Here is a 45,385-nt window from a genome sequence, read left to right on the forward strand (position 1 = left end):
AATTTATACTCGTTGAAGTACTGTGAAACTTTTATTTTATATTCAGGTGTAATAGTTATAAAACCTCTATCAAAAGCTTTATCATGAATTGAATTTATACAAACTCCGTTATGAGGGTTTAATCTAATTTTGTCATCTTTTGCCCAGGGAATTATATGACTTGCCACAAGAAAATCTGGGATTGATAAACCAGTAATACAACATTTTGAGTTATATGATGAAAGAATTGTCGAACGAAAAAAACTCTGATTTACTCTTGCTTTAATAATTGCATCTCTTTCTTTGCCCAAAGGTAAGTTATCGAGATTGATTTTTGATGTTTTTTCAATAGGTTCATTTGCAAAATTAGAAATGAGTAATTCGCTTTCGTAACCGAGATTTTCCCAATTATTACTGAATTCATTCCAAATGATTTTATCAAGTTTGCTTGCGTTTGCTAACCCAACTATTCCTTTTGCTTTAAGTTCTAAATCGAAACTTCCAAAGTTTCCGATTTTCATTTTTACAGAATTAGGACTTCTTCCAATTATTTTTGAAATTCTAATAATATCTGGATGATTGGAGCTAACCTTGTTAAATGGTATTTTGCAATAAAGATTTAGTACAACAATTGTTTGTTCTCTTGTCCAATTTTCTCCTGCCATAAAAAGTTTTTTTGAAATTTACACAAATGATGTTAATAAATAAGATTTATTCGTTTAATAAAAATGATAAAATTAATCTCTATTTCTCTTGATTTAAGTTACGTTGTTTCTAAAACATAAAACTATCTTCATCAATCGGAACAGGTTCATCTTTCATAAACAATTCAAAAGATCCAATGGGAGCAAAATCTATATTAATTATGTTATAATCATCCTTTTTACGCCATAAACGAACAGAATCAGTTCCTTTCTTTTCCAGCCACTTACGAGTTACGGGTTCTCGTTCTTTTAGACCTAAAACATCTACAAGTAACCATTGGCCTAATGCAGATTGTCCGTACCTTTTACCATTCTCATCTTTTAAAGTATTGCTTCCTGATTGTAAACCCTTCATATTGTCTTGGGTAACTAAAGCGGGAATTGTTTTTCCATTTGGGAGTTTTAATGAAAAACGAACTTCAGGTTTTTCATTTGAAGGACCTTGATAATCTTCCTTAATTTTTTCAAATTCAAAGATATTGGGGATAAAAAAATCAGGATGCTTTTTGTGAAACTCTCTAGGAATTGGGACATAAATTTCATTTAAAGGTCTTGGAGTATTACTTCCTTTGCTTTTAGGCGCCGCATTCCAAGCATTTAATCCAGATTTTTCTTCTACTTCTTTAGATTGATAAGAATATAATGGTAAGTAAGCTTCAATTATATTTGGTTCCGAAACTTTTGTTGTTTCAATAAGATCGAAGTATGCTTTCAGTAAAAATGAAAAAGGATCTTCGATAATTTTTACATCAAATTTATTTAGTGTTAGAGTATTGTATTTGCCAGAGTCAAATTTTTGCCATATTTGAGAATCGGCAAATGTATATCTGTAATCTTTGTTTCCATCAGACCAAGTTAGAGCGGAGGTTGTTGCGCTAAAATCTTTAAGTTTGTTTATATCAATTAATGGATATGCACATTCGTTTATTGTGAAAATGCCTTGGTCACGAGTTATATAATGATAAATGTTTTTGTCTTCTGATAATCCTAAGCGTTCATAATCACTTTGCATTCTTTGATTTTTAATCTCAGAAATTTTATAAGCTAATGAATGCAAATCATTACGATACGCATTAATATCATTTTGATAACGCTTGAGTTGCATGACCTTCTGAAAAGAAGGTTTGCTTCCCATCCAAGTTTTTAGTCCGATTCCTATTCGGTCATTACCAAAAACAGAAAGTACATCATGTGGTGTATTGCCAATATCAACATTTTGGCTGTTGAAAATTTTTGTAAAAACAGTTTCTTGAAATTTAGAATCAAGATATGGTATTAAATCTCCTTGTTTTTGACGAAATAAATTGGATAATGCTCCATAAACTTGTAAAAATTTTATGTACTCCTTTCTTTGTTCGACAGAAAATCGTTCCCATACGCTCATGGTGACAAGACATTTAAAATTTCTTGACTTATTCTTTCAATTAATGGAGTTGTAACAGAATTTCCCGCCTGCATGTACAATTTACTGTTTGCAATATTGGGCAAAATATATTTGTCCATTGGATATCCTTGAAAAGCAAAACACTCTTTAGGAGTTAATTTTCTAATTCCATAATCGTCTAAAATCAAAGGTACGTTATGGCCTCCTGTTCCCATATTTGCCGTTAGAGTTGGACAAACTTGATTTTTGTTTTCTCTAACATAAACTCTTCTCCATTGATATATTGTATCCTTTGAAGTTATTGTCTTCTCAAGTTCAGGATAATATTGATGCTCTTTTTTATAATATAAGTTATCAGCCTGTTTCCCTTTTTCTAAAATATCATGAATAGTTCTTGTCAAAGGCAGTGGCTCTGGGAATTTGAAATCACCATGATTTGGCACTTGCTTTTTGTCAAATGCTACAATAAAAATTCGTTCTCTATTTTGCGGAACATTTGCGTGAGTCGAAGAATTTAGCACTTTAGTATATGCTTTATAACCAAGTTTTTCTTCTAATATCTCTAAGATTACTTTGAAAGTATTTCCTTTATCATGAGAAACTAAATTTTTTACATTTTCTAGAAAAACTACTTTAGGTCTTTTGGTTTCGATAATATTTTCCAAATCAAAAAACAAAGTTCCTCTAGTGTCATGAAATCCTTTTCGATATCCTGCTATTGAAAAAGCCTGGCAGGGAAATCCTGCGCATAAAACTTGGAAATCGTTGGGGATATAATTTTTAATGCGCTTTTTGGTGATATCTCCAAATGGGAATTCACCAAAATTGGCATTATATGTTTTTTTTGAATCAGGATTCCATTCGCTTGTATATACACATTCGCCTCCGATATTTTGCAATGCAATTCTAAAACCGCCAATTCCAGCAAATAAATCTATAAATTTAAATTTGGGATTTTGAGAAGCTTTAAACGGAACATTCTCGATTTCAGATTTCAATTGTTGTATTTTAGGATCAGAAAGCAGTAGATCGGTACTTTCTTTCGGACTCTTCAATTGAACTATTTCATTTAAATAAGTGATTGCTTCTTTTTCATAATGATTTTTTACATCGTTATGAAGATTATGTAAATAATGAGTTATAACAGCTTTTTTATTATCCTCTTCTTCTAAAGTTCTAATTTTAATGTTTTTATCGTCGAATTTTTCAATATTTTCTTTTTCTGCAACCTTCATTTTTTTGATAAAATTAGAAGGTGCAATTTAGGAATAATAATCCAAAATTAGGAATAATGTTTTCCACAAACGGGATTTGATAAATGGTAATTTTGACTCTATTCTTTATCCTTCTTCCCAAACTTAATCTTAATTTTCCCCTCATTATCATAAGCAATCAAATGCAAAACAATCCCACGTTCACGAACCGCTTTTCGTTCTGCTTTGGTGGCGAGATTGACATCGTTTTTAGAATTTCGAAGCGGAATGGTAAGCGCTAGATTTGTGCCTCGGCCGAAAGAGTAAATTCCGTCTATGTCGAAGTTTAGGACGCTGGAACTAATGGTGAGTTTGTTTACATCGACTTGCTCGCCACGAAGATTCAGCGAACCCGATAAATCGCTGAAGGTAATATTCTCCACATCCCGAAGCGGAAAAGCAAATTTGCCGATTTTCATAATGGGTTCAAAGTTGAGTAAAGCGCCTTGGTTGACTTTAAAATCTAAATTTCCTTTCATAGAATTCACAATCAAATCGCCTTTACTGCTCATCAAACCGGTAACATTGGCGTTGGAAGTCAGTCGGCCTCGAATGTTTTTTGGACTGAAGGATTGAATTCCGAAATTATGGAAAGATCTCAGGAAACTCGCAATATCCACTTGATTGACTTGAGCATTCGAACTGAAAACATATTGATTTCCACTAGGCTGAATCGCTCCGTTAAATGCAATATTGCCACCAGAAGTTTGCAGCGTCCCATTTTTGAGTAGCAATTTAGAATTCAGCATCTGTAATGTAGCCTGAGTATTGGTTGCGGTAAGCGAACCGTAGGTAATTTTATCGGCTTTAAGATTAATAATCGCCGTACATTTTTCTATAACCGATTTTAACTGATTGGTAAAATTGATATTCTGTTTTTTGACTGTTTTTTTGGGAACTGTTTTTTGTGCTGGCGAATTCTTCAAAACGCCTAAAAACTGTTTGACATCAATATTCGGACAGTAAATGTTCCAATTTACGACCATTTTTTCGGGAGCATCATAATACAGATTCAGGAAATTATCGATTTTTCCGTCAATGTGAATGATGTTCTTTTTGTGTTTATAAGCAATTTTTTTGATGTAAAGCGCTTGTTCTGTAAACGATAATTGAACGGCTGTTTTTTCGGCATGAATGCTTTTCGGTAAATAATCGAAAGTAGCATCGGTAATATCAACATCGCCTGTAAAACGAGGTTTATTGATGTATAAATCGACAATGTCAAACTGAAAATTCAAATTGGCTTTGGCGTGACCACTTTCAAAATGAAGAATTTTCTCGTTGGTCATTCCGTTTAATTTCGAAATGTCAAAATCGGCATTTACGATTCCAGTGGCAATAGGTTTTTCGAGATTATTAATGACAGCCTGTGCAATTGTAAGCGGAATGGTTTCGTATTCAGCTTTAAAGTTTTTCAGAATTATAGCCGAATTCGGATCGTTAAATCCGTTTTCGGGTTTAAAGTTATTCGTAAAAATACCTTTAAAACTACAATTGGTAAACAAACCGTCCGGAATGGTCAATTCGTTGTTTCGAATATCGGCCTGAACCACAATTTTGGGATCGCCTTCCACATTCAAATCACCTTTAATATCACAGTTGACTTTTATCGGTTTTTTCAAATCAAACTGATTGAGTTTGGAACTGATATTGGCGGAAAGCAAATTAGAGGCACTTCGCCATAAAATGTCCGTTCCAATATTGATTCTGAACAGCGAATTGTTTTTTCCGATATTAAAAAACGCTGTAATGTCAAATCGGTCATCACCAATTTTTAGCTGTTGTGTTTTAATGTCAATTTTCTGTTTGTCTTCAGCATACGAAATATCAAAATTCCCTTCTAGCCATTTTTCTTTCGCAAAACTTCCGTGAACGGTATTAAAAGCCAGACTATTAATCTTGGTTTTTAAAAACAAATTCGTCTGCCAGTTATCGTCATCATAATCCACTTTCGATTTCAAACTGGCTACATCAAAATCAAATAATTTATGTCCGAGATGATTGTCTATAATTACATGAACATTGTTGAGGTTTACTTCATCAATTGTCGTTTCGGGTTTTTCGCTTTTTGAAGGCCTTTTCTTTTTCTTCGGTTTAAAGATATTCGTATTAGAATATCCGTTTTCTGCTTTGTAGATATTAATTACAGCATCATTAATCAGGATTTTATGAATGTTGATTTCATGACTTAACAAGCTCCAAATATTTAAACGGGCTTCAATTTCTTTGGCTTTCAATAAAGTATGTTTGTGTACATTCCATTGATTGTCTTTTAATTCCACTTCATTTAAAGCCAAGGTAAAATTCGGGAAACCCGTTAGAAACTTATAATGAAAGTCGGTAATATGAAACTGACCGTTGATGTTCTCGTTAATTTTATGATTGACTTTGGCAATAATTTCGGTTTTATTTTGATTGAAATATATCGACAAAGCTCCACAGGCAAGCAGAAGAATGGCAATGAGTCCGAGAATAAAAAAGCCAAAACGTTTGGCATATTTTTTAAAAGGCTCAGATTGAAGAAAGGATTTTATTTGAAGTAAAATTTGTTGCATTTGGAATAAATCTTTGGAGTATTAAAGATACTACAAAAAAGATTAACATTTCATTGGGTTGGTTTTCAGTGTAATAAGTTGTAATTTCATCCTTGTACAGTTGATAATTAATGACAATACATTTATAATGAAAACTAATTTAGTAATGGTGTTTGATTTATTTTTAATTTTTAAATTTGTACTGTAGTTTGAAAGTTAATTATTTCAAACCTAATTTTAATCTAAATATATTATGGCATTAGCAATAACAGATGCTACTTTTGATGAAGTAGTTTTAAAATCAGATAAACCAGTAATGGTAGATTTTTGGGCAGCATGGTGTGGTCCTTGTAGAATGGTTGGTCCAATCATTGACCAATTAAGTGAGGAGTATGCTGGTAAAGTAGTTGTTGGTAAAGTAGATGTAGATGCTAACCAAGAATTTGCTGCAAAATACGGTGTGCGTAACATACCAACCGTTTTGGTGTTTCAAAATGGTGAAGTAGTAGGAAAACAAGTAGGAGTAGCTCCGAAACAAGCCTACGCAGATAGCTTAGACGCTTTATTGTAATCCTTAAGATTACGATTGATATAAAAGAGGTTTGACGAAAGTCAAGCCTTTTTTATTGGTTTGAATTTTTTTTGCCACGAGTTTCACGAATTTCCACTAATTTGATTATTAGAAAAGGAGATAATTTTAACTGGTTAATTTCACAAATTTAATTCGTGAAAATTGGTGAAATTCGTGGCAAACCTTTTTAATTATCCGTTAAAAATAATAGTAAATGTAGCACCTGCATTTGGTTTGGAACAGACTTCTAACTTGCAATTAATAGCCGATGCCAAATCCCGAATTAAATGCAGACCTAAACCGGATTTGATTCCGATTACTTGAGATTCGTCATATAAAGCTTTAAATTTTTCCTGTGTTCCGCCCGGTCCGTTATCGGTTATTGAAAGATAGTTTTTTCCGTTTTCCTGCCAGGCTTTCCAGACGATTTTGGCATTTGGTGTTTTGTCCAAAGCTTTAATGGCATTTCCGGTAAGGTTTCGGATAATGGTTTTTAGATAGTTTTCGTCTGTTTTTAGAATGATGTTTTGAGGGTTTTCGAATAGAATTTCTATATTTTCTATGCTTGAAAAATGTTTTTCGGTTTCTTCAAATAGAGTAGAAATGGCAATTTTTCTAAACTGAGGTTTAAAGTTTTCCATTTGTCCTTTGCTCCAAAGCAGAATATCTTCCATTGAGGACAATAAATTTTCGGCGCCAGTAGTAATTTTGTTCTGCATTCTGAGCGCTGTTTCTTCATCAATCAGTTCCGGATTTTCTTTTTGAAGATGCAGGAAATGGATCAGATTCGAAATAGGACTTCTTAAATCATGATTCAAAATACTAAAAAATCGAGCTTTGATTTTATTGGCTTCGTCCAATTCTTGATTTAAGGCCTGAAGTTTTAAATTCGTTTTTTTTCTATTCTGATTTTGTTTGAATAACAGTAATCCGATAATGCAAACCAAGGCGATTCCAGAAATTAAGAAAATACGCTGTTGTTTGGCTTCTTCTATCTGAATGTTTTTAATAGCATTTTCGGTAGAGAGATTCTTTATTTTTTGTTGTTTGGTTTTGTTTTGAAAACGAGCTTCTGCATTTGCAATATTTTGTTTAGCCGATTGCTCCATCATTTCATCATTATTTTTGCTGTAAATTTCATTATAATAATACGCTTCTTTCCATTGTCCCAAAGCGGCATAACTTTGAGAAAGTTTCTTATTAATCATAACAAAAGATTCCTTGTCGTATTTTAAAGCCTTTGTAGAGGCTTTTTTCAATACTTCAATTGCTTTTTTATGCTCGCCTTTTTCGTTTAAGACCTTTCCGTAATTCGTATTGGCTTCCATTATGATATCTGGATCATTTGACTTTTCTGCATACGAAACCGATTTTCGGGCAAAATCATAAGCTTTATTTATATTGCCTTGGTCTGCAAAATGTTCAGACATGCTTCTGTTGGCAAAACTTAAATTGATGAAAAGGGAGTCTTTGACAGTTGGATAGGTGTAGATAAGGTTGTAATATTTACGAATGCTGTCTTTTTCTTTTAAAACGACATAGCTTTGCAGATAATAATTACATAAATAAGCTTCTACATAAGGAGATTTCTTTACATAAGGTTTCACTTCGTTAAAATACTCAATTGCCTTTTTAAACTGTTTCATTTTGGTATACGCACTTCCAATCTGGAGATACGATATACCTATGTTTTCCTCATTGGCTAAACTTTTCTGGAGTAATTTCTTGTATGAAATCGCTTTTAATTGATAATTAATAAAGGTTTCGTATTCGGCATTATTTTGATAATATTCTGCTAAGCTTCCATTTAATACAGATTTTGTATAAGTATTTTTTGTAGTATCTAGAACCTGTTTAATGTATTTGATGAGAGATTTACCTTTTACGGTATCTTGAACGGAATAATAAACATAATTAAGCCGCATTAAAGCGGTGGTTTCGTTTTTGAGATGTTTGGCTTTTCGGGCATACTTCCAAGCTTGTTCAAAATTTACTAAAGCCTTTTGATATTGGTTGTTGGTGAATTCAAAGCCCATTCCTTTCTGCAGATAAAATCGGCTTAAGTAAGAGTAATTATTTTTAGAAATCGTGATTCCTTTTTCAGCTGCGTTGATAAGTTTAGAATAATCTTCGGCATCTAAAATTTTATTCGTGTATTGCAGCCAGACTTTAAGTTTTTCATCTACACTTGTATAACGGGCCAAATTAGGTTCCTGCTGCGAAAAAGCATTAAAATGGGAGAATACTAAAAGCAGGAACAGTAATTTTTTCATGCTATTAGATTTAAGTTTTCCTTATAACTTCTTCCAATAGGAATAATAGCTTCATTATTCAATACAATTTCGTTTGAGTTTATTTTTTGAACATATTGTTTCTGCACCGCATAACTTCTATGAATACGAACAAACGATCGAAAATGTTCTTCCTTTAAAAGATTTCCAATACTCGAAAGTACACAATGTCTTTTTCGTTCTGTAACTACCAAAGTATAATCTTTTAAGGCTTCCAGATATAAAATCTCGTGCAGTTTTACTTTGGTTTGTTCGTGGCCTTCTTTGATGTAAATAATATCGCCACCAATGCTGGCCTCAAACAAAGAAGCTTTCAGTTTAATTTCCATAAACTCCTCGATACGACTTATAGTTTGGGTAAAACGATCCAGTTTAAGTGGTTTTACAATAAAATCCAGCGTTTCAATTTGAAAACTTTCTACAGCATGTTCTGGATGTGCCGTTATAAATATGCAGACAGGAACTTCAAGAGCTTGTTTTCTAAATTCAATTCCGTTTAAGCCCGGCATATCAATATCTAGAAACAAGATGTCTACTTTTTGTTTTTCTAAAAAAGGATTGGCCTCTTCAGCCGATTCAAAAACACCTAAGATATCGAGAACGGGAAATTTCTTGGCATAAGAAACCGCAGTAAGCCTATCTATTTCATCATCATCAACAATAATACAAGTGTATTTTTTCATCATTCAAACTGAATTTAGGTTGTCTGTCTATTTAAAATGTTGTTCGTCTATTGGCTGTTTTTAGCTTGAATTTATTGCCGCAAATTTGTTTTGAAATTAAATCAGAAGGGCAAAAATACCCTGATTGATTTTTGCAAAAGTAAAGCTATTGAATTAAAAAAGAGTTATTTAATTAAATTTTTAAAACCAATTTGTTATGAAATTTTCAAAAACCATTATTACGATTTTTTTATTAGCCATTTCTACAATTTCATGCAGTAGTGATGACGGAAAAGATGGAGTAGACGGAGTAGATGGTGCACCAGGAGCGACAGGAACAGCTAATGTTATTTATAGTGCATGGATTAATGCTCCAGCAGGAACACCAGAAACAATAGATGGAACTTCTGGATTGTCCACTTCTTTTGCTGTACCACAGTTAACTGCCGATATTATGTCAAAAGGGACTGTATTAGTATATATGTCTTTTGGATCAGGTACTAATGTTTTTGCGCTTCCATATACTTCAACAGCTGGAGGAGCAGTCAATACTATTACTGCCATTTCAAATCTTAACAGCATTAAAATATTCCGATTTAAACATGCCAATGACGGAACAACAGTAGCACTTCCAGCTTCTCTTAATTACCGTTATATTTTGATTCCGGGCGGAGTTCAGGCAACAACTTCTAAAACGACTAAAGTAGATTACGCTAAAATGAGCTACGAAGAAGTTTGTGGACATTTTAATATTCAACCTTAATTATTTAAACTAAACCAATACTAAATATCATGAGAGCTTTTAAAACTATTTTTACAATTATATTAACCGCTGCTTTGGCCATTTCGTGCAGCAGTGATGATAAAGACAATACACCAAAATTTGATACTGAAAATCCGTTAGCAGCTTATTATACAGCAACAGGTTTTAGTACTGTAAGCAATTTTATTAATTCTGGTGATTACGAATTCGGTTTGGCATTTACGCCAACAGTAAAAGGGAAGATTAAAGCCATTACGCTGAAACTTCCCGCGGCAAATCCTAGCGTTCGCATAACAATCTGGGATTATACAGCAAAAACAGTATTGCGTTCTGAGACTTTAAATGTCGCAACAGCAGATGTTGAGGTTAAAAAAGAAATCAGCGAACTGGCTTTAGACAAAGACAAAAAATACCTGATTACTATGAATTCTAATGATTGGTACAAAAAGAGCAAAGCTGATAATTCGAATGTAACGTATCCTATAGTTGCAGGAAACATTACCTTCAACGAATACAGATGGATTTCTGGAACAGCACAAACGTTTCCAACAAATGTTTCGTCAAATTACAACGCAGGAGATTTAAGCTTTGATTTTCAACAAACAGAATAATTCTTTTTTTGGATAGCTTTGAATTAGTAAAGGAAAAGGTTTGACAATCGTCAGGCCTTTTTCGTTTTTAGGAAAGTACAACAGTTCTTTCTTAGCTTCAGAGTTCGCTAAGAGTTTTTCAAAATTAATTATAACGCAAAGCACGCTAAGATTTACGCAAAGGAGGCAAAGTTTTGTTTGCATAAAGCTTTGCGAACTTAATATTTAGATATTGCTTGCGTTCCAAATTAAAATGTCTTAGCGCACTTTGCGTTAAAAAACTACTTGTTGTTCGTTAAGAGTTTTTCAAAAATTAATTATAACGCAAAGCACGCTAAGATTTACGCAAAGCACGCAAAGTTTTGTGGAGTAAATCTTTAGATTAAAAGTTCGCAAAGTTTTGTCTGGATAAAGCTTTGCGGACTTAATATTTAGATATTGCTTGCGCTTCAGATTAAAATGTCTTAGCGCGCTTTGCGTTAAAAAACTGCTCGTTGTTTAACCGCAAAGAAGCCGTCCTTTAGGACAACCTCTTTTTCCAAAAATCAATTAATGGCTGTGGCTTTCGCTGTTTTCATACCCAATAACGGTAATCATATACGGCGTAGCAGAAACCTTTGTTTTTTTAATTTCTGATGAAGAAAGATTCACCTGAATTAACTCTCCAGTTGTTGGCGACGTGATATAAGCAAAACGGTCTGTAACTGCCATTTGAGGTTTTAATGTCGCATCTGTAGCTGTTGCCGTGGTTGCTTTAATTTCTTTTTCTACTTGTTGACTGCTGATGTTGAAAATTTTAAAATCACCCGAATGTAAAAGAACAGCCAATTTTTTAAGATCGTAGCTCACTTTGCATTGCATGATAGTAGTATTGGCAATAATTGGTTTTACTGTGCCGGCAACTACATCAATCAAATAAGCGCCTTTTGCGGCAGTATATCCAATGAATTTTCCAGCAGAAGCCGTTTCTAAAATACTTCCAAACCAAGCTGTTCCAAAATCTGCTGGATGATCGATTAATTTTTGGTTTCCGTTACTTTCCACAACCAAAATACCACTTGAAGAACCAAAAACAGCATAAACACCGTCTGAAGCATTTCCGTGAATTCCTTTGGTTTGAATTTTAGCATCAAAAAGAGTCTTTCCAGTATTGTCGATGATTTTTACTTTTTCAGGAAGTGTTCCTGTTACCGAATTATCTTTTTCAGTAATCGCATAAGTTCCGTTTGTAAAAGTTGCCATGGCACCGTGATGTGCCAATAAACCAGCATTTATAGTTTTGAAAACTGCGCCAGATTTATTGATTTCAGATTCTTTTCCAACAGAAAGTGTTCCGTCTCCGTCGTTGAATGTCAGAACTTCTCCAATTTTACTTTTAAAGTGTGTTGGTTTTTGAGCGATTCCAGTTAAAAAACCAAATTTCGGAACATCATCTACATCGATATGATCGCCATGTAATTCTAAACCGCTGTCAAAAGTTTCGATTAGGTTATTATCTCTGTGAATGATTCCCGCAAAACGTCCAGATTCTGTAGTGTACAAAGAAGATTTTGGAAATTTAGCCGTAAAAGAACTGATTTTATCTTCATGCGGATCAAAAAGCGTTAACTCTGTAGTTTTTTCGTCAGAAAGTAAAATTCTAACATAAGTATGTTCTTCCGAATCATGGTCGTGATCGTGATCGTCGTGATTGTCATCATCATTGTTACACGAAACCGCAAAAAGCGAGAGTGTGAATAAAAAAAGCACTTTGTAAAAATTGTTTTTCATTGTAATAAAGGATTAAAAATTTGTAAATAATTGAGTTTTGAATGGTTTGCTTATCGCGAAAACGAAAACGGAATTTTCATGGAAACAATAATGTTTCTTCCCACTTCCGGAAGTTCGATAAGTCGGTAAAAGCTGGTGTGATTTAAATATCTCGTATTAAATAAATTCTGGATCTGAATATTGATGCTGATATCCTGTTTTCCTGTTTTTACTTTTGAGCCAAAAGCCACATTAAAAACATGACTTTCAGCCGTTTTTTTCTCAGGTGGAACAATATTATTTTGCTGTACCGTAAAGCGATAATCAACAGAAAAATAAGGTTCTTTTAAAAGTCTAATTTGAGGCTCGTAATTGAATCCAAACAAAACCGATGGCGGAGGCGAGAACGGAAGCGTATAGCCTTTTTTACTGCCCGATTTTTGTTCAGAATAAAGATATTCGGCGCCAATTTCGGCACTTAAAGATTTCAGGAAATAATAACGCGTTTGGAATTCTGCGCCGTAACGTAAAACCTCACTTTGCTCGTATTCAAAAACCTGATTTCCTGCACCATAATAAATGTCATGAGCAGAAGTGGGATTCAGATAAATGAAATTTGGAAAATAGTTCACAAATGGAGTCAGCTGAAAAGACCAGTTTTGTTGATTCCATTCTATTCCTAAATCCAATTGATACGAACGTTCTGCATCCAAATTCGGATTTCCTTTTTCGAATCGAAAATAATGATAATTGACGCCATTTGAAGCCAGTTCTTTGGCAATCGGCATTCTAAAACTCGAACCTAAATTCGCTTTAAGCGAAAGATTTTCAAGATTATAATTAGTTCCAACTGACCACGTAAAGCTGTTAAAAGTTTTGGTTAAATCTTGAGAACGCTGTAAATATTCCATCTGCGCCTGATTGTTTTCAGAAACCGGACTTTGAAACCAATCGTAATACGATTTCATTTTAATAGTTCCGTAATCGTAACGAACAGCGCCATTCAGCCACCATTTTTCGTTTAGTTCTATTTTATCGTAAAAAAAGGCACCAGCGTTAAATTGCGAAAAAGCAGGAATTAAAAAACTCCATCCGCCAATGGTATTTTCCTGAGTAATAATATTGGTTCCAACCGTAATTTGATGGCGATTCAATCGGAATTCATCTTTAGCAGAAAACGACCAAACATCTTTATCATATTGACGCTCCAAATCCTGCGGAGCGTACATATCATCCGGATAAATTGGAGGCATATAACCATGATTAACATAATGACTCCATTCTCTTCTAAAGTTTTTCTGAAAACCAATCTGCATCTCAAAAGCATGATTTCCAAACTGAAAAGAAGTCGTATTACTCAACTTTAAATGATTCACCTGCTGATATGGCATTAAAATATCACGACTTGATTTATCGTGTAATTCGGTATCCACATTTCTAGGTTCTAATCCGTGCGCATTCGCGAAAAAGCCGCTTTTGGTGTGCACATTACTGAAATAGAAGACCGACTTTAAATTTTCGCCCGAATAACCCGTACTTAAATGAAAATCGTGTTCTTTTCCAGTCGTATTTCGCAAATGATTCTTATACAACGGAACAGTGTAACTGTACACCTGAACTACATCGGTTGGAACGCGATAATCGCCATAATCCATTGTGGTTACGCGGGTATCGAAGAACCAGTTTTCGTTTCTTCCGAATAAATTAATCGAGCTTCCAAATTGAGCATTATTGCTTTTTCCGGTAAGATCAACGCTTCCGCCAAAAGTATTTTGCAACGGCAGTGGAAGCGGTTTAATATTTACCGCACCGCCAACAGCATCAGATCCATAGATAAATGAAGAAGGGCCTTTTATAATTTCTACCCGATTAACAGCATATTGATCGATTTCCAAACCGTGATCGGCGCCCCATTGCTGGCCTTCGTGTTTCAATCCGTTTTCCACCACAATAACCTGATTAAAACTCAAACCACGAATAAGCGGTTTTGAACCTCCAGAACCAATCGAAATAGTTTTAACGCCCGGCAATCGCTGTAAAGACTGCATCAGGCTTCCGCCAAGATTACGTTGAATGAAACTATTGTTTACCGTTTCGACATTCAGCGATTCTTCTTTTTTGTTTTTTTGTGCAGAATTATTACTGATTAAAACTTCTTCAAGCTCCTTGATTTCCGGTTTTTTTTCAGAAGGCTGATTTTGAGAAAATACTTCCGCTGAAACCAATAAACTGATAAGTAAAAAACAATATTTCCAATACGTGGATAGGGCATTCTTCATTAATCTGATCTTATAAAATTTTAATACTTAAACCTTTCAGCGTCTGCCAGCCTTCTTTATCTGTCAGGCGAATCATAAAATGGTAATCTCCGGGATCAACATCAGCAGGAATAGTGATTTGAGCTGTTGCTTCATAAGTTTTTACACCATTTGGAATCGTGTAATTGTTGATGAAAAGCATTGGTTTTACAGGTTTTTTCACCGCTTCCATTTCACAAGTTGTCACTTCTGTACTATGCGTGTGATGATCGAAGTTGTGATGAATGTCCAGACTGTAAGAACCCAACTCAACGTTATCGCTAAAAGAAGCTTTAAAAGTGATCGTCTGACCGCGTTGAATCGTACTGCACTGAATCGGAAAAGCATTTTGTGTAATATCAATCACAGGATATTCGGTATCGATTTCAGCATTGTCGCTTGAACAAGATGTTATAAAGACAAGGGCAAAAACGCCTAGTAGAGACTTTAAATTTTTCATATTTTTATTTGGAATTAAAGTGCAAAAGGAAGCTCAAGAGATTGCGAAAAATTGATGTTGTAAGTCGTGTTTTTATACAAAACCAGAAAAGTATAATTGCCAGTTGCCCAAGATTTATTAGCAACCAAATCCTGGGGAACAGGTAAATTATTGTCTTTTGATGCGCCAATTGTAATCTTTGGTGTCTCTCTCAAAAACTTTGTCCCGTCCCATGGAATGTTCGAAAACTGACCAGCTTCGGCCATATTTTTATGTTCGAAAACATCATACACAATCACTTTGCTAAAATCAATCTGATCCACACTTTCCGGATTGTGTTTGGTATTTTTATTAATCAAAAGCAGATACATAATTCCGTCTCCTTTTACACCTTCAAGCGTAACCTGCGAACTGAAAATATCGTTGTTTTTGTATTTAGCAGTTTCATCAGAAAACTTGCCTTTTCTGTACATAAAAGCATCATTTATAAAAAGTGTAAATACTGAGGCAACTGGGTTTACAGGAATATTTTCTAATTTGTAAATCGTTAGGTTTTTCTTGATTTCTAGTTTCGTTCCGTTTTGATCGTTTATGATGATGATGAAATCGTATTTACCTTCAACGGCATCTTCGGGAATGTCAAAATGCTTGTGAATTGTGGCATTTTTTGCGCCTGCATATTGTGTCCAGGTAATTTCATGCGACCAAACTTTTGAATACGTTTCGGTACTTTTCTGCACAATTTTTACCTGTACATTTTCAATTTTATCTGAGGCCGTGACTTCAGCATTAAAATGGAAATCTTGTCCGATAGTAGCCGTTTCGTTGTTGCCAAGACCCAGTTCGATTTTGTCAATAGCTGGAATGGCCTGTTCTTTTTCTGAATCGTCGTTACTACAGCTTGTAAAAGCAATTGTCGCGAAAAACGAAGCCAGAATGAGTTTTGTTGTTTTCATTTTTTCTGATTTGATTTTGATCATTTTATAAAGAGTATTTGGGTTACGAAAGCATTGTGATTTCAATATTCAAGTCCCAGAGGGACGAAATATTTATAGAAATAAATTCATCATTTAGAAGAAAGCACCAGCGGGGTGAAACATCTTTTAAATGAATGAAAAACGACAGAACAGAACTAAAAACCTGAATAGCGGTCTAGTTCAAATGCTGTAATCGATAAAGTTGAAAAGAGAATTTCTTGTGCGGAAAAAGCAGAAATCAATGACAATTACAATATCAATCTTGTTTAGTTGCTTAAAATGAATGAAATAGCCGAATTGCCAAAGCAAAACAGAGCACAAAAAATACTAAAATGTAAAAGGCGGGGCTCGAAGTGAGAAAAGCGCCCCTTTAAAAAATGCAAAATGCGGTTTGCTGTAAAAACTAGTGTGTTTTACAACAGGATTATTCATGAAAAACTGAAAGACATGGAACTCAAATGTGCCAACAGCGCTGAACTTAAAATCGCAAATCGAACATTTATGAAACGAATGCAGTTTGGCTTTGAATTGCGGTTTTTCGGAGACAGAAAATTCTAATTTCTCTTTTGCCGAATGAGTATCCAAAATATGCTCATACGAATGGACAGCCGGAAAAAGTATTGCAAACAATACAATTAAAGGCATTAAGAGATTTATAATTTTAAGTTTCTGTTTCATTCGTGAAGATTGACTTCTGGATGAGGTATTTTTGATGCAAATTAATGCAATATTGTTGCAAATATAGAAATCTTATTTTTAAATGCAATATTGTTGCAGTAATTGTTTGTGAAAAATCAATGCTTTTGCTACTTTTAGCAAATCTTATATTCCTTAAAAATGAAAATTTTCTACAGCCTTGTTTGTTTTGTTGTCTTAATTTCCAATGGTTTTTCTCAGTCAAAAGCAAATGAATTATTTGAAAACGGTGTTTCAGAACAGCTGGCACATTTTCGTAAAAAACAAATTTCAGATCTTCAATACACTTTGTTTTTCGAAATTCCGAATCAGAAAGCAGAAAATATAAATTCTAATTTGATAGTAAATTTGAGTTTGTCCGACTTGAGTCAGCCCTTAATTTTTGATTTTAAAGAGAAAACTTCCAACATAAAAACGGTTGAAGCAAACGGAAAAAAACTTGCTGTTATTCATGAAAATGGACATATTTTAATTCCGGTTTCGGCTTTGGTTTCAGGAAAAAATAGCGTTTCCATTTCTTTCATTGCGGGTAATTTATCCTTAAATCGAAATGATGATTTTCTCTATACTTTATTAGTTCCGGATCGTGCCAGTACTTTGTTTCCTTGTTTTGATCAGCCGGATTTAAAAGCAACTTACAAACTCAGACTTTCTGTGCCAAAAGATTGGTCAGTTTTGGCTGGAGCCGATGTGGTAGAGAAACTGGATAAAGGTGATTTTACGGCTTATACTTTCGGAGAATCAGATAAAATGAGTACGTATTTGTTTTCTTTTGTTGCAGGAAAATTCAAGAATACGACACAAAAACCAGGGTTGGAAATGACGATGTTGTATCGTGAAAATAGCCCGGAGAAATTTCGCGTAAGCGCAGATACTATTTTCAATTTACATCAGCAGTCTTTAGATTTTTTAGAAAAATATACCAATTATAAATTTCCGTTTCAGAAACTCGATTTTGCTTCAATTCCTGTTTTTCAGTATGGTGGAATGGAGCATGTCGGCGCGATTCAGTACAGAGAATCGACTTTATTTTTGGACAATAGCGCAACGGACACCGAGAAATTAAACCGCGCCAAATTGATTGCACACGAAACTTCGCACATGTGGTTTGGCGATTTGGTTACGATGAAATGGTTCGACGACGTTTGGATGAAAGAGGTTTTTGCCAATTTTATGGCCGATAAAATCATGAATCCGATTTTCCCGAAAGTCAATCATAATCTGCAGTTTTTTACGGCACATTATCCAAGCGCTTACGCGGAAGATAGATCTTTAGGAACGCATCCAATCAAGCAACATTTGGCAAATTTAAAGAATGCGGGTTCGCTTTATGGTGCTATTATCTACAACAAAGCACCTATTATGATGCGTCAGTTAGAAGCTTCGATGGGAAAGGAAGCTTTTCAAAAAGGAATCCAAAAATACATTCAGAAATACGCCAACGACAATGCCGATTGGAATAATCTCGTAGAACTTCTCGATGCCGAAACTCCGCTTGACATGAAAAAATGGAGCGATGTCTGGGTTAATAAATCCGGAAGAGCCATTTTTACAGATAAAATAGAATATGATGCTAAAAACCGAATTAAAAGTTTTGAAATTCAGCAAAAATCAGAAGATAAATCAGAAAATATCTGGCCTCAGGTTTTTCAGATTGGTTTAGTTTATGCTAAAGAGGTAAAGATTTTATCGGTTAATGTTAATGACAAAAATACCGTCGTAAAAGAAGCCGAAGGACTTGAAAAACCAATTGCTGTGGTTTACAATTATAATGGTTTTGGATACGGTGTTTTTCCGCTTGACGGGAATAATTTAAATTATATTGCTTCGTTGAAAGATGAAATGTCCAGAGCTTCGAGCTATAGTAATCTTTACGAAAATACTTTGATTGGAAATGTAACTCCAAAGCAGGCTTTTGATTGTTTTTTAAAAGCTATTGAAACAGAGCAGAATGAATTGGTTTTGCGAATTGCTTCGAATAGTCTGAATACCATTTATTGGAGATTCTTTACCGAAAAACAGCAAAATAAAGTTCAGAAACAGCTTGAGGGCGTTTTGAACGAACGTTTACAGGCTAATTTATCTGCGAATATTAAAAAGACATTATTCGGATTATTTAGTTCGATTGCGTATTCTAATTCAGCAAAAGGCAGTTTGTATAAAGTTTGGAACAGAGAAATCTCGATTCCGAATTTGAAATTAAATGAAGACGATTATACCAATATGGCTATGAATCTAGCGATTTTCAAACATCCAAAAGCCGATGAGATTTTGGAGAAAACCAGAACATCCTTTACAAACCCTGATAAACAAAAGCGTTTTGAATTCTTGCTTCCTTCTTTATCAAAAGATGAATCGGTTCGAAATGCATTTATGGAATCTTTAAAAGACGATGCAAACAGAGAAAAAGAATCTTGGGTTTCGGTTGGATTGGCCAATATTCATCATCCGCTTCGTCAGGAAAGCGCTCAAAAATATATTAGATTTTCATTAGATTTGGTAGAAGAAATCCAGCGCACAGGAGATATTTTCTTTCCGAAAGATTGGCTCGATAATACAGTTGGAAGATATTCGTCGAAATTTGCTTTTGATGAAGTGCAGCGATTCTTAAAAGAAAACCCTAATTTTAGTCCGATCTTGAAACGTAAATTGTTCATGGCGACAGATTTGCTTTATAAAGCGCAAAATATTAAAAAAGAAACCGAATGAAAATTGAATCGGAAATAGAGAAAGTCTCGAGTTTTCAGCATCTTGAAATGCTGGCAAATCAGGTTGTGGAAGGTTTTATATCCGGAATGCACAAGAGTCCGTTTCATGGATTTTCGGCCGAATTTGCCGAGCATAAAGTCTATAATGCAGGAGAAAGCACCAAACATATCGATTGGAAATTATTCGCCAAAACCGATCGTTTGTATACGAAACGTTTTGAGGAAGAAACCAATTTACGCTGTCATTTGATTGTCGATAATTCGTCGTCAATGCACTATCCAGAATTGAAATCGAATCAGCCTTTTTACGAAAAGAAGATTGGGTTTGCGGTTTTGGCTTCGGCGGTTTTAATGAATATTTTAAAGAAACAGCGCGATGCCGTTGGTTTGAGCGTTTTCTCGGATAAATACGAATATTACGCTCCGGAAAAAGGAAGCGACCGTCACCACAGAATGCTTTTGAATAAACTGGAAGAATTATTGGTTCAGCCAAAAGTCAAAAAAACGACTGATACGATTACGTATTTGCATCAAATTGCGGAGAAAATGCACCGTCGTTCGATGATTATCTTGTTTACCGATATGTTTCAAACGCAGGATGACGAGAAATTATTCAACGCTTTACAACATTTAAAACACAATAAACATAAAGTGGTTTTGTTTCATGTAGTTGATAATGAGACCGAATTGAAATTTGATTTTGACAATTCACCAAGAAAATTTATCGACTTAGAATCAGGCGAAGAGGTTTCAATTTTTGCAGATAATGTAAAAGCAGAATATGAAAAAAGGGTAGAAGCCTATTTTAAAAACCTGGCTTTAACCTGTGCGAAGAACCAAATTAAGTACGTTTCGGTAAATGTGGGCGATAATTTTGAAAAAATATTGACTACTTATTTGGTTGAAAAACAAAACTTTGGATAATGATTTTAAAAAATATTTAATTTTTTTTACAAAAAGGCTTGCAGAAATGAAATTCTGTTATATCTTTGCAACCGCAATAACGCAGAGGTTTGGTAGTTCAGTTGGTTAGAATACATGCCTGTCACGCATGGGGTCGCGGGTTCGAGTCCCGTCCAGACCGCAATATTGGGGAAGCCTTTCTTAACAGAAAGGCTTTTTTGCCCAAATACGGTATCTAAGATTAGTTGTGTTGTTTTGCTACGACTTTGTAACTCGTAGCTGGTTTAGTAGTTAGACCAATGAAAAGCTTTCCACTTTTGTGGATGGCTTTTTTGATTTAAGACCTTTTGGTTTTGCTTAAATCCGAATAAATTTTATCGCAAAGAACGCAAATCTTTCGTTTTTATAATTCTAAAATAGAAAAATCGGATCAATAAGTTTAATGTTGTATTTACACTTATAAAAAACTGGTAGGGTTTTCTAAAAGGCTTTAATTCAGATATCTGGATTATTTTTTTGTAGGCCCTTCTTCACAGCCCCTTTAATGATGCTTTACATTGTAAAAATTTGATTTTTAATACTATGACGTAGATTAGGATGTTAAAAATTATTTAAAAAACAATAGCATTTTTTATTAAAACTTCTTTCGATCTTTTTAAGGTCTTTATTTTTAAAGGAATAATATGTTAGTTGTTGATTTCTAGTAATTTAAATAATTGTTAAATATTTGTTAAACCAAAAAAAGAAACAATTTAGCCTCTTTTGGGATGTAACTTCCTTAATTATAAAAAAAATACAGGATTTTTCTTAATCAATATTGTTATTTCTTGCTCTTAATCAAGAAATTAGATGTGCTTTTTTGAGCACATTTTTAAAAACTGGTAGGTACTGGTGTTTATAGTTCAAGATTTGTCTTACGTTTGTGATCTAAGCAAAAGAAAAGTGAGTTTTATCCCATAATAGAAAATGTCAATGTAGCATATTTCTTTTTTAGTTGATTTTAGAAATGGTTAGAAACGAATCTTATATCAATTAAATAAAAAAATTAGCTTATTATAAATTACTTCGATTTTGAAAGTTATTTATTAAAAGTCATTTTCAATAAAACTAAACAGATATTTTATATTTTGTTTTTTTAAAAATACCGCAATCGATTTAGTGAATTTTACATGCCAAACTATTTCTTTTAGGGCAGTAATGTAAAAATTTCTTCAAAAAAAATCCAAAAACAAATTAAGCATCATTTAAGATCAGGCAAAATCTGTACTGGTTTTAAATGAATTTGTATTTGACATAAATCATAAAACTATACTAACCCTATTATTATGAAAAAATCGATTATATTTTTTTCAATTTTATTTTGTTTGAACGGTTTTGGACAAACTAAAGCGAAAAACATTCACATTGAACCTATTAATTTTTCGAAAGTAAAAATTACAGATTCTTTTTGGCAACCGCGTTTAAAAAACCATGCTGCCAGTACATTAAATACTTGTATTGCTCAAATAGAGAGCAATACAGGACGTCTTACCAATTTTGTGAATGCAGGGAAAAGGTCAGGAAAACATTCTGGTATTTTTTATGACGATTCTGATGTGTACAAAGCATTAGAAGGTATTTCATATACCTTGATTAATAATCCTGACCCAAAATTGGAACAGACAGCTGACGACTGGATTAATAAGATTGCCAGTGCTCAGTTAAGTGACGGATACATTAATACCTACTATACTTTAACAGGATTGGATAAGCGCTGGACAAACATGGACAAACATGAAATGTATTGTGCCGGGCATCTTATTGAAGCTGGTGTTGCATATTACCAAGCAACCGGAAAACGCAAATTGCTCGATGTTGGCGAAAAAATGGTCAAACATATGATGTCAATTTTTGGTGAAGGAAAACGTCATTGGGTACCAGGTCATGAAGAAATAGAATTGGCTTTGGTAAAATTATATTCTGTTACTAAAAACAAAAAATACTTAGATTTTGCGAACTGGCTGCTGGAAGAAAGAGGTCATGGCTATGGCACAACTGGCGGTAATGGCGAATGGGATGTAAAATACTATCAGGATGAAAAACCTGTTGCTGATTTAACAGATGTTTCGGGGCATTCTGTTCGATGCATGTACTTATTTTCGGGAATGACTGATGTCGAAAAACTCGAAGGAAATTCAAAATACACTAAGGCTTTAAATTCTGTATGGGATGATGTTGTTTTACGCAACATGTATATTACTGGAGGAATTGGCTCATCTAAGCAAAATGAAGGTTTTACAGAAGATTATGATTTACCTAATCTTGACGCCTATTCTGAAACCTGTGCCTCTGTAGGAATGGTTTATTGGAATTCACGCATGAATCAGTCAACAGGGGATTCTAAATATGTAGATGTTTTAGAACGTTCTATGTATAATGCTGTTTTGGCTGGTGTTTCGATTTCTGGTGATAAATTTTTCTATGTAAATCCTCTAGCTTCAAAAGGTGACCATAACAGAAAAGCATGGTATGGCACCGCTTGTTGTCCAAGTCAGATTTCCAGATTTATTCCTTCTATAGGGAATTACATTTATGGAACTTCAGACAATGCTCTTTGGGTAAACTTATACATAGGAAGTTCTGCTGATATTGCTATTGGAAATAAAAAAATGGTTCTTAATCAGGAAACGAATTATCCATGGAACGGAGATGTAAAACTTACTGTTCAGTCTTTATCTGCTCCACTTAAAAAAGAAATAAGGCTGAGAATCCCGGCCTGGTGCAAAAAATATTCCATAGCCTTAAATGGTAAAACTGTTACAAACCTTGTTTTAGAAAAGGGATATGCTGTTTTGGAAAAAGAATGGAAAAGTGGAGATCAAATTACCCTTTCAATGGATATGCCTGTTGAAATTGAGAAAGCGGACGATCGTGTAAAAGAAGATTTGGGAAAAAGGGCCATTCAAAGGGGACCAATCGTGTATTGTCTAGAAGAAGAAGATAATAAAGCCAATTTTGGTTTTGAAAACCTCACTAAAGATACTAAGTTTGAAACTTTCTATAACCCTGATTTACTGGGTGGTATTATGCAAATCAAAACGGACGCCAGTCCTAAAGATGTATTAAACTTCATTCCTTACTATTCGTGGGATAATAGGGCTGACAGTAAAATGAAAGTCTGGATTGATTACAAAGACAAATAATCGGTCTTTAAAATCGGAATCTAAGACAGCTAAAAACTCTTCTTTTTTTAACCAAATAAAAATAAAAAATGAAAAAAATTTTATGGATACTATCAATGTGTCCTGTCCTTTTAATTGCCCAAAAACAAGCTAATAATACCAACTATCCTAACAATCGTTATCCGCTGACAGAAAAACCGTATGTAGAATTACCATTAGGATCTATTAAGCCTATGGGCTGGCTTGATGAACAAATGAAGAGAATGGCCAATGGTATGGCTGGAAACCTCGATACTCAATATGCAAAAGTGGTAGGTTCCCGTAATGGGTGGTTAGGCGGTGATGGGGATGTTTGGGAACGAGGTCCTTACTGGATTGATGGTCTTTTGCCCTTGGCTTATATCATGAAAGACAAAAAACTTATTGATAAAGTACAACCTTGGATAGAATGGACGCTGGCTTCACAAAAAGAAAACGGGTATTTTGGTCCTGATGTTGATCGTGGTCCTGAACCTGGTCTTCAGCGTGATAATGCAAAAGATTGGTGGCCAAAAATGGTGGTTCTTAAGGTAATGCAGCAATATTATTCGGCTACAAATGACAAACGTGTCATTCCGTTTTTGACTAAATATTTTAGATATCAGTTGAATGAATTGCCAAAAAATCCTTTAGGAAAATGGACTTTTTGGGGAGAACAAAGAGGAGGCGATAATTTGATGGTGGTCTATTGGTTATATTCCATAACTGGAGATAAGTTTCTGTTAGATCTAGGAGAATTAATTCACAAACAAACTTTTGACTGGACAGATACTTTCTTGAACAAGGATGACTTATTTCGTCAAAACAGTACACATGGCGTGAATTTGGCACAAGGTTTCAAGGAAACAACAATTTATTCTCAGGCCAATAATGACCCCAAATATACTTACGCCCCAAAAAAGGCTATGAAAGATATTAGAAATACAATGGGATTTCCAACAGGATTATGGGCTGCCGATGAGATGTTGCGTTTTGGAAACCCAACACAAGGATCAGAATTATGTACTGCTGTTGAAATGATGTTTTCGCTTGAAAACATGCTCGAAATTACAGGAGATGTTCAATGGGCTGATCAATTAGAACGTATAACTTATAATGTTTTGCCTTCTCAGGTTAGTGCTGATTATACTGAAAGACAATACTACCAGCAGATTAACCAAATTTCAATGACAAAAGAGTCCAGAAATTTTGTGACTTCTCATGGGAATACTGATAATTTAATGGGACTTCTTACCGGATATCCTTGTTGCACAACTAATATGCACCAAGGTTGGCCTAAGTTTACCCAAAACCTTTGGTACTCAACAATAGATAATGGACTTGCCGCATTGATTTTTGCTCCTAGCGAAGTTAATGCGAAAGTAGCAAACGGAACAAAAATCAAGGTGACAGAAACAACCAATTATCCTTTTAAAGAAGATATCAAATTTCAGTTTCAATTTATTGACAAAAAAGTAAAACAGGAAAATTTCCCATTTCATGTTAGGGTTCCTTCATGGTGTGAAAACCCAGAGCTTTTGCTGAATGGAGAAAAAATAACGGCCGAATTGCCTGCTGACAGAATTATAAAAATAACACGCGATTGGAAAAATGGCGACGAACTGATTGTAAAATTCCCAATGAAAGTGGTCGTGAGTTATTGGTATGACAATGCAGGAGTTATAGAAAGAGGACCTCTTTTATATGGCCTAAAAATGAATGAAAAATGGGAACAAAAAAATGATCCTGTAAAATTTGGCAATTATCATGAAGTAACTTCTGACTCTCCTTGGAATTACTGTTTATTGAGTAAATATTTAACTGATAAAACACTTCAGGAATCAGTTATAATCTCTCAAAAAACTGAAGTTGCTCTTTATCCATGGACAATTCAGGACGCCCCTGTTACACTCAGTATAAAAGCAAAACGAATTGTTTGGCCTGAATATAAATCTTCTGCAGGGCCAATTCAATATTTCTCACAAATTGGAGATAAAACTTCAGATGATGAAGAAACTATTCAGCTCATTCCTTTTGGATGTACAAAATTAAGGATAACAGAGTTTCCTGTACGCTAATCACTAAACAAAACTTGACCAATTTTTACAAAAACTTTACAAATAACCAAACACTAGCTATTAACAACCTAACCAATAAAAATATGAGAAGAGAAGAATTCTAATAAAACCAACACAATCAATTTCAATGTCTCATTAAATGAGAAAATGAAGCTTTTTTAGTAAAGGCCAGGTATGCCTATGTCTAAAAAAAACTAAAATTATTATTAAAAAAATAAAAGATAATCATGCTAAAAAAAATAAATTTTATACTGTTTTTTCTTTGCGCAATTACAATGCAGGCTCAGCAGACGAACGTAAAAGGAAAAGTAGTTGATGAGAACAAAGCTCCTGTTCCGAGTGTAAATGTTACAATAAAAGGGACAAATAAAGGAGTATCAACAGATATGGACGGAAATTTTTCGATTTCATTATCAAAAGATCAAACACTTGTTTTTTCTTCTGTTGGTTTTGAAAATAAGGAAGTTGTATATAAAGGTCAGTCTTTAGAAACGATACAAATCAATAGCAAATCCACTGCTCTTGATGAAATTATTGTTACTGGGGTTGCAAAAGGTACTTCTGTAAAAAAATTAGGTTTTTCTATTGAAAAAATTGGCGAAAAACAACTTAAACAAGTACCGGCAAATGATGCGGCTTCAGCTTTGCTCGGAAAAATGCCAGGAATCAGATTGGTACCTAAAGGAGGAGCACCAGGTTCAGGTTTTGATATTCAATTGCGTGGTGCAAAATCAATTACCGGAGGATCTGCTCCTTTAATTATTGTTGACGGCGTTTTAGATGGCGATATGAATATCAGCTCTGATGATATCGCCAATATTGAAGTTTTAAAAGGTGCGGCGGCTTCATCTCTATATGGCTCACGTGCAGCAAATGGTGTTATCAGCATTACAACTAAACGTGGTTCATCTTTGGCACCGGGTAAAGTTGAAGTCGATGTTAGAACAGAATACGGTCAAAACTTTTTAGGTTTTGTTCCTAAACAATCTAGTACTACAAATCGTATTATTGAAAATGGAATTGTAACAAGCAATGTTTCTCCAGATCAAATCTACGATAACAAATACCCTCAGACTTTTGATCATGTTAAAGAATTTTTCAATCCAGGAAGTTACTTAACTAATTATGTTGGATTGAAAGGCAATTCTAGTGATAATAAAATTTCTATTTACACTTCTTTGCAAACTACCCGTCAGGAAGGTATTGTAAAGATGGTACGAGGTTTAGACCGTACTAATTATAAATTAAACCTTGACTATAAGATATTGCCTAAATTAACTTTAAGAACTTCTAATTTTTATACTTCTAATAAGCAAGAAGGAGTGCAGGGAGATATTTTTGGTTCATTACTTCGTTCAGATCCAAATGCCGACTTAAATCTTCCAAATGCCGACGGAACGCCTTATAAAGTGAATGTAAATACTTTTTCTGATGGTCAAGTAAACCCGCTTTATACAGTGTACAATACAAAAAATGAAAGTTCAAGCAAAACGTTGCAGTCTCTTTTTAGTTTAGATTATGATTTTTCTAAAGAAATAAAATTCAAAGCTTCATACGGATTTACAGCTGCAAATGGTTCAACATTTTATATGCAGCCAAAAGGTATGTTGAATTACAATCTTGAAGAAGGTACTGGTTTTATCAGCAGATCAATGTGGGAAAGCAAACAAAAAAACATCACATTTGAAGGCTCTTACAACAAGCAATTTGGCAATTTCAATAGTGTGACCAAAGCGCAGTTTTTATATGAATCCTCAGATTATAGCGATTTATATGGCTCAGCTTCAAATTTGGCGCTTGGAGGTTTTGACCTGACAACAGTAAATGCCGGAGCAATACCTTCAACAACTTCATCTATAACCTCAACAAATGCGTATAATTATTCTTTAATTTCTGCAATTGATTATAAAGGTAAATATATTTTTGATGGATTAATCCGTCGTGATGCTTCTTCTTTGTTTGGTCCTGATGTAAGATGGCAGACTTTCTATCGTCTTTCTGGAGCATGGCGTATTTCAGAAGATTTCAAAATAAACGGAATTGATGAATGGAAATTGAGATCTTCTTATGGAATAGCAGGTTTAAGACCTCCTTATGGAGCTATTTATGAAACTTTTGCACTTAATCAAGGCGTTACCGGAAGCCAGGAAACTTTAGGTAATTCAAACTTAAAACCATCATTTTCTAAAGAATTTGAAATTGGTACCGATATTAATTTCTTAAAAAGATTCTCTTTATCTCTAACTTATTCTGTTGCTAATAATACAGACCTGATACTTAAAGTTCCAGTGAGTCCTCTTTCTGGAGCAGCATATCAATGGCAGAATGCAGCGGCAATGAAGTCAAAATCATTTGAAGCTTCTTTGAATGCTAATATTTTTAAAACATCAGAATGGAATTTAGATACTAGATTAAATTTTGATACCTATTCACAAAAAGTAACAGAATTAAATGCAACGCCTTATTTTATTGACGGAACTCGTTTTATTATCGAGAAAGGAATGAATTTCGGGACTTTATTACTTGACAAATTTGCTCACAGTTTAGATGAGGTTGCCAATCAGGTTCCTGCTGGATCTTCAGTAAATGATGTGTTTGTTGTTAACAATCAGGGATTCGTCGTAAAAAGAACTCAAGTTGGTACAATTGACGAAACTCCAATAAAGGTAACAGATGATAAAGGTATTGCATTACCAGCGGCAAAAATAAACACTACTCCTGATTTTACAATGAACTTTAATACTACTTTATCGTATAAAAAATTCACTTTTTATATGTTATGGAGTTGGCAGCAGGGCGGATATATGTATGATCACTCTGTTCGTTATATGACAGAACCATCGTTGTTTGATCAGTCCGGAAAAGCGCCAAATGAAGTAAAATCTGCTACATATTATTCTAATGGAGGACAATATATAGGATTACTTGGCTGGGATAATGATGCATTAGTTTATGATGCAACGTTTGTAAAACTTCGTGAAGTATCTCTTGCTTATGATTTTAAAATCGACCAATGGAAATTTATTAAAAATATCCGCTTTAACTTAATTGGCCGCAACTTATTAACTTTTACTAAATATCCAGGATTTGACCCTGAAACAGGAGCGAGCAAAGGAGGTGTTGATTCAAGTGCATTTAAGTTTGACAGCAACAATACTTACCCAACTCCAAGAATGGTAAGTGGTGCTCTTACTCTAACATTTTAATACAGATAATCATGAAAAAACTTAGTATACTTATATTAGTAATTTCAATATTCAGCTTCACCGCTTGCAGTGATTTTGAAAGCCTTGATAAAACAAATGAAAATTTACCAGATATTAAGGCGATGTATGCTCCTAAAGAGACTTTCTCTTTGATTAGCAATGGATACAACACATGGTATAACGGATCAATTGCGGCGAGTCCAACTATTGGTTTTGCCTGTGCCGAATTATTTCAGGCAGGTACAGCGGGTTGGGGATCAGGAACAATGTGGTTTCGTCCTCGTCAGGATTTGTTTAATAATACAACTCCTGATCCGGTTATTATCATCAATTACGGAGCATGGTACAATTACTATACAGCTGTTGGAAGCACAATGGTTTTAGCAAAACAGCTTCAGAATCCTGAATATAAAATAGTTTTAAACGGGATTGATTATACACAACGCGTAAAAGCACACAACCTAATTATTCAGGGATTATTGTATGGAAATATTGCAATGTTGTACGATAAAGCATATCTATTCAAAGAGAATGATAATGCTGTTAATTTTGATTATAAAGCAAATACAAAGTCATATAAAGAAGTAATGGATTATGCGATTGCTCAAATCGACAGCGCGATTAAAATAATTGAAGCTGATCCTGTTGATACAGATTACAGCGAGGTAATTGCAGGAACTGTTTTTGACAAAGCAACATTACTTCAGTTTGCAAATTCTATGGCTGCCAGATTATTAGTTGGTAATGCCCGTACACCTGCCGAAAATGCACAGACGGACTGGGCAAAAGTAGAAAGTTATGCTCTAAAAGGATTACAGCAAAATTTTGCAGTTGATTACAGACAAGGATGGAGAGGAAAAGTAATGACTCGTGATGAAGGCATGAATTACTTTGCTTTGCACAATATGCAATGGATTAGAGCAAGTCAATGGCTATTGCACCTGATGGCACCTGATGATCCAAACTCAGCATATCCGTTTCCGGATGGTGTTAAGCGTATGGCTCCAATAACAAATTGTCCGGATGCCAGATTAAACAAATATTTTAGTGATGATAATGATCTTGGATCATGGTTTGGCTTTACACGTGCAACCCGTCCTGGATATGGAACTTTTATAATGTCTGAATATAAATATACACGTTATCATGATGTTGTATTTAATGAGTCAGGTGCTGTAGATCATTTCTTAAAAGCAGAGAATGATTTGTACATAGCAGAAGCTAAATATCATTTGCATAAAGGAGGTGCAGCAACTTATGTTAATAATTCCCGAGTAGGATTAGGTAATTTATCTCCAGCATCAGATGGTGATACTGATTTATTAAACAAGATTTTCTACGAGCGTTATGTAGAATGCGACATGGTATGGCCACAATTAGGTTTCTTCGACAAACGTCGTACAGGAACATTGTTGCCAGGAACAGTATTTCAGTTTCCAATACCTGCTCCTGAACTTATTTCACATGGACAGCCTGTTTACACATTTGGTGCAAACAATCCGATGTAATTCTTTAAATAAAAAATTTTTAATAAAGTAAACATGAAAAAATTATTCAACAATATCTGTCTGTTATCCTTAACATTCGTTCTGATGTTTTTATCATCATGCGATAGGGATATGGATTTCGAAACAAAATCGGTAACACCACCCTCATTAAATGTTGTGGTTTATAAAAACAGCGATCAGACGCAACGTGTTGCCAATGCAACAGTGGTTATTTCCAAGATAAATCCGGCGGATGGTTCAGTGATGACACCATCAAAATTTACAAAGCAAACAGATGTTAATGGTTCGGTAAAACTTACCAATGCAGAAATGTTGCAGATTTTTCCGGAACCAACTGGAGACACACCTCGTGGTGGTCAGTTATCTTTCTCAGTAAGCTCATCAGATAATGCTTTACATGCAGTTTCTACAAGTGCTTACATAAACATGACCGATGGAGAAACCTGGCAATGGATTAATATTCAATAAGTAAACTCTTTCTGTCTTTTGAAAAAGACTGATAGAGAGTATTGTAACAACTACTAATTACCCTAACCCAACAGTTATTATAAAAATAACAGTTGGGTTTAATACAACACCTATTATGAAATTAATCGATAAAATAGCACTAATTACCCTTTTGGTTGTTTCTGGTCTGAATGCGAATGCGCAAAATCAGAAAAAAGTATTGCCAAAAGCATCCAAAATAGTGGTTAAAGTTGCTGTTGTCATTCAGGATCCGATTATAAACGGAAAAAGAATGCACGAAATAATGAAAACCCCCGGCAATAACAAACGCGAATGGGGAGATCCTTTTAAACTAAATGCAGATTACAAAGCAACTCTTGAAAAAGCAAGTGGCGGAACTGTCGAATACCAAATTGTTAAAATTTACGATACAAAAGATTACTTTACTTCTTTAAGAAAATCAGGTGAAAAACTGACTGAAGCCAGAGTAATCGAATTAATGGCAGAACCAGACTGGAAAACACTAAAAGAGGAAGGAACCAGTTTTGACTATAATGCTTTTGTAACCCATTTTGGTTTTGATAAACAACGAAACGAAGGAAAAATAAATGAAGTTTGGGTTTGGACTTTTCCTTATGGAGGAATGGCCGAGTCTAACATGATGGGAGATGGTGCCTTCTGGATTAACTCAGAACCAACTATCAATAAAAACTGTAAAGAATTGTTATCCATCATGGGCTTAAATTATGAGCGTGATGTGGCTTGCGCCATGGAAAGCTATGGCCATCGTTTTGAATCGACAATGATGAAAGTTTATGGTCCTTGGGATTATGACAGTAAAAAGGAAATTAAAGATTTAACCAACTGGGAGCGTTATACGGGATATATTAAAAACTACAATAAGTTTAATCCGGGAAAAGCACATATCGGGAACATTCACTTTCCTCCAAACGGACAAAAAGACTACGATTGGGCGAATAAAGATAAAGTAGATACTTATGCCGATAACTGGGCTTATTACCCAAATATTACCGACGAAAACCCACGTACTGTTGATTGTTCAGAATGGAAATGCAGTCATATAGGATATATGGAATGGTGGTTTTCACACATTCCTCATTTTGCAGGAGTAAATCCGAAAGACGGAAAATTAAACAATTGGTGGCATTATGTAGTAAACTATAATGAGGCCGTGAAATTGGAAAAGAAACTTAGCAAGAAAAAATAAGATTTGAGTTCCTGCAAGGTTTTCAAAACCTTGTAGGTATAAATTTCGTGTATTCAGAATCCTTACAAAGTCAAAAAAGAATCTTGCAAGAAAAGCTAAAAAAGACCTAGCAGTCCCGAAGCCTCGGGATAAAACCTGTTAGGTCTAATTAACCGCATACCTGATTCTCATTTTTTTTCAGCAATCTATTACCAAAACAATACTATAATGAAAAAATCATATTTGCTCCTATTACCCATAATCTTATTTTCGTTAATATCGTTTAAGACGCTGTTAGACAATAAAATTATCAGTATCGACAGTTTATTGCAAGATATGACTGACCGTGATAATCTGGCACGTTTTCCGGAATCTGATTATACTTGTGCGCAGTTTAGCAGTTATGACAGAGCTACAGTGGCACCAGATCAGGATGGGTGGTTTGCCAACTGGGACCGTTCGATGTTTATTCGAACCGAGAAAAGAGGTGATAAAAATGAATATGTGATGATGGACACCTCGGGGCCAGGCTCAATCGTTAGGTTCTGGATGACATTTGCAGGAAAAGATTCAGGGAAAGGTATCTTGAGAATCTATCTTGACAACAACACAGAGCCTGTTATTGAAGGCAGTGCAATGGAAATTTTAAGCGGAGGAATACTGGCAGACAGTCCGTTATCAGCTTCTGTTTCTCAATTAACCAAATATGAAATGCGCGGACATAATTTATATTTTCCTATTCCGTATGCCAAACATTGCAAAGTTACATATCAGTCTGATAATATTAAAGATGCCGGTGCCAAAACAGGCGGAGAGGCCGTTTATTATAATATAAATTATCGTACTTATAAAAAAGACGCTCAAGTAATAAGCTATTCGGCAGAAGAAAAAAACAATGCTAAGAAAATAGCACCAGCTACGGCAAATCAATTAGCGCAGTTGCAAAAAACGATAAATGTACCTACTGAAAAACATGCCCTGACAGGTGAAATAAAACCTAATGCAAAACTTAGTTTTTCTTTCAAAGGATCAAAGGCAATTCGAAAAATCAGTATCAAATTATCGGCAAAAAACCTGGAGCAAGCTTTAAGAAGCACCGTTTTGAATATTACGTATGATGTCGAAGGAAATCAAAAATCAGCAACATCAGTATGGTGTCCTGTTGGCGATTTTTTCGGAACTGGATATCAGTTGCGCGAAATAAGTACATGGTATACAGAAGTAAGCAAAGATGGCGTTTTATCGGCCTGGTGGGTCATGCCATTTGAAAAAAACTGCACCGTAAGTTTATTAAATCTCGGAAAACAAAACGTAACCGTAAGTCAGGGAGAAGTAGAAATTGGTGATTGGAAATGGGACGAAAACAGTATGCATTTTGGTACACACTGGAAAGAATATTACCATTTAAAAACCGGCGAAATGAAAAATAATTCCGGTATGGTGGGTGGTCCTTTCGATCTCAATTATGTTACACTTTCCGGGAAAGGCGTTTATGTGGGCGATGCCGTTACTTTATTCAATACCGTTTATGCCTGGTGGGGAGAAGGCGACGAAAAAATATATGTTGATGGCGAAAAATTCCCGTCACACATTGGTACGGGAACCGAAGATTATTACGGGTATGCCTGGTGTCGTCCCGAAAAAATAATAGGACATCCGTTTATAGCGCAACCAGACGGAAGCGGAAATTTTGTTCCCGGATATACTGTCAATTCACGTTACCGTTCACTCGACGTAATTCCGTTTAAGACAAGCCTTAAGTTTGATATGGAAATGTGGCACTGGACACGCGCCACAATCAACTTTGCGCCCGTTTGCTTTTATTACCTCCAAAACGGAAAAGACCAAAATGACAAACCCGATATCGAAGGTGCAAAACGTGCCGTTGCCATAAACAGAACCGATATTATTTCGCCCGTAATTCAATATAATTCAAAAAATAAACCTGTAAGTATTCAGGCAGAAAGCATGATTTTCGAAAATGCCGATGGCGGAGAATTTGCTTATGACAACAGCGAAAAATACGGCTGGGCAGATAATATGGAAGCCAACTGGTCTGAAGCAAAAATGGGCAACAAATTAAATATGGTTTTTATGTCAAAAGCCGATTGTACTGTGCCAACAAAAGGAATTTTTACCATTAGAAACAATTCCGGAAAATTCAAATTTACATTGAATGGCAAAAGCACCATTATTGATTTAACAGGCGAAAAAACAACCCTTAAAACCGTTGATTTAGGAGCTGTAAAATTAAATAAAGGAAAAAATACAATTTCGGTTGAAGTTATTGATGTTCCGCCAAGCAAAAACAACACAGTAGAGTTTGGTTTCGACCAGCTTTTGTTTGGTTTAGCAAAAAAATAAACAGAAAATGAAAAAGAAAACTCCAAATATAATAAGCCTTGTATTTGTTTTCTGTTGTTTAACAGTACAAGGACAAAAATTACCTTACCAAAACACGTCATTAAGTTACGAAGAAAGAGCAAATGACCTTGTTTCGCGAATGACAACAGAAGAAAAAGTAAGCCAGATGATGTCTGAAGCCCCGGCGATAAGCCGTTTAAACATTCCTGCCTACAACTGGTGGAACGAATGTTTGCATGGCGTTGCCAGAGCAGGTTTAGCAACAGTTTTTCCGCAGGCAATTGGTTTGAGCGCCACTTTTGATAGTGATGCAATGCTAAAAACAGCCCAAATGATATCTGATGAAGCCCGTGCCAAACATCACGAAGCGGTACGTAACGGACAATTTGGTATTTATCAGGGATTAAATTTCTGGTCGCCCAATATTAATATTTTTCGTGACCCTCGCTGGGGACGCGGGCAGGAAACGTATGGAGAAGATCCTTATTTAACCTCTGTAATGGGAGAATCTTTTGTACACGGGTTACAGGGCGATAACCCAAAATATTTAAAACTCGTAGCAACTGCCAAGCATTATGCCATACACAGCGGGCCGGAATACGAACGCCATAGTTTTGATACCGATGTAACTCCGTACGATTTATGGGATACCTATTTGCCTGCTTTTCATCATTTGGTAGAAAAAGCAAAAGTAGAATCTGTGATGTGTGCTTACAACAGATTTCAGGGTCAGGCTTGTTGTGGAAGCTCAAAATTGGAAACAGAAATTTTAAAAAAGCAATGGGGTTTCAAAGGTTATATAGTGTCTGATTGCGGGGCGATTGACGATATTTACCAACATCATAAAATTGTTCCCGATGCCGAACAAGCTTCAATATTAGCCGTTCGTTTAGGAACAGATCTTGAATGCGGAGACCGTTATGCAACACTTTTAGAGGCTGTAAAAAATAAAAAAATAGACGAAAAAGAGATAGACAAATCAGTAAAACAATTGTTTTTGTCTCGAATGAAACTCGGCATGTTTGATCCCGACGAAAATGTTCCTTACACCAAAATTCCATATTCAGTTGTCGATTCAAAAGAACATCGCCAGCAGGCAATCGAAATGGCAGAAAAATCTATTGTTTTACTTAAAAACGAAAACCATACACTGCCTTTATCCAAAAATATCAAAACCATTGCCGTAGTTGGGCCCAATGCCGATAATGCCATTTCTGTTTTAGGAAACTACAACGGAACTCCGTCACATACCATTACCCCGCTTCAGGGAATAAAAAATAAACTGGGCGATAATGTAAAAGTAATTTATGAAAAAGGAATCAATTTTACCAACGATACATTGGCGTCACCAGTTGAAATAAAAAACAATCTGAGCAGTAACGGAATAAAAGGACTAAAAGCAGAATATTTTAATAATATTAAGCTCGAAGGAACCCCAATTTTGGTTCGTAACGAAGAAGTCATTGATTTTAAAGGTGATGTAACTACAGAAATTGCTCCGGGAATTTTAGCAAAATGGATTTCTGTACGCTGGAGCGGAATTTTTACCGCCACAAAAACTCAGGCAATGTCTTTTTCTGTTACCGGAGATGATGGTTTTCGTCTGTTTATAAACGGAAAAAAAGTAATCGACCACTTTAATTATCATGAAGCGCTTACCGACTATTGTACTTTTCAGGCCGAAGCGGGAAAATCGTATGATATAAAACTGGAATATTTTCAGGGCGATCAGGGAGCCAGAATTAAATTTAGCGGAGTACTTCTGCAAAAAACCAATATGCAGGCACTGGCAGACAAGTTAAAAGAAGCCGATGCCATCGTATATGTCGGAGGTATTTCGCCAGAAATCGAAGGCGAAGAAATGCCTGTAGTTTTGGACGGTTTTAAAAAAGGAGACCGTACCACAATTGCCCTGCCGAAAGTACAAACCGAATTAATGAAATATTTAAAACAAACCGGAAAACCACTTGTTTTTGTAATGGAAACCGGAAGCGCATTGGGTATAAAATGGGAAAAAGAAAATGTGCCCGCAATCCTTAATTCATGGTACGGAGGAGAAGATGCCGGAACAGCCCTGGCCAATGTTCTTTTTGGAGATTATAATCCTGCCGGACGTTTGCCCGTAACTTTTTATGAATCAGATAAAGATTTACCTGATTATAAAGATTATTCGATGAAAAACAGAACCTACCGTTATTTTAAAGGAAAACCATTGTATGCTTTTGGATACGGGCTTAGTTATACAAACTTTAATTACACTAATCTGGTAGCTCCAAAAACAATTACAACAGGAAACGATTTCAATATTACGGTTACCATAAAAAATACCGGAAAATTTGATGGAGAAGAAGTGGCTCAGGTTTATGTTTCCCATCCTGATGTTTCATTCGAGAAACCAATTCGATCTCTGGTTGCATTTAAAAGAATCTTTTTAAAAGCAGACGAAGAGAAAAAAGTGAGCCTTACTATAAATGCACGAAGTTTATCCTTAATTACACCAAACCTGGATCGTAGTATAGAACCCGGAAACATTCAAATAGCAGTTGGCGGTCATCAGCCAGACGAAACAAACTCAACAGTAAGCACTTTAGTACAACTTAAAGGAAAAAAAGTAATCCTCGAAAAATAACCAATTAAAATATATTATGAATCAACATTTTAAAATCAGCACACTAATTGTCTGCTTTCTTCTGTCAATAACCGGACAATCACAGTCTGTAAAAACAGCTGTGTTGACAAGCAAAGAAGGAGTAGCACTAAATGGAAAGAAATTGCCGTTGGTTTCGTTTAAAATTGGCGAAACCCTTTACAACACCACGCAGGGAAAAACAAACAACAACACCACCGAAGTCGATAATAAAATCAGTGTTAGTTATACCAAAGTAGATTACGGTTACGGAATTAAAGCAACCCTTACTTTTAAAAATATAAGCAAAGACACCATTAAACTCCATAATGTAGTGCCTTTTGGAGAATCTGCCAACTACACTTATATCACCGGAAAAGGAAATCATGAATTATCACGTACCTATTTATTTCGTCCGGGATATGATCCAGTAAATGTAATTGTTCCAGATAATTCATGGGATTTAGGTTTTACAGCCATTCCAACAACAGGAAATAACGGAATCTGTGCCCTAACCAGACGTGACAGAAAATCGGTTAAAAACGGAAAAACACAACGTTTTGAAACCGTTTTATATCCTAATGCCGGAGAAGTGACCTACACACTTTGGGCAGACGATTATCAGGGCGACTGGCAGGAAGGATTGCGTTTTATGTTTCAAAAACGAATGCTATATGATGTAGAACCAAACACTTTCGATAATTCGATTATGGGGCGAAAAGATTTACAATGGTTCCGTAACAAATATGTGGTAAACCTGATGATGACCTGGGACCGTCGTTTTTATGATTCTAAAGATGGAAAATACCATGTAAAAGAATTTCTGGAAGAAGCAAAAAAACTTTACGGAGGAAGCGATGTTTACGGTATCTGGCCAACCTGGCCAACTCTTGGAATGGACCAGCGTAACCAATGGGATATGTTCAGGGATTTGCCGGGCGGATTTGACAAATTGCACGAAATATCAAATACCTGTCACGACTTAGGAACTCACTTTTTCATTTGTTACAACCCTTGGGATGGAAGTACTCGCAGCAGCGAAGGCCATTTTGACGGAATGACCAACATTATTAAAAAAGTGGGTGTTGACGGAGTTGTATTGGATACGCAAGGAGGTTCAAGCAAAGAATTACAAAATGCGGCCGATAATGCACAGCCCGGAGTTATTATGTACAGCGAAGGAATGGCAGTGCCAAAAGACATGCAGGGAATTCCGTCAGGAAGAGTTCACAATGCCTTGTACTATCCGCCAATGCTGAATTTGAACAAATTTATTAAACCCGATTTTGCTATTTTCAGAGTTACCGATATTGGTCAGGAGCGCATTAACCGTGAGCTGTATGTGGCTTTCTTTAACGGATATGGAACAGAATTGAACCTTTTTGCACCCGGAAATCCGGAATGGGTTAACGAAGAATATGCTTTGTTAGGTCAAACATCACGAGTTTTAAGAGAAAATACGTCGAACTTTATCAGCCAGAATTATACGCCATTATTGCCAACATTAAAAGACAATATTTTTGTAAACCGTTGGGATAATGCAAACAAAACCATTTACACCGTTTTTAGTTTAATACCGGAAGGATTCAGCGATTTACTATTTGCAGTAGACAATAAACCGGATACACATTACGTGGATATCTTCAATCACGAAGAACTTACTTTAAAGCAAAAAGACAACAAATGGTATGTACCGGCTACAACATCCTCTTTTAATAAAACGGATATTGGCACCAATAATGAAGGTTCGGGTACGGCCATTGCATCTTTGGCAAATAGTTTGGATGTAAAATTAAGAAATGACCAGTTGACATTTTCTTCTTCAAAAGGAACCAAAGTACGCATTTGGGCAGGAATGCCATCTTATGCAAAAGAGTACAAAGAATTTAAAACCAATAAACAAACCATTCGTTTATTTGATTATTTCCCTGATTTCCACGGAAAATTCATAGTTCAAGCTTTTGATGATAATGACGAATTGGTAGACGAGCGTATTGTAAAAACAGTACCGGGATCTGCACGTTTAACGAGCAATACAGAACGCACAAACCCGGCAAGCAAAGCGCCTAAAGGAATGGTGAAAATACCGGCTGGAAATTTTATGTGCAATCAATACGGAGTAGGAGATACTTTTATTCCTTATCCTGAATCTCCTACATTGGTAAACGAAAAAATTAGCATGCCAACCTATTACATGGATAAATATCCGGTAACCAATGCTCAGTTTAAAGAGTTTATCGATGCAACAAACTACAAACCAACGGATGCAAACAACTTCCTGAAACATTGGGAAGGCGGAAAAATTGTAAAAGGGCAGGAAAATTTCCCTGTAATTTATGTGTCTTATGAAGATGCTAAAGCATATGCAAAATGGGCAGGAAAACGTTTGCCTACCGAAGTTGAATGGCAATATGCTGCTCAAACAGACAAAGGAAATACCTGGCCTTGGTTACAAAAAGAGCCAATACAAAAAATAGAAGAACCGGTAACAAACACCCTTTCAGTCTGGAAAATAAAAGGAATTGCCGAAGACCGTTGTAATCTGGGTGATGGTAAATTATATCCGGTAGGGAAATATCCAAAAGGAGCAAATCCTTACGGTTTAGAAGACCTTACGGGTTGTGTATGGCAATTAACAAACGACTTATACGACAACGGAACCTACCGTTACATTATGATGAAAGGTGGTAGTTACTTCCTGCCATCTTCAAGCTGGTGGTATGTTCAGGGCGGACCACGCGAATTATTCTATCGTCAGTACCTGCTTCGTGTTTCACAAGGATTTGAAAGAAATGCAACCGTTGGCTTCCGTTGTGTAGTTGACGGGACCAAATAATATCAGTTTTAATTATTTTTTATTAGTTAGTAAGTCAGATTGAACAAAGCCGGTGTAATGCGTTAAAAAACATCGGTCAAGTTCAATTTGATTTATTTAAAGTTCTGAATGATTGCCAAAAGCAAATACTAAATGCATGAAAAAATGAAAAAAATATTAAAATACAGCGCCCTCATAATAACCATACTTTTTTCAGGTATGGCCTGGGCTTCACCTCCTGTTAAAGTTGCTTTGTTGGTCAACGGAAAAAAAGAACAGGCAGTTGAATATACCGCTTTGCAAAAATTCTTTGATTCGCATAAAGCCAATTATACCGTTCAAAAAATTAAGCTCGATGAAGTAGCTAAGAACAAATCAAAACTTAACGATTATCAAATTGTTTGGTACCATCGACCTGATACTCTTGAAGTTTCTGCATCTGAAACAAAAATAAAAGAAGCGGTAAAATCATATCTCACTCAGGGCGGTAAAATGATCCTGACACTCGATGCAGTAAAATTGCTTAACTCATGGGAAATCGAAAAAACACCTGTCGAAGTAAAACACCGCACCGTAGTTGATGAAGGTTTCGGGCGAAAATTAGGTTTTCATGGTTTTAGGACCCATCCGTTATTTACAGAAATGCATGGTGGCGCTTATATCTGGCAGGCCAAAGAAGACTTAACCGCAAGAACACTTGGTTTTTTTAATAAAAATATTCCAACAGCAAAAGGAAGCAAAGTTATTGGCATCGACTGGGCTTATATTACCTACGATGATAAAAATAAACTGCTTTGGGAAACCCCTTTTGGAAAAGGGAAAGTCTTAGCTATAGGAGCCTATGCTTATTATGCCTCTGAAAATTTTAACGCTATTGAATTAGAAAAGTTTACAGCGAATTGTCTTAATTATTTAAGCGGAAAATTTGATAAAGAAAAACAATATTTCTGGAGTTATGAAGAATCTAAAATTGAGAAAAACAACAAACCAGTTGAAGATATAAAAGTAAACCCATCAACAGTTTGGAAACCTAATTTTTCGGCACTTTCGTTAAGCCGAAATGCTACCAACAACTATTTTGACATAGCAGGGAAACACAGCGTGTTAATGGGAAAAGAAAAAGCAGGAATTGAAGAAATCTGGACACATCCGGTAATGTCTGTTCGTGATTTTTCTGTTGGCGTAAAAACAGCAACAAGCGATACTATTTGCTGGCTAAAAAATATAACACCAAAATTCGAAGTGCATCCCGAAGCCGTTATTCGTACCTATAAATTACCTAACGGAACTGAGCTAAAAGAAATTATCACCACAAACATCAATAAACCCGCCAGCATTGTACATTATCAATGGGACAAAAACGGGAATATCGATAATTTGGTTTATTCTGTAAAAAGCAACCTGCGCTACATGTGGCCTTATGACGAAGGCGCATTAGGATCGTTAAATTATACCTTTTCTGAAAAAAATCACACCATAATAGTTTCGGATCAAAAAGAAGAATTTGTATCGGTAATAGGGTCAAATGCTACTGGGAAATTGCTTTTGGGCGGACAGTTTGATGGTTTTAAATTTATAAATCAAAAATGGGAAACCATTCCGACAACCAAACTTCAAACCGCATTTTTGGTAACAAATGATGTTAAAAACAGCTCGTCGATTGATATTTGTTTTGCTTCAGGAAATGAAGGAATTGCTAAAACACTTACTGAGTATAAAAATAACATCAACGATGCCGAAAATGTACTCAATCAGGCAAAAAGCTATTATGAAACACTCCTAAAAAGCGTTGTAAACATAAATACTCCTGACGCTGATTTTAACGAAGGTTATAAAATGGCTATTTTAGGAGCCTCAAAATTCAAAGTAGAAACTCCAGAAATAGGAACTTCGCTTATGGCGGGATATTCGACCACAGCAAGAGGCTGGGACGGTTCTCAAAAAGTAAGCGGAAGACCCGGTTATGCCTGGTATTTTGGTCGTGATGCCGAATGGGCAAGTCTGGCATCCATCAATTATGGCGATTTTGACATCGTAAAACAAGTATTAAAAACGTTTATAAAATTCCAGAATGTCGACGGAAAAATTTATCACGAATTAACCTCAAGCGGTTCCGTTCATTATGATGCATCAGATTCCACGCCTTTATTTGTCATTTTGTTTGCTCAATACCTGCGTTATACAGGCGATATAGAATTTGTTCGTTCGAATTGGGGAGCCATACAAAAAGCAATGGATTTTTGTTACTCAACCGATACAGATGGAGATGGTTTAATAGAAATATCAAATGTTGGGCACGGCTGGCTCGAAGGCGGAAAACTCTTTGGGGCACATACCGAATTTTACCTTTCCGGAATCTGGGCAAAAGCGTTACAAGATGCCGGCTACATTGCCAAAGAAATTGGAAAGGAAACCCTGTCTCAGAAATATTTGACAGACTATAAAAAAACACAACAATCTGTTGAAGAATTTTGGAACAAAGACAACTACTATAATTACGGAAAATACAGAGACGGTTCTTTTACCAAAGATTTAATCATCTTGACCACAGTTCCCGTTTATTTTAATGTATTAGATAAAGAACGTTCCAAAACCATGACCGAATCATTTGCATCAAATTTATATGCTTCCGATTGGGGAATGCGAATGATAAGCAACAAAAGCCCGTTATACGATGCAGGAAGTTACCATTTCGGGAGCGTTTGGCCGTTGTTTACAGGCTGGACATCGCTTGCCGAATATCAAACCGGACGTTACAATCAGGGTTTTACCAACATCATGAACAATTTGCTGAACTATAAAGATTTTTCGTTAGGAAATGCTGTTGAGGTTATGAACGGCGAAACCTATCGTACAAGTGGTGTAACCTCACATCAGTGCTGGTCTGAAACCATGGTTTTGCAACCCGTTTTTGAAGGAATGTTAGGCTACCGCCCGGATGCATTGAAAAACACCGCTACACTGGCACCAAGATTACCTTTTGACTGGGATTCGTTTGAAGCTTCAAATATCAAATTCGGTAAAAACAGCTTTGATTTCAAATTCAAAAGACAATCCGGTACAGAATGGGTTTATAATTTCAACTCGGCTCAAAACTTTCAGTTGAATTTTCAGCCCACACTTCCGTTAGGATCTAAAATCGATCATATATCGGTAAACGGAAAAAATGTTCCTTACACCATTATGGATAACAACGAATATCTGGACGTAAAACTGAACGAAACTTTAGCAGTTAATTCCAATACAGAAATTAAAATTGTTTTGCAAAAAACAGGATTGTCGACATTGGCAAGTTACGGAAAACCTGAGTTTATGGCCGAGTCAAAAGGATTCAGGATTTTAAAACAACAGTTAAACGGTTCCGTTTTTAAAATTGACCTTGAAGGAAAAAGCGGTAACACTTATACGTTTAAATTACTTTTAGATCGTAATCCTGCAAGTTGTTCAGGAGTTGAATTTGTCAAAAAAACAGCCGATGGTTTTGCCTTATTTAAAGTTGAATTTCCTGCAGATAAAGAAAAATACCAGAAAAAAACAATCCAAATAAACATGAACTAAATTTCGGAAAACAAATGAAAAAAACGCTTATTATCTTAACAGCCTTTATAAGTGCAGTAATGATATCTTGTAAAGATGCCAATAAAGAGTTATTGGTCAAAGAAAAATTTGAAAAAAAGGTTGATGGTAAACAAGTATCACTTTATACATTGCAAAATAAAAATGGTGTCGTTTGTCAGATAACCAATTATGGAGCACGTGTGGTAGCATTGTCTGTTCCTAACAAAGACAAAAAAATTACAGATGTAGTTTTAGGGCATGAATCAATAGATCAATATCTTAAAAACGGAGAATATCTTGGAGCTATAGTGGGGCGTTATGGCAACAGAATCGCTAACGGTCAGTTTAGCCTTAATGGAAAAAACTATACATTGTTTAAAAATAATGGGCCCAATACGCTTCACGGAGGTAAAAAAGGATATGCAAATGTAGTTTGGGATGCACGCCCTTTTACAACCCAAAATGGAGAAAATGCAGTTGAAATGAGTTACCTGTCAAAAGATGGTGAAGAAGGATTTCCAGGAAATTTAAATATAAAAGTAACTTATACGCTCACAGAAACCAACGGATTGAAAATAGAGTATTGGGCTCAAACCGATGCCGAAACGGTTGTAAATTTAACCAACCATGCTTACTTTAACCTGAAAGGAGCAGGAAACGGCGATATTTTTTCGCATAACCTGACTATTTATGCCGATAATTTTACACCGACAGACAGTACTTTGATTCCGACAGGCAAAATTCAGAATGTTGCCAATACACCAATGGATTTTAGAACGGCTCATACCATTGGAGAAAGAATAAACGAAAAAACAATAGATTTAAAATACGGAAAAGGCTACGACCATAATTGGATTTTAAACAAAACCGGCAAAGAATTTACCCTTGCATCCATAGTTGCTGAACCTTCAACCGGAATCGAAATGAGAGTTTTTACCACAGAACCTGCCCTTCAGTTTTATAGCGGTAATTTTCTCGATGGTAAAATTATTGGAAAAGACAAAAAACAATACAATTATCGTAATGCATTTTGTATGGAAGCACAGCATTATCCGGATGCTCCAAACCACGCAAATTTTCCATCAACAACATTAAAACCGGGAGAAACGTATAAGCAGACGACGCTTTATCAGTTTCTTTTAATGAAATAGGTAATGATGAAATCCTTTAAGTTTTTTAAAGGATTTTTTTGTCTGTAATGTATATCTAGATTTTATTAAAGAAAGAAACTTCTTCTTTTTTGATTAAAATCTGAATTTTTAAAATATTGGAATTTAGCCAATTAAAAATTTCTCAATTTTTATTCGCAAAAACGCTTGCAGAAACGAAAATCTGTTGTATTTTTGCACTCGCAATAACGCAGGGTTTGGTAGTTCAGTTGGTTAGAATACATGCCTGTCACGCATGGGGTCGCGGGTTCGAGTCCCGTCCAGACCGCCTAAGTTGTTAAAAATGCCTCTCATTTGAGAGGCATTTTTTTTATATAAACTTTTCGAGGTTTAACCGCAAAGAGCGCAAAGTTCGCAAAGTTCGCAAAGTTTTATTCATATAGCTTTGCGAACTTTGTGTTTATGAGCGCAACCGTAGAAAAAATCGGATCAGGTTCAAAAGTTGGGGATTAAGCAAAAAGATTGGATAATCTGAATAAGAAAAAATCTATATTTCTAACCCCTCTGAACTGCGCTCTAAAAGCTTTTATTTTAGCATTAAAAGATTCAGCCGAAGCATTTGTGCTTCTGTTATCAAAATAGTTCAAGATTGATTTGTAATTAATGGTTATGGTATTGAGCAGGATATTAAAATTTTTAAAACCTGATTCCTCTACATTTCTATACCAATGAGCCAGTTTGGTCATGGCAATGCGCTTGTCATTGTTGTTATTGTAAATCCCTCGAAG

Annotated in this window: 28 protein-coding genes and 2 tRNA genes (1 of these 30 running past the window's edge); 18 read left to right on the top strand and 12 right to left on the bottom strand. The window is 35.3% G+C overall.

Translation table 11 applies throughout. The features are described 5' to 3' along the window. The 4 genes from BM289_RS02775 to BM289_RS02790 all read right to left on the bottom strand — a co-directional run. Positions 1–644, bottom strand: the 5' portion of a protein-coding gene (locus BM289_RS02775) for an HNH endonuclease (RefSeq protein WP_091490659.1). The gene continues 121 nt to the left of window position 1, outside the view; only the first 644 of its 765 coding nucleotides appear in the window; the start codon lies at positions 642–644; the stop codon falls past the left edge of the window. Between the two features lie 109 nt (positions 645–753). Further along, positions 754–2,067, bottom strand: coding sequence for a phospholipase D-like domain-containing protein (locus BM289_RS02780; RefSeq protein ID WP_091490660.1), 1,314 nt, complete (start codon positions 2,065–2,067; stop codon positions 754–756). After that, entirely contained in the window at positions 2,064–3,302 is a 1,239-nt protein-coding gene (dcm, locus tag BM289_RS02785; protein ID WP_091490661.1) for a DNA (cytosine-5-)-methyltransferase, read from the bottom strand. Before dcm ends, BM289_RS02780 begins: the two co-directional genes overlap by 4 nt. Before the next feature lie 98 nt (positions 3,303–3,400). Beyond that, positions 3,401–5,875, bottom strand: a complete 2,475-nt coding sequence (locus BM289_RS02790; protein WP_091490662.1) for an AsmA family protein — start codon at positions 5,873–5,875, stop codon at positions 3,401–3,403. Between the two features lie 232 nt (positions 5,876–6,107). Here BM289_RS02790 and trxA point away from each other — a divergent pair, with 232 nt between their 5' ends. After that, complete coding sequence (gene trxA / locus BM289_RS02795; RefSeq protein ID WP_008466289.1) at positions 6,108–6,425, top strand: thioredoxin; 318 nt, start codon at positions 6,108–6,110, stop codon at positions 6,423–6,425. 191 nt (positions 6,426–6,616) lie between these two features. Here trxA and BM289_RS02800 read toward each other — a convergent pair whose 3' ends face one another. Both BM289_RS02800 and BM289_RS02805 read right to left on the bottom strand, forming a co-directional pair. Further along, a complete protein-coding gene (locus tag BM289_RS02800) occupies positions 6,617–8,698 on the bottom strand; it encodes an ATP-binding protein (protein ID WP_091490663.1) in 2,082 nt (693 codons plus the stop codon). Continuing rightward, positions 8,695–9,402: a LytR/AlgR family response regulator transcription factor gene (locus tag BM289_RS02805; protein ID WP_091490664.1), complete on the bottom strand. Its 708-nt coding sequence runs from the start codon at positions 9,400–9,402 to the stop codon at positions 8,695–8,697. Before BM289_RS02805 ends, BM289_RS02800 begins: the two co-directional genes overlap by 4 nt. Before the next feature lie 193 nt (positions 9,403–9,595). On the opposite strand from BM289_RS02805, the gene BM289_RS02810 reads away from it, so the two are divergent. Beyond that, positions 9,596–10,141 carry a hypothetical protein gene (locus BM289_RS02810; RefSeq protein WP_091490665.1) on the top strand — a complete coding sequence of 182 codons (546 nt, stop codon included), beginning with the start codon at positions 9,596–9,598 and terminating at the stop codon, positions 10,139–10,141. A gap of 29 nt (positions 10,142–10,170) precedes the next feature. Beyond that, entirely contained in the window at positions 10,171–10,752 is a 582-nt protein-coding gene (locus BM289_RS02815) for a DUF4082 domain-containing protein (RefSeq protein WP_091490666.1), read from the top strand. Between the two features lie 528 nt (positions 10,753–11,280). Here BM289_RS02815 and BM289_RS02820 read toward each other — a convergent pair. The 5 genes from BM289_RS02820 to BM289_RS02840 form a co-directional block, all read right to left on the bottom strand. Continuing rightward, positions 11,281–12,501 (bottom strand): hypothetical protein, encoded by a 1,221-nt coding sequence (locus BM289_RS02820; protein WP_091490667.1) that lies wholly within the window; start codon positions 12,499–12,501, stop codon positions 11,281–11,283. Positions 12,502–12,551: 50 nt separating this feature from the next. Then, complete coding sequence (locus tag BM289_RS02825; RefSeq protein ID WP_091490668.1) at positions 12,552–14,759, bottom strand: TonB-dependent receptor; 2,208 nt, start codon at positions 14,757–14,759, stop codon at positions 12,552–12,554. Between the two features lie 10 nt (positions 14,760–14,769). Next, positions 14,770–15,237 carry a DUF4625 domain-containing protein gene (locus tag BM289_RS02830; RefSeq protein WP_091490669.1) on the bottom strand — a complete coding sequence of 156 codons (468 nt, stop codon included), beginning with the start codon at positions 15,235–15,237 and terminating at the stop codon, positions 14,770–14,772. Between the two features lie 14 nt (positions 15,238–15,251). Next, entirely contained in the window at positions 15,252–16,172 is a 921-nt protein-coding gene (locus tag BM289_RS02835; protein ID WP_167365373.1) for a DUF4625 domain-containing protein, read from the bottom strand. Positions 16,173–16,520: 348 nt separating this feature from the next. Continuing rightward, the gene (locus tag BM289_RS02840) at positions 16,521–16,871 is read right to left on the bottom strand and encodes a hypothetical protein (RefSeq protein ID WP_091490671.1); all 351 of its coding nucleotides are present in this window, start codon (positions 16,869–16,871) and stop codon (positions 16,521–16,523) included. Between the two features lie 159 nt (positions 16,872–17,030). Here BM289_RS02840 and BM289_RS02845 point away from each other — a divergent pair, with 159 nt between their 5' ends. The 15 genes from BM289_RS02845 (at position 17,031) to BM289_RS02915 (ending at position 44,925) form a co-directional block, all read left to right on the top strand. Beyond that, positions 17,031–19,598 (top strand): M1 family metallopeptidase, encoded by a 2,568-nt coding sequence (locus BM289_RS02845; protein WP_091490672.1) that lies wholly within the window; start codon positions 17,031–17,033, stop codon positions 19,596–19,598. Beyond that, entirely contained in the window at positions 19,595–20,521 is a 927-nt protein-coding gene (locus tag BM289_RS02850; RefSeq protein ID WP_091490673.1) for a DUF58 domain-containing protein, read from the top strand. The genes BM289_RS02845 and BM289_RS02850 overlap by 4 nt, the downstream gene beginning before the upstream one ends. 86 nt (positions 20,522–20,607) lie before the next feature. Then, a tRNA-Asp gene (locus BM289_RS02855) sits at positions 20,608–20,681 on the top strand. 1,144 nt (positions 20,682–21,825) lie between these two features. Next, positions 21,826–23,682: a glycoside hydrolase family 127 protein gene (locus tag BM289_RS02860; RefSeq protein WP_091490674.1), complete on the top strand. Its 1,857-nt coding sequence runs from the start codon at positions 21,826–21,828 to the stop codon at positions 23,680–23,682. A gap of 68 nt (positions 23,683–23,750) precedes the next feature. Beyond that, the gene (locus BM289_RS02865; RefSeq protein WP_091490675.1) at positions 23,751–25,757 is read left to right on the top strand and encodes a beta-L-arabinofuranosidase domain-containing protein; all 2,007 of its coding nucleotides are present in this window, start codon (positions 23,751–23,753) and stop codon (positions 25,755–25,757) included. A gap of 227 nt (positions 25,758–25,984) precedes the next feature. After that, a complete protein-coding gene (locus BM289_RS02870; RefSeq protein ID WP_091490676.1) occupies positions 25,985–28,963 on the top strand; it encodes a SusC/RagA family TonB-linked outer membrane protein in 2,979 nt (992 codons plus the stop codon). Positions 28,964–28,974: 11 nt separating this feature from the next. Continuing rightward, positions 28,975–30,471 (top strand): hypothetical protein, encoded by a 1,497-nt coding sequence (locus tag BM289_RS02875; RefSeq protein WP_091490677.1) that lies wholly within the window; start codon positions 28,975–28,977, stop codon positions 30,469–30,471. Positions 30,472–30,504: 33 nt separating this feature from the next. Then, positions 30,505–30,939, top strand: a complete 435-nt coding sequence (locus BM289_RS02880; protein ID WP_143102026.1) for a hypothetical protein — start codon at positions 30,505–30,507, stop codon at positions 30,937–30,939. Between the two features lie 115 nt (positions 30,940–31,054). Continuing rightward, positions 31,055–32,146, top strand: coding sequence for a hypothetical protein (locus BM289_RS02885; protein ID WP_091490679.1), 1,092 nt, complete (start codon positions 31,055–31,057; stop codon positions 32,144–32,146). A 207-nt stretch (positions 32,147–32,353) separates the two neighbouring features. After that, positions 32,354–34,489, top strand: a complete 2,136-nt coding sequence (locus tag BM289_RS02890; RefSeq protein ID WP_091490680.1) for a glycoside hydrolase family 172 protein — start codon at positions 32,354–32,356, stop codon at positions 34,487–34,489. A 7-nt stretch (positions 34,490–34,496) separates the two neighbouring features. Next, positions 34,497–37,118, top strand: coding sequence for a glycoside hydrolase family 3 C-terminal domain-containing protein (locus BM289_RS02895; RefSeq protein ID WP_091490681.1), 2,622 nt, complete (start codon positions 34,497–34,499; stop codon positions 37,116–37,118). Positions 37,119–37,134: 16 nt separating this feature from the next. Next, positions 37,135–39,951, top strand: a complete 2,817-nt coding sequence (locus tag BM289_RS02900) for a formylglycine-generating enzyme family protein (RefSeq protein WP_091490682.1) — start codon at positions 37,135–37,137, stop codon at positions 39,949–39,951. A 144-nt stretch (positions 39,952–40,095) separates the two neighbouring features. After that, positions 40,096–43,488 carry a GH116 family glycosyl hydrolase gene (locus BM289_RS02905; protein ID WP_167365374.1) on the top strand — a complete coding sequence of 1,131 codons (3,393 nt, stop codon included), beginning with the start codon at positions 40,096–40,098 and terminating at the stop codon, positions 43,486–43,488. 14 nt (positions 43,489–43,502) lie between these two features. Beyond that, on the top strand, positions 43,503–44,639 hold the full coding sequence (locus tag BM289_RS02910; RefSeq protein ID WP_091490684.1) for an aldose epimerase family protein: 1,137 nt from the start codon (positions 43,503–43,505) through the stop codon (positions 44,637–44,639). A 212-nt stretch (positions 44,640–44,851) separates the two neighbouring features. Then, positions 44,852–44,925 (top strand) — tRNA-Asp (locus BM289_RS02915). A 181-nt stretch (positions 44,926–45,106) separates the two neighbouring features. Here BM289_RS02915 and BM289_RS02920 read toward each other — a convergent pair. Then, on the bottom strand, positions 45,107–45,385 hold a 279-nt coding region (locus BM289_RS02920; protein WP_244165308.1), incomplete at its 5' end, for a transposase.

The organism is Flavobacterium phragmitis (assembly GCF_900112575.1).
Classification (GTDB): Bacteria; Bacteroidota; Bacteroidia; order Flavobacteriales; family Flavobacteriaceae; genus Flavobacterium; species Flavobacterium phragmitis.

Bases quoted from the DNA above. Each gene is read 5' to 3' on its own strand.
- BM289_RS02875 (WP_091490677.1), top strand. From the start codon at position 28,975: ATGAAAAAACTTAGTATACTTATATTAGTAATTTCAATATTCAGCTTC.
- trxA (WP_008466289.1), top strand. From the start codon at position 6,108: ATGGCATTAGCAATAACAGATGCTACTTTTGATGAAGTAGTTTTAAAA.
- BM289_RS02910 (WP_091490684.1), top strand. From the start codon at position 43,503: ATGAAAAAAACGCTTATTATCTTAACAGCCTTTATAAGTGCAGTAATG.
- BM289_RS02790 (WP_091490662.1), bottom strand. From the start codon at position 5,875: ATGCAACAAATTTTACTTCAAATAAAATCCTTTCTTCAATCTGAGCCT.
- dcm (WP_091490661.1), bottom strand. From the start codon at position 3,302: ATGAAGGTTGCAGAAAAAGAAAATATTGAAAAATTCGACGATAAAAAC.
- BM289_RS02870 (WP_091490676.1), top strand. From the start codon at position 25,985: ATGCTAAAAAAAATAAATTTTATACTGTTTTTTCTTTGCGCAATTACA.
- BM289_RS02905 (WP_167365374.1), top strand. From the start codon at position 40,096: ATGAAAAAAATATTAAAATACAGCGCCCTCATAATAACCATACTTTTT.
- BM289_RS02850 (WP_091490673.1), top strand. From the start codon at position 19,595: ATGAAAATTGAATCGGAAATAGAGAAAGTCTCGAGTTTTCAGCATCTT.
- BM289_RS02780 (WP_091490660.1), bottom strand. From the start codon at position 2,067: ATGAGCGTATGGGAACGATTTTCTGTCGAACAAAGAAAGGAGTACATA.
- BM289_RS02810 (WP_091490665.1), top strand. From the start codon at position 9,596: ATGAAATTTTCAAAAACCATTATTACGATTTTTTTATTAGCCATTTCT.
- BM289_RS02825 (WP_091490668.1), bottom strand. From the start codon at position 14,759: ATGAAGAATGCCCTATCCACGTATTGGAAATATTGTTTTTTACTTATC.
- BM289_RS02840 (WP_091490671.1), bottom strand. From the start codon at position 16,871: ATGAAACAGAAACTTAAAATTATAAATCTCTTAATGCCTTTAATTGTA.
- BM289_RS02890 (WP_091490680.1), top strand. From the start codon at position 32,354: ATGAAAAAATCATATTTGCTCCTATTACCCATAATCTTATTTTCGTTA.
- BM289_RS02815 (WP_091490666.1), top strand. From the start codon at position 10,171: ATGAGAGCTTTTAAAACTATTTTTACAATTATATTAACCGCTGCTTTG.
- BM289_RS02845 (WP_091490672.1), top strand. From the start codon at position 17,031: ATGAAAATTTTCTACAGCCTTGTTTGTTTTGTTGTCTTAATTTCCAAT.
- BM289_RS02860 (WP_091490674.1), top strand. From the start codon at position 21,826: ATGAAAAAATCGATTATATTTTTTTCAATTTTATTTTGTTTGAACGGT.
- BM289_RS02885 (WP_091490679.1), top strand. From the start codon at position 31,055: ATGAAATTAATCGATAAAATAGCACTAATTACCCTTTTGGTTGTTTCT.
- BM289_RS02830 (WP_091490669.1), bottom strand. From the start codon at position 15,237: ATGAAAAATTTAAAGTCTCTACTAGGCGTTTTTGCCCTTGTCTTTATA.
- BM289_RS02880 (WP_143102026.1), top strand. From the start codon at position 30,505: ATGAAAAAATTATTCAACAATATCTGTCTGTTATCCTTAACATTCGTT.
- BM289_RS02835 (WP_167365373.1), bottom strand. From the start codon at position 16,172: ATGAAAACAACAAAACTCATTCTGGCTTCGTTTTTCGCGACAATTGCT.
- BM289_RS02800 (WP_091490663.1), bottom strand. From the start codon at position 8,698: ATGAAAAAATTACTGTTCCTGCTTTTAGTATTCTCCCATTTTAATGCT.
- BM289_RS02865 (WP_091490675.1), top strand. From the start codon at position 23,751: ATGAAAAAAATTTTATGGATACTATCAATGTGTCCTGTCCTTTTAATT.
- BM289_RS02900 (WP_091490682.1), top strand. From the start codon at position 37,135: ATGAATCAACATTTTAAAATCAGCACACTAATTGTCTGCTTTCTTCTG.
- BM289_RS02820 (WP_091490667.1), bottom strand. From the start codon at position 12,501: ATGAAAAACAATTTTTACAAAGTGCTTTTTTTATTCACACTCTCGCTT.
- BM289_RS02895 (WP_091490681.1), top strand. From the start codon at position 34,497: ATGAAAAAGAAAACTCCAAATATAATAAGCCTTGTATTTGTTTTCTGT.
- BM289_RS02805 (WP_091490664.1), bottom strand. From the start codon at position 9,402: ATGATGAAAAAATACACTTGTATTATTGTTGATGATGATGAAATAGAT.